This window comes from Microbacterium sp. SCN 69-37 (assembly GCF_001724435.1).
Classification (GTDB): Bacteria; Actinomycetota; Actinomycetes; order Actinomycetales; family Microbacteriaceae; genus Microbacterium; species Microbacterium laevaniformans.
Genome location: NZ_MEEL01000023.1, coordinates 1 through 56,813 on the forward strand (window position 1 = coordinate 1; position 56,813 = coordinate 56,813).

Below are 56,813 nucleotides of genomic sequence, written 5' to 3' on the forward strand. Positions count from 1 at the left end.
GTCGACGGCGACGTGACGGATCACGCCGAACCGCTCGAACGCGGCACCCGACTTGATGATCACGCCGAACTTGCTCGCCGAGCCGATCGCGGCCACCACGGTCAGCGGCACGGAGATCGCCAGTGCGCAGGGCGATGCCGCGACCAGCACGACCAGGGCGCGGGTGATCCACAGCTCCCGGTCGCCGAGCAGCGAGCCGATGATCGCGACCAGGGCGGCGAGGATCAGCACGCCCGGGACGAGAGGGCGGGCGATGCGGTCGGCGAGACGGGCGCGGTCGCCCTTCTCCGCCTGAGCCTTCTCCACCAGGTCGACGATCGTGGTCAGCGAGTTGTCGGTGCCGGTTGTCGGTGCCGGCCGCGGTCGTCTCGACCTCCAGCGCCCCAGCGGTGTTGATCGCACCGGCTGAGACCGTGTCGCCGGGCTCGACCTCGACCGGGATCGACTCCCCGGTGATCGCGGAGGTGTCCAGGCTGGAGCGCCCCGTGCGGACGATGCCGTCGGTCGCGATCCGCTCGCCCGGCCGCACCAGCATCAGCTGCCCCACTTGGAGATCCTTCGCCGGGACCTCAACCGAGGTACCGTCGCGGCGGACGGTCGCGGTCTCCGGGACGAGCTTGAGCAGCGCCCGGAGTCCGCCGCGGGCGCGGTCCATGGCTTTGTCTTCCAGTGCCTCGGCGATCGAGTACAGGAACGCCAGCGCTGCGGCCTCCTCGACATAGCCGAGGATCACCGCACCGACCGCGCTGATCGTCATCAGCAGCCCGATGCCGAGCTTACCCTTGAACAGCTTCCGAATCGCGCCCGGGGTGAACGTCGATGCACCCAGCAGCAGGCCGATCCAGAACAACACCAAGGCCGGGGTCTCCATCCCAGACCACTCCAGGACCAGGCCAGTGAGGAAGGCGATGCCGGAGAAGACCGGGACCATGATCCCGCGGTCCCGCCACCAGGGGTGTTCCGCCTCCTCAGCCTCTTCGCTGATGGTGGTCTCGAGCTCGTCGTGCTCGCAGCCGCACGCCGCGCTCACTCGCTCGCTCCCATCCCGCAGCAGCCCGGCACCGTGCACGCCGCGTCCATGCAGGGCGCGTGCTCGTCTACCGCGAGAGTCACGTCCACCAACGCGGTCAGCGCCGCCGCCAGGTGCGGGTCCGCGATCTCGTAGCGCGTCTGCCTCCCCTCGGGCTCAGCGACCACGATCCCGCAGTCGCGCAAGCAGGTCAGGTGGTTCGAGACGTTCGAGCGGGTCAGTTTCAGCTCGCGCGAGAGCACGGCGGGATAGCTCGGGCCGGCGAGCAGGGTCATCAGGATCCGGGAACGCGTCGGGTCCGCCATCGCCCGGCCGAGCCGGTTCATGACGTCAAGACGCGAAGCAATAGTCAGCACACACTGACTATACAGCCAGCACTGACATGAACCGAATGGGTAGTGAACCTACGAGGCCGAACCCACGCCGAGCTGGATGAGCTGCGGGGCCGGCGCGCAACACGATCCCGTGCTGGCAGACTCGTCCGGCGCGTCGAAGAGGCCGGAGCCTCCGCACACGCCGGTGTCCGGCAGAGCGAGCTCCACGCGCTCGGCGGCCTCGTGGTCCCCGGCGATCGCGGCGACGACGCTGCGCACCTGCTCGAACCCGGTCAGAGCGAGGAACGTCGGCGCACGCCCGTAGGACTTCGCACCGACGATGTAGAAGCCCGACTCGGGCTGGGCGAGATCAGCAGCGCCCGTGGCCCGCACGGAGCCGCACGAGTGCACGTTCGGATCAACCTCCGCAGCGATCTTCGACGGGGCCTGCAGGCGCATGTCGAGGTCGAGACGGATCTCCGAGAGGAAGGACAAGTCTGGGCGGAAGCCGGTCGCGACGAACACCCGAGCGGCAGGGTCGAGCCGGCGGCCGTCCTCCGCGATGAGCACCGCCTGACCGCCATCGATGACGACCTGCTCCGTGCGGAATCCAGTGACGAGATCGACGAGCCCGTCCTCGACGGCCTTCTTCGCCCGCTGTCCCAGCGCGCCGCGCTCGGGCAGCTCGTCGGCGCTGCCGCCGCCGAAGGTGTTGCCGACCGCGCCGCGCCGGAGCACCCAGGTGATCCGCGTCCCCGGCTCGCGCTTGGCCACGCGAGAGAGCGTACCGATCGTCGTCGCGGCGGAGTGGCCGTTGCCGACCACCACGATGTGCTGGCCAGCCAGCGCGGTCGCGTCCTCGATCGCGGGCATGCGATGCTCCAGGAGCTCCGCATCGACTGCAGCGCGTTCCCCGAGCGCGGGCAGCCCGTCAGCTCCGGCAGGGCTCGGAGTGCGCCAGGTGCCCGAAGCGTCGATCACCGCACGCGCTTCGATCCGCTCCTCGGTGCCGTCCGCGCGCTCGACGTGGACGACGAAGGGCTGCTCGGCGCGGCCGGCGTCGACGGAGAGGTCGCGGCCCTCCCGGCCGACGCCGACGACCCGCGTCCCGTAGCGCACGCGGTCGCCGAGCACATTGCTGAGGGGCGCGAGGTACCGCTCGATCCACTGCGCGCCGGTCGGGTAGCCCTGCGTCGGGGCCGACCATCCAGTCGGCTCCAGCAGACGTCGCGACGCGGGGTCGGTGAGCTCCGTCCACGGCGAGAACAAGCGCACGTGGCCCCATTCGGCCACAGCCGAAGCGGCGGCGTCGCCGGACTCCAGGACGAGCGGTCCGAGTCCCCGCTCGATCAGATGGGCTGCGGCGGCCAGTCCCTGCGGACCAGCACCGATGACGACGACAGGGTTCACTGCGACCTCCATGCATTGACGTTCTTCGATGTGAGACAAGACGATCCTGACGCTCATATCGACAGATGTCAATACGTCGGGCAGAATAGAGCCATGAACGCACTGCCCGTCACCATCGACACCAGCGCCGACTCCTGCTGCACCCCCGGCCAGGCGATGGACGACGGCACCGCCCACGACCTCGCGAAGGTCTTCAAGGCCCTCGGCGACCCGACGCGGGTGAAGCTGCTCTCGATGATCGTCGGGAGCAGCGCCGGCGAGATGTGCGTCTGCGACCTCACCGACCCCGTGGGCCTGTCGCAGCCGACGATCTCCCACCACATGAAGCTGCTCGTCGAGGCCGGCCTCGTCACGCGCGAGCAGCGCGGGAAATGGGCGTACTACCAGCCGACCACCGGCACGCTCGCCGACGCGGCGAAGGCGCTGCTGGGCTGAGCTTCGTTGTCAGTCGGACACCGAGCGGATCTTTGGGTAGTCGGACCAGTCCCCACTGGCGAGGCGCGACCACGCGGCGGCCGACGCCGGCGTTATGCCGAGCAAGTCGGACACGATCCGCGGGTGCATCTGCCGGGTGAGTTCGATGAGGGCGGTCGTCCGGGCGCTTCCGGAGCGGAGCCCTTCGGCGCGGAGGCGGCGACTGATCGGCCCCGGGGTGAGATGGAGCCCCGGGTTTCTGCCGGGGAATAGCCATCCTTCGGGATGGCGCATCGACGCGTCGACCAGGTCGATGATCGCGTCTCCGAGAATCTTGGGGAGCTCGATAGGTTCCGCCCCGATAGTGAGCTTCACGGGCTGGGAGGTCGCGTCGACCTGATCGCGGGTGAGGGTGATGATGCGGGTGAGCTGAATGCCGTAGAGGAGAACGAGCAGGCCCGCAGCACGGGTCTTCGAGTCCATGTCCGAATCGGTGAGGAATCGACGGGCCATCTGCCATCGATGGTCGGACTCGTAGTGCCGGCCCTCGAGGCGACTCGGCCGGAACTCGACGCGTAGGGTGCTCAACTGGTGGCGTCGCAACCAGCGGGTGAATGGTGCCAACGCGTCCCGCTGACTCGGGGAGTCCGTGAGGAACGCGTCGAGGCGGCGTTGGGGGAAGGTGGCGAGCGTCTCGCGCTGCGATCGGATTTCGTGCAGGAGCGCGGCACAGTACTTGAGCGCTGCGCGTTGCCGTTGGAAGCCAGCCGCAGGGCTCGACGGGCCGCGAGACACCGCCCGGAATGCGCGCGTCGAACGGAGCAACTCCCAGGTGCAGTACCGGCGCAGGACAAGCCGGTCTTCGGCGTGCCCAACCTCCGATAGCCAGTTCTCGAGCCAGTGGTCGAAGCGCGCGGCCTCGACGTCAAGCTCCGGCAGTACGCCGGAGCGAACCAGCAGCGAAAGGAGGAATGCCACGGACTGCCCCGACTGGGCTCTGGTCATGATCGCGTCGGCGGCGAGAGGCAGGGTTCCCTCGGCGAGTTCGCGGAGCACGGCGGCACATTTGCTCTTGTGCTGCCACCGCTCCAGAGAATTCGCCTTGCCATGGTGCGTGAGCAGGTAGTCAGCAAGAGGCTGAAGCTCCGGGCGGATATCACCGGCCTCATCGCAGAGGAGTCGCTGGATGGTGATCGGGCGGCGGCACTCGGCGCAGAGGCGATGCTTGCGCACTTCTTCGATTGAACCGCAGCCGGGACACGCCATCGTGATCGGCGTGCCGGCGCAATCCGCGCAGACCTTCTGGTCGTTCATGAACCCGGTGAGGAACACCTTGCGCCCGCATTCAGGGCAGGGTTGCGGCGTGCGCATCGCGTAGTAGCAGCGGGCGCAGACGCGTCGCCCGTCGAGATGGGATGCGACCCGGCCGGGCTCTCCGCAGAGCCCGCAGGTCTTGACTGGCGCGGTGTAACAGGCCAGGCAGACGAGCTCGGGGCGACGGACGACGATGGTCGCGTGCTGACCGCACCGGGAGCAATGGTCGAAGGAACGGGGATCAGCACGCCAGCATTCACGGCAGTACCGCTTCCCGTCGATGGTGCGCTGCACCGGCCTCACCTGGCCGCAGGTCGCGCATGCGACGGATCTGGCGTTCCGTTCGCAGCGGGAGCAGCGACGTCCGCCGCTCGGCGTCTTGTGCGGCATGCGGACAGCACGGCCGCACGACTCGCACGTCGGCAGGACAACCCGACTCGCGCCCTCGGCGACGAGCGCGTGCGCAAGGTCCTGAACCGTCACAGGCACATTCGCGTGACGTCCTTCGAGAACTCCGGGTTGCTTGAGGAGAGCGAGCTCGAGCAGGCGTTGCGTGAGCGGCACCGGAGCGACCGTGCTCACGATCTCAACGAGACGTTCCGTCGGGATCTCGATCGCGACCCACTGGATGAGCATCACGACCTCTGCGACACGCGGCTCCTGCGGCGGCTTGGCCACGACGGTCTACTTGGTGCGTGGACGGCGGATGGTGGCGCGAACGGGCCTGAGATCGCCGATCGACCCGCGAGTCGCTTCTTCGCCCACGGCGATCGGGGTCGCGGCCTCGCGGCGGGTGATCGTCACAAGATCGTCGAGGGAGCACTCCAGCGCGTCGCAGAGTGCGGCGAGGACGTCGAGACGCACCCGTTGCGGCGGTTGCGTCACCAGCCGATAGACCTGCTCTCGGGAGAGGCCGATGCCGCGCTCCTCAAGCAGAGGTCTCAGCTTGGAGGTCTGGAAGATGCCGCGTGACGCCATCACGCTGCGCAGGTTCCATCCGGTCTCAAGTTCAACGGTCATTCCGCTTCTCCTTCGATGAGGGCCTTCAATGCCTCTGCAAGCACCCGGTTCTTGTAGTCCGAACTGACGGAGGCGTAGATCGACGTCGTCGACGCGTGCATGTGCCCGACCTGCTCCTGCACGAATCGCTCGGCGTAGCCGAACTCGAGCAGGTGCGTGACGTAGGAATGCCGGAGGCTGTGCAGCGTCAGATCCTTCGACAGGCCGGCCTCGTCCCGCAGTTCCGCGAACCTCCGGTCGAGATAGCCGGCGGACAGGCGGGTGCGTCGCTCGGTCACCCAGAGCGCGTCGAGGTCGTCACCGGGCGCAAACCGTTCCCGGGCCTGTTCGAGCCACTGCTGCATGCCCGGCACCCACCAGTCGAACTCCGGCACCAGCAGCACTGTGCGACGACGAGGAGCGCCGCCGCCAGCCGCCTTCGCCCACCGCACGTGGATCGCACCGTAGCGTCCCCATTGGCGCATCTTGGCGTTGTGGTGCAGGTCGACGGTGTCGAGCATCACCACCTCGGTGCGGCGCAGCCCGAACGCGTAGACCGTCTTCAGCAGCTGCGCGTCCCGCAGCGCCCCGAGCGCGCCTTTTCGTCCCGAGCTCACGAGCAACTCAACCCGGGCGTCAGCGGTGTCGAACAGGCGCTCCACCTCGTCGTAGGTGAACGGCCGGCGCTTTCCGTCGCCCTCGAACTCAAACCGATGCGCGACCGTGTTCCATGGCAAGCACACCTGCGACGGGATCTCGCCGAACTCCCGTTCGCAGATCTCCATCCAGTCGTACAACGGATTCGTCAGGTAGTCGCAGAACCCGCGGATTGCGCCATGGTGGTGACGCAGAGTGGACAGCGCCAGCCTGCGATCGGTGGCTTCCCTTGTGAACTCGTCAACGTCAGCGACCGTCCACTTCCACGGCGGCTTGTCCGCGAACTCCCGGAAGCGGGCCACCGTCGCCACGCGGTTCTGGATGGTCTGCTCACGGAGCCCTCGCGACAGCTGCTGATTCCGCCAGCCGTCCATCATCGCGTCGAAGACCTGCTGCTCCGGGTTCGCCAAAGCGACGTTCGACGCCGAGGTGAGCAGTCGAAGTGCGGCTGGAGAGCTCCCAAAATCTTGCATTAGATGCAACAAAGTATGGGATAGTGCATCACCGAGTCAAGTCGGATCTTGGGAGGCGCGTGATCTCGCTGTTAGGGTCAGAGCGGACCAGCCCGACCGAGACCAATAGTCCTCGTTTGCAAGTGTCAACAGTTGCATTCGCTGCAACATGCGAGGGTTCGCCATTCGGGATATCTAGGCAGTGATATATCTCTAACTCTGAGAGATTTCTCACCTGAGAACCAGCCGCCGCCTCACGGGCGCGGTTAGCCTTGTTCGTAGCTCTCGTGGCGAGCCACCGTCGCCCCCAACGGCGGTCGTCGTGTCACCCCCAAGACCGGCATTCGGCAGATCGCCCGATGAGCCCAGGCCCTCTCGATTCTCCCAGCCCCCAATGTGGGGATCGAGAGGGCCCCCCTTTTCTGCGCGGGTCCGTCACGCCGGGTGCGGTCAGCGCGTCGACGCGGTGCGGGAGGCGCCTCGTATGCTGGAGGGATGGCCGGAAAGAAGCGCGCGAAGCCCCCGCTCGAGTTCCGCAACACGCAGCTTGCCGACGCCCTGCAGACACAGGACATGGCAGCCCTGGCCTTCGCCCTGCGTCACGGCCCGACGGTGGTACCGCTCATGCGCCCCGGTCAGCGCGACGACCCTCGTGACACCGGCGAGGTCTGGACGTACCGCGACCCGAACACCGGCGATGTCGCGCTGCTGCTGTTCAGCGATGCGGCGAACAAGCCCGCAGCTCTTCCCCCCGCGGTGGCGCTGCACTCGCCTGCGTGGCTACGCAGCTTCCTCACCGCTCACGAACCCGAGATCACCACCGTCTTCTTCGACATCGCCGGACCGCACGCGATGCAGGCCTCGCCGGCGGATCTGCTGGCCGCCCTCGCTCTCGAGGCCTGACGGGCGGCGTGCTCAGAAGTCGGGGCGGTCGCTCGGCTCGTTCGGATGGTGTCGTGCGAGGTCGCGCAGGGCGCCGCGCAGGTCGCGGGATGCCGTGTCGATGACGGATCGGTAGCCGACCCGGTTCGCCTCGTTGCGGCGCTGCTCATGGGAGGTGACCGCTCGCACTTCGCCGGCGAGGCTCAGCTCGCCGATGGCGACCAGACCCTTCGGGGTGGCGCGCCCCGTGATCGCGCTCGCGACGGCGAGGGCGATGGCGAGGTCGGCGGCCGGCTCGATCAGGCGCACGCCGCCGACGGTGGAGACGTAGACGTCCTGGTCGGACACCCGGATGCCGGCGCGCTTCTCCAGCACCGCGAGCACCATCGCCACGCGTGCGCCGTCGACGCCGCTGACGATGCGTCGTGGGTTCGGTCCCGAGCCGGGCAGCGTGAGCGCCTGCACTTCGACCGGCAGGGCGCGGCGCCCCTCCATGGCGATCGTCACACAGGTGCCGGGTTCGCGTGACCCGTGGCCCAGGAACAGGGCGCTCGGGTCGGGCACCTCGGCGATGCCGCTACTGGTCTGCTCGAAGCAGCCGACCTCGTCGGTCGGACCGAACCGGTTCTTCAGGGCGCGGACGAAACGCAGCGCGGTCTGCCGATCGCCCTCGAAGTGGCACACGACATCGACCAGGTGCTCCAACACGCGCGGCCCCGCGACCTGCCCGTCTTTCGTGACGTGGCCGACGATGATGACCGGAAGATCGCGTTCCTTCGCCACGCGGATGAGCGTCGACGCCACCTCGCGCACCTGGCTGGGATGCCCCGGGGCTCCGTCGACGAGGCTGGAGGCGACCGTCTGCACCGAGTCGACGATCAACAGCTCGGGACGTGTGTCGTCGACATGGCCCAGGATCGTGGCGAGGTCGGTTTCGCTCGCGAGGTAGAGCTCGTCGTGGAGGGCGCTGGTGCGCTCGGCGCGCAGGCGCACCTGTCCGAGCGACTCCTCGGCGCTCACGTACAGCACGCGCCGACCGGCGCGGGCGGTCTGTGCGGCGACCTCGAGCAGCAATGTCGACTTCCCGACGCCGGGCTCGCCGGACAGCAGGATGGCCGCACCGGGCACGAGGCCCCCGCCCAGCACGCGGTCGAACTCGCCGACGCCGGTGGTCCGCCGCGGCGTCTCACGCGTGTCGATCGAGGTGATGGGGCGCGCCGCACCCGTCGGTGCGAGCGGCGTCACCGCATGCACCGGTGTCGACGACACGGCCTCGACCACCGTTCCCCACTGCTGGCACTCCCCGCATCGCCCGACCCACTTCGCGCTCGTCCAGCCGCACTCGGTGCAGCGGTACGCGCTCGTGGTCGCGGTGCGCTTTGATGCCATGCGTTCAGGCTAGTCGCGGCATCCGACAGTAGCGCCGGCCACCGCGTGGACGGCGAGAGATCAGCGCAGCGAGTCGGCGACCTCGCGGAGGGCGTCGGCCGAGCGACGGAACAGACCGAGCTCGTGGTCGGAGAACGACGTCTCGCGGATCGGCACTGCGCCGGCCGCCGAGACGACCGCCGGGACGGACAGGGCGACACCGCTCACGCCGTGGAAGTCGTCGAGCACGGCCGAGACCGGCATGACGGCGTGTTCATCGTCGAGGATCGCCTCGACGATGCGGGCGCTGGACAGGCCGATCGCGTAGTTGGTCGCACCCTTGCCCTGGATGACCTTGTAGGCGGCGTCGCGCACGTCGACGGCGATCTGGTCGAGCTCCTCGACCGTGAACGGCGGCTGACCGTCGAGGGGCTGCCACTCCAGGATCGGGACGGTGCCGATGGTCGCGTGCGACCACAGCGGGAACTCGGTGTCGCCGTGCTCGCCCACGATGTAGGCGTGCACGCTGGAGATGGAGACGCCCGCACGCTGCGCGATCTTCCAGCGCAGTCGCGAGGTGTCGAGCACGGTGCCCGACGCGAAGATGCGCTCGTAGGGCAGACCGGTGGTCTCCTGCGCGAGCACCGTCAGCACATCGCACGGGTTCGTGACGATGACGAACGTAGCATCGGGGGCGACGTCGAGCAGCTGCGGCATCATCGACTTCAGGATGTTGGCGTTGACGCCGGCCAGCTCGATACGGGTCTGCCCCGGTCGCTGCTTGGCGCCCGCCGTGATCACCACGACGTGCGAGCCCTTCGCGACCGAGATGTCGGCACCGCCGATGATGTCGCTCGACCCGGTGAACTGGGCGCCGTGTGCCAGATCGAGAACCTCGGCCTCGGTCTTCTCCGCGGCGATGTCGTAAAGGGCGACGTGGCGGGCCGAGCCGCGGATGAGGGCCGCGTAGGCCACGGAGGATCCGACCGCTCCCGCGCCGACGACGGTCAGTTTCGAGTTCTCGATCACGCTCATGGCCCCAGTCTGACAGGCCGGGGGATGCCGCGGCCACCGCCGGCCGCAGCCGTGCGAAACGGCGGCGTGCAGGGGGGTCTTGCGGACGGCGTCCGAGGGGCGAAAGATGCCGGCATGACGGACGATGCCCCTGCCCTGCCTCCGGTGGTCGACCTCGACACCTGGCGGCGCGAGTTGGCCGCTCTGCGCGTGCGCGAGAAGGCGGCCACGCGCGAGCTCGACGCGATCGCGGCCCAGCGGCGGCGCCTGCCGATGGTCGAGCTGCCCGCCTACGTTCTCGAGGGTCCCGACGGTCCCGTGCGGCTCGTCGACCTCTTCGGCGACAGGCGGCAGTTGATCGTCTACAGCCACATGTGGACGGACGGGAAGCGGTGGCAGTGTCCGGGCTGTACGAGTTGGACGGCCCAGTTCACGCGGCTGGAGTTCCTCGACGACTACGACGCGCGGTTCGTCATCGTGACGCAGGGACCCATCGGTGAGGCGCTCGCCTACAAGGAGCGGGTCGGCAATCGCATGGACTGGTATTCGACGGCGCACAGTCCGTTCGGGGCCGACATGGGGGCGCCGCCGGACGCGGGGTTCGCGGTCAACGTGTTCCTGCGCGACGGCGAGAAGGTGTACCGCACGTGGCACACCGACGGGCGCGGCACCGAGCAACTCGGACACCTCCACGGCCTCGTCGATGTGCTGCCTTACGGGCGCCAGGAGGCGTGGGAGGATTCGCCGCCAGGGTGGCCGCAGCATCCGACGTACGAGGGCGGCATCGGGTCGCCCGGCATTGCAGCGCTCTACGGGCCGGGAGGATCCGCGGCCGGCTGAGTCCGCCCGGCGGAGGTCGGGTTGCGGATGCCGCCGAGCGCGACGAGGCCGCCGACGACGAGGAGCGCGGCCGTCGTGATCGCCGCGCGGTGGAAGCCGGCGAGATCGAGGGTTCCGCCCGTGATGACCGCCAGCGCGGCGATCGGGAGGAGCCCCGCGACGCGGGCGACGGCGTTGTTGACGGCCGAGGCGATGCCGGAGCGGTGCGGGTCGGTCGCGCCGAGGATCGTGGACGTCAGCGGCGACACCGTGAGCGCGAGTCCCAGACCGAACACGATCATCCCCGGCAGCACCTGCCACCAGTAGTCGAAGTCATCGGCGACGAGAAGCAGGAGCAGGGCGCCGCCGGCCATGATCAGCGGGCCTGCGGTCATGAACAGCCGGGGTCCCCACCGTCCGACCAGAGCGCCGATGCGTGCGCTCAGGGCGATCATGAGCAGTGTCGTCGGCAGGCTCGCGAGTCCGGCGAGGGTGGCGCTGAGGCCCGCGCCCTGTTGCAGATAGATCGCGAGCACGAAGCCGTTGAGCGACAGGGCGGCATAGATGAAGAGAGTCGAGAGGTTGCCGGCGGAGAAGTTGCGGCTGCGGAAGAGATCGAGCGGCAGGATCGGGTCGGCGACCTGGCGTTGTCGCCAGACGAATCCGGCGAGCAGCACGAGGCCGGCGAGCCCCGGCATCCAGATCGCCGGGGACCCCCAGCCGAGGTTCGGCTGCTCGATGAGGGCGAAGACGGCCGCGCCGAGGCCGAGGGTGCACATGATCGCCCCGAGCACATCGACGTGGGCGCCGGCGCGGCGCTCGTCGCGGTGGTTGAGTCGGGTGAGCAGCCACAGGGCGACGACGATGGGAAGGAGGTTGATCCCGAACGCCCATCGCCACGAGGAGTTGTCGACGATCAGTCCGCCCACCAGGGGGCCCACGATCATGGCCGCGGTGGTGGATGCCGTCCAGATGCCGATCGCGCGGGAGCGCAGCGGTTCGTGCATCGTGGCGGTGATGAGGGCGAGCGAGCTCGGGACGAGGAATGCCCCCGCCGCGCCCTGCACCGCGCGCGCCGCGACGAGCAGCTCGGGGGAGGGGGACAGGGCGACGGCGACCGAGGCGATGCCGAAGCCGATGAGGCCGATGCGCAGCACGAGGATGCGGCCGAAAGCATCGCTCACGGCGCCCGCGACGAGGATGAGCGCGCCGAGGGTGACCAGATACGCGTCGACCGTCCACTGCTGCGTGGACAGGCCGCCGCCCAGGTCGCGGGCGATGGCCGGCAGCGCGACGTTGACGATCGTGCCGTCGAGAAAAGCGACGAAGGATCCCAGGATGGCGATCACGAGGACGAGACGCTGCTTCGGCGTCATCTTCGGCGCCATCACCCGTGCTTTCCCATGCCCCTCACGCTAGGCGGCCCCGGCGACATCGTGAAGGGGGTGGGCAGGGCCGCCCTCGCTGCAGCCGGTTCGCGGCATCCCGCGGAGTGTCGTAAGCTAGTCGGCGGTGACGTGTCCGAGCGGCCGAAGGTGCAACTCTCGAAAAGTTGTGTAGGGTAACCCCCTACCGTGGGTTCAAATCCCACCGTCACCGCCATCACGAAGGCCCCGACTCCCGCGAAATCGCGCGGATGTCGGGGCCTTCGTCGTCGGTGCTTTCGCTGCCGGTCAGCCGCCATAGCGGACGTAGAAGGAGCCGGGGCCGCAGGTATAGGTCGCGGGCCCCACGGTGTGCACGCCTTCTCCGAGGCGAGCGCAGGTCTGCCCGGCATCCACCAGGGTGGCGCCGAGCATGAACACGATCACCAGCGTCACGGCGACGCCGACGCCTGCGATGACGACGCCCGCGAGCGCGAGTCCGTTGCGGTCGTGGCGAGGGGTCTGTCAGCGGGGATCGACATGAGGTGACCATATCGGCGCCGGTGCTCGTTGATCACGAGCACCGGGCAGGCCCGAATGTCACGGCACTTGACATCTGCATAGTAAGCGCGCATATTAAATTCATGATCGAACTCGCTGCCGCCGTCCGCACCTCCTCCGCCGCGCCCGCAGACTACTTCGCGCGATGGATCGACCACGCGTCATGGCCGGAGTGGTCGCCCGACACCGAGTGGGTGCGTGTGGAGGGCCCCGTGCGCGCCGGCACACGGGGCGTATTGAAGCCGGTGGGCGGCCCGAAGACCCGGTTCACGATCTCCGAGTGCGAGCAGGACCGCGTGTACACCGACGTCAGCAGCGTGCCGGGGGCACGCCTCACGTTCCGACACACGGTCGAGTCCGCGCCCAATGGGTCCACGCTCACCGTCCGCGTGTGGATGACCGGTCCCCTCGCGCGGGTGTGGGCGCGGACGGCCTTCAAGGGGTTCTCGGTCTCGGTCCCGGAGGATCTCGATCGTCTCATCGCACTCGTCGAGACCCCGTGACAGAGTGATTCTCGGTGCCGATCGAGGAGACGAAGAACGACGCATGACAGCGGGGTTGAACACGCGATTCGAGTCCGACGATGCCAGCCCGGGCTTCATGCTCTGGCGCGTGACCAATCGTTGGCAGGCGGTGATGCGCCGGACGCTCGCACCCTTCGACCTGACGCACGTGCAATTCGTGCTGCTCGCCGCCCTCACTTGGCGAGCCGACCCCGAGGGGATGACCCAGGTCGACCTCGCCCAGACCGTGCGCACCGACCCGATGATGGTCTCGCAGGTGCTCCGCGCGCTGGAAGCAAAGGGGCTCGTCGAACGGCGCGTCGACCCCGCTGACGCCAGGGCGCGGCGCGTGCTGGCCACCGCTGCAGGGGCCGACAAAGCACGCACAGCTAACGCCGCGGTCGAGGCGGCCGACGAGGAGTTCTTCGGCCCACGTTCGGCCGCGCCGATGTCGCTCCTCGAGCACCTCTCGCATCTGGATCGCTGATCAGTAACGACAACTCGATCAACGGCGCCGCTTGGCCGCCTCTGTCGCCTGGCGCTCGGCGATCACCGGGTAGGTGCCCGTGTAGCCCTCCCGTGCCGCAACGGCGGCCTGGATCTTGCCGCGGGCTCCGAACCAGCCGACGATGAGCGCCGGGATCAGCACGATGAGCGACGCCAGCACCCACCTGCCGGTCTCGGAGAAGCCCATCGTGACGAGCACGAAGACGAGGAACGCGAGCGTGAGATATGACGTGAACGGCGCCCCGAACAGGCGGAAGGACGGACGCTGGAGCCTGCCCTCTTTGGCCCACTTCACGAGCTTGAGCTGGCAGAGGATGATGGTCGCCCAGCCGCCGATGATGCCGAGCGCTGATACCTCGAGCACGATCTCGAACGCCTGCGAGGGCCACAGTGCGTTGATGCCGACGCCTGCGAGGGTGATGACGGCCGTCAGCAGGATGCCGCCGTAGGGCACCCCGTTCCTGCTCATCTTGGCAGTGAACGCGGGGGCCGAGCCGTTCACCGACATCGAGCGCAGGATGCGGCCGGTGGAGTACAGGCCCGCGTTCAGGCTCGACAGCGCGGCGGTGAGGACGACGAAGTTCATCACCGAACCCGCGATCGCACCGGTCTCGGGGGAGCCGATGTGCGAGAAGAACGTCACGAACGGCGACTGTCCGGCCTCGTAGGTGCTGAACGGCAGCAGGAGAGACAGCAACAGGATCGACCCGACGTAGAAGATCGCGATACGGAAGACGACCGTGTTGATCGCCTTCGGCATGACCTTCTCCGGGTGGGCGGTCTCACCGGCGGCGGTGCCGACGAGCTCGATCGCGGCGTAGGCGAACACGACGCCGGAGATCGCGAGGAGCGGCGCGACGAAGCCCATGGGGAAGAGGCCGCCGTTCTCGGCGATGACGCTGAAGCCCGTGGCTCCGACATCGGTCGCACCGTTGAAGATCAGGAAGCAGGTGCCGACGATCAAGAAGATCACGAGCGCGGCGACCTTGATGAGCGCGAACCAGAACTCCATCTCGCCGAACAGCTTGACGCTCACGAGGTTGAGTGAGAGTACGACCACCAGGGCGATCAAGGCGATCGTCCACTGCGGCACCTGCTGCAACGGCTGCCAGTACTGCGCCCAGAACTTCACGTACAGGGCCGCCGCGGTGACGTCCACGATGGAGGTCATGGCCCAGTTGAGGAAGTACATCCACCCCGCGCCGTACGCGAGCTTCTCGCCGTAGAACTCGCGGGCGTACGAGACGAAAGAGCCGGACGAGGGGCGGTGCAGCACGAGCTCGCCGAGCGCGCGCAGGATGAGGAAGGCGAAGAAGCCGCACACGGCGTAGACGAGGATCAGCGAGGGGCCGCTGGAGGCGAGGCGGCCGCCGGCGCCCATGAACAGACCCGTTCCGATGGCGCCGCCGATGGCGATCATCTGAATCTGTCGTGGGCGCAGCGTCTTGTGATAGCCGGCGTCCTCGCTGGAGAAGTCCTGCGCAGCCTGGGCGCGATCTCCCGTCAGCTCGCGAGCGTTCTCGCGGGCGTCCTCGGGATCCATGCGCGAGAGCGCCTCGTTGTCCGTCATCCCGCAATCATGGAGGCGGCGTGTTTCGCCCGTGTGGCACGTGCGCACGCGTGTCGTGAAAAATCAGCCGATGTTCGGGGGCGTTTCGACTCACGACTGTGCCGCCCGCTCAACGATCGGCTGGGGACGGCGGCTCCCGGTCGTTGAGCGAGCGCAGTGAGTCGAAACGCGGGCGTCAGACCTCCAGCCCCACCGCGGCGGTGCAGCGCGCCAGCTCGTCCGCGTCGAGCACGAGGTCGGCGGCGCGCGCGGAGTCGGTGATGGATGCCGCGCGTCGCGCCCCCGGAATCGGAACGATCAGCGGGCTCAGGGAGAGCTCCCACGCGAGCACGACCTGCTGCGCGCTCACGGAGTGGGCCTCGCCGATCTCCCGGAAGACGCCGAACCGATCGCCGACCGAGCGCCCGCCCCCACCGGTGCCGCCGAGCGGGCTCCACGGCAGGAAGGCGATGCCGTGCGCGTCGCAGTACTGCAGCTCGCCGAAACTGCCCGGATACCGCGGCGAGAACTGGTTCTGCACACTCACGAGGTTGCCCGCGCCGAGCACCTGCTCGGCGATCGCGATCTCTTCGACGCTCGCATTGGAGATGCCCAGTGCCCGCACGAGACCTTCGTCCTGCAAGGTCTTCAGGTTCTGCATGATCTCGCCGTACACAATCCACCGGTCGGGGCGGTGGTACTGGTAGAAGTCGATGACCTCGACACCGAGGTTCTCCATCGAGCGCTGCACCGCCGAGCGCAGGTAGCCGAGTGATCCGTCACGGCCGAAGTCCTTCTCGGCGGTGCGCGTGATGCCGCCCTTCGTTCCGACCAGGATGCCGCTCGTGTCGCCGTCCCACGAGGCGAGCGCGTCGCGCACGATGCGCTCGTTGTGACCCATCTGATCCCACGAGGGCGCGTAGATGTCGGCGGTGTCGATGAAGGTGACCCCGGCATCCAGCGCGGCGTGCACCGTCCCGATCGCATCGGCGCGATCGGGCAGCTCGTTGTCGTTGTTCATCGAGACCGGCATGGCGCCCAGCCCGATCGCGGACACGGTGAACGGTCCGATCGTGCGCTGCTGCATGGGGTTCCTTCCGGTCGGTCGTACGACGACGTACGCGCTCCACTCTGCCGCATGCCCGCGACGTCGAGGCCGCCTGGACGATGCGGCGTCGCCGGTCAGACGGCCGGCAGGCTCACCCGCAGGCGTGCGCCCCCGAGTACCGCGTCCTCGATGCCGATGCGCCCGCCGTGCGCCTGCACGATGCGCCGGGAGGTGGCAAGGCCCAGCCCGAGTCCGGGCACGTCGGCGGCGTCGCCGCGCTCCATGATGTCGAACACGCGGTCGCGCAGCTGCGCCGCCACACCCGGACCGTTGTCGTCGACGGTGATCGCCCACCCCGTCGGCCCGCGCTGCGCGTCCAGCTCGACGACGGGCGCGACGCCGGCGGCTGCCGCGAACTTGAGGGCGTTGGCGAGGAGGTTCTGCAGCAGCACCGCGATCAGCGCCGGGTCGCAGACGATGGCGTCGTCCGGATCGATGCGCACGGTGATGCGGGCATCGAACGCGGCGACGGCTCGTTCGAGGTCGGCGATCACGCCCTCCACGAGCGGTCCCAGCGCGACGCGTTCGCGGTGGGCCTCCGCGCCGCCCACCCGCGCATAGGCGAGCAGCTCGGTGATCATGACGTTCATCCGCGCCGCCGCGGCATCCGCCCGACGCAGCGCGTGGGTCGCGCGCGACCCGTCGCCGTCGTCCACGCCGTCCAGGGCGAGATCGATCTGGCCCATGAGAGCCGTGAGCGGGTTGCGCAGATCGTGGCTGATCTGACCGGCGAAGTGCGCGAGTTGATCGTTGGAGCGCTCCAGCTCGTGCGTCAGCCGGCGCAGCTCCAGCACCTCCACGGCCTGCCCGGCCAGCAGATCCAGGGCGGAGCTCTGCTCCGCGGTGAGAGTGCCGGCATGGTCGTCGAAGACGCAGAGCGTTCCGATCGCGACGCCCGCCGGCGTGATGAGCGGGCTGGACGCGTAGAAGCGGACACGGCCGCGCGCGCCGGTCACAAAGGGGTTCTCGGCGAAGCGCTCGTCGATGCTCGCGTCGGTGACGAACACGTGCCGGGCGTCAGGGAGCACGACGGCGCACATCGAGTCCTCGCGCGTGCAGGTGCCCGGCTCGATCCCGACGGTCGCGACCGCATACTGGTAGCGGTCGTCGATGATGTTCACCGCGGCGCCGCCGGCGTGGCACAGCGTCGTCGCGAGGCGGGCGAGGCCTTCGAGGTTCGGCTCCGCCGGTGCGCCGACGATGCGGTAGTCGGCGATCGCCTCGAGACGGGCAGCGGCGTCGGTGATCGGCATGCGCGTTCTTCTCCTGTCGGCTGCGACCAGGATAATGGCCGGGTCCGCCCCGGCGGGCGCCGTAGGCTGGAGCCATGGCGACCGGCGCAGTGATGCACACCTTCGACGTGCAGGTGGCCGACGTCGATCGTGGCGTCTACGAGAGTCTGTCGCTGCGGATGGCGCAGCATCCGTCCGAGACGAGCGCGTTCATGGTGACGCGCCTGCTCGCCTACTGCCTCGAGTACGCGGACGGCATCGCGTTCACCGAGGGTGTTTCGGCCACCGACGAACCCGCCGTGCTGGTGCGGGACGCGACCGGGGCGATCACGGCATGGATCGAAGTCGGGGCTCCCGACGCCGACCGATTGCACCGCGGCAGCAAGCTCGCCGAGCGCACCGTCGTCTACAGTCACCGCGACCCGGCCAAGCTGCTGCCCCTGTGGGCGGGCAAGAAGATCCACCGCGCCGACGACATCGTGCTGCGAACGTTCGATGCCGGATTCGTGGATGCCGCCGCCGACGCCGTCGCGCGGCGCAACGCCGTCACCCTCTCCGTGACGGAGGCCCAGCTCTACCTCGACGTCAACGGGACGAGCCTGTCGTCGGCGCTGCACGAGCACGCACTGGCCTGACGCGCCGCACCGCGCACCTCCGCAGGATCGTGCGTACTCCGCATCCATCGCCGCTGAGCGGTGCGGAGTTCGTCGCTTTCTGCGGAGTTCGTGACCGCGTGTCGGGGTTTCGACGCGCTGCGCCGGCTCCACGACCGGGCGGGGGGCGGGGTTCGCTTGGGCTTGCCTTGCTGGCGCGCCCGCGGCGGTCGGCATACGGTGATGGGGTGACCGAGATGGAATCCTCGCATCCTGATGAGCCGCACCGCGGCGGCGTGGCGCAGCGACTGAACTGGCTGCGCGCCGGCGTGCTCGGAGCGAACGACGGCATCGTCTCCACGGCGGCGGTCGTCGTCGGCGTGGCCGGCGCGACGGCCGAGGTCATGCCGGTTCTGCTCGCCGGGTCGGCCGCCCTCGTCGGCGGGGCGATCTCCATGGCGCTGGGGGAGTACGTGTCGGTCTCCAGCCAGCGCGACAGCGAGCACGCCCTCATCGAGAAGGAGCGCAGGGAGCTCGCCGACGATCCGGAGGGCGAGTTCGTCGAACTGGTCGGTCTCTACCGCGAGCAGGGACTCAGTGAGGAGACGGCCACGCGTGTCGCGACCGAGCTGACCGCGCGCGACGCGCTCGCCGCGCACCTGTCGGCCGAGCTGAACATCGACCAGGACGACGTGGTGAGTCCGTGGTACGCCGCGTTCGCCTCGGCCGTCTCCTTCTTCGTGGGCGCTCTGCTGCCGATGGCGACGATCCTCCTCCTGCCGCATCCGGCGCGCCTCGTCTGGACGTTCGTGTCCGTGCTGCTCGCCCTCGCCGTCACCGGCTACCTCGCCGCCTGGCTGGGCGGCGCCAACCGCGGCCGCGCCATCATGCGGACGGTCATCGGCGGCGCGCTCGCGCTGGGTGCCACCTTCCTCGTCGGCACCCTCTTCGGCACCGCCGTCGGCTGACCCACCGCGTCGGCGTGCGCCCGGCGTAGGGTGAGCCGCATGCGGACTCCGATGGCGTATCTGCGCGGGGCCCGGCATCCCGAGGCTTTCCACGGCCGCGGCGCCGGGCGGCCGTTCTTCGAGGGCTGGTACGTCAAGCTCGTCTCCGCCGACCGCGCGCACCGGTGGGCCGTGATCCCGGGGGTGTTCCGCGGCGATGGCCGCGGCGACATGCCGGCAGACGAGGCCTTCGTCCAGGTGCTCGACGGTGTCGCGGGAAGGTCGTGGTACCACCGCTTCGACCTCGAGGAGTTCGCGGCATCCGACCGGCGGTTCGAGGTGCGCGTGGGCGCAAACACCTTCGATTCCGAAGGAGTGACCCTCGATCTGCCGCAGCTGCGGGGGCGGATCTCGTACGCCACACCCCTCCAGTTGTGGCCGGTGACGCTTCGCGAGCCGGGAATCATGGGCTGGTACGGGCTCGTGCCGTTCATGGAGTGCTTCCACGGCGTCGTGTCGTTCGGGCACGACCTCAACGGCACGCTGCAGGTCGAGGGTGAGCAGGTCGCGTTCGGCGGCGGGCGCGGCTACATCGAGAAGGACTGGGGCCAGGCGTTTCCCGCGGGGTACGTCTGGCTCGCGTCGAACCACATCGACCCGGTCGGCGGCGGTGCGGCGGACGCTTCACTCGCGGCATCGGTCGCCATCATCCCGTGGCTGCGCGGCTCGTTCCGCGGTTCGATCGTGGGACTTCGCCACGGCGGTCGTCTGCACCGCTGGACCACCTACAACCGGTCCCGGGAGCGCAGCCTCACCATCGACGACGACCGCGTGGGGTGGAGCATGGAGGGTCCCGACGGGCGGCTCGAACTCGAGGCCGAGCGCGTGCGCGGGGGCCTGCTGCACGCGCCGCTGCGCACCGCGATGCGCCAGCGCGTGGAAGAGACGCTCGATGCCCGCGTGATCATCCGGCACACGGATGCCGCGGGGCGCGTGCTCCTGGAGGGCGTCGGCGCGTGCGCGGGGCTGGAGGTCTTCGGCGACACCGCGCGCCTGCTCGCCCTGCGCTGACCCGCCCCTCTGCGGCCTCACACGCGGATCGGGGTCGCATTCCGTCGTAACCAGCCTCAGCTGGCGACGCAACGCGACCCCGATTCTGCGGGTCTGCCCGGGTGAGCGGGCGATCAGATGCGCACGAGCATCTTTCCCGTGTTGGCGCCGCGCATCATGGACAGGAAGGCGTCGACGGTGTTCTCGATGCCGTCGACGATCGTCTCGTCGTAGACGATGCCGCCCTCAGCGAACCAGCCCGACATCTTCTGCTGGAACTCGGGGGCCAGGTGCAGGTACGCGGCGAGCGTGAAGCCCCGCATCGTGAGGGCGCGCGTGATCATGTTCGACATGTTGTCGGGACCGGGCCGGCGCTCGGTGCTGTTGTAGCCGGTGATGGCGCCACACAGAGCTGCTCGTCCGCCGTCGTTGAAGGCGTCGAGCGCCGCCTCGAGGTGGTCGCCGCCGACGTTGTCGAAGAACACGTCGATGCCGTCGGGCGCGGCCTCCGCGAGAAGTGTGCGCACATCTCCGGACTTGTAGTTGAAAGCGGCGTCATAGCCGTACTTCTCGGTCAGCAGGGCGACTTTCTCCGGCGTTCCGGCCGAGCCGATGACCCGCCCTGCGCCCAGGCGCTTGGCGATCTGGCCCACTGCGGTGCCGACGGCGCCGGCCGCGCCGGAGACGAAGACGGTGTCGCCGGGCGTGAGGTGCGCGATGGCGGTGAGTCCGACGTACGCGGTGAGCCCGGTCATACCGAGGATGTGCAGGTTCAGCGAGAGCGGCACCCCGGGAATCTCCGGGATGGCGCGGAAGGTCGCGGCATCGGCCTGGACGACGTCCGACCAGCCGTGCTGGTGCAGCACGACCGTGCCGACCGGCAGGTCGTCGGATGCCGAGGCCACCACGCGCCCGACCGCGCCGCCGGAGATGGTCTCGCCGAGCGCGTAGGGGGCGACATAGCTGCGGGTGTCGTTCATGCGACCGCGCATGTAGGGGTCGACGGAGACGAACTCGTTGCGTACGCGCACTTCGCCGGCCTGGGGGGCGCCGTAGGTGACCGTCGCGACGTGGAAGTCGTCGTGCGTGGGCCACCCGACGGGGCGGGCGGCGAGCTGGATCTGAGTGCTGGTGGCGTCTGTCATTCGTTCTCCTTGTGGGATGCGGATGGGGATGGGGTCGGGTGTGCGACGGGGGTGGGTCAGATGAGCAGGCCGATGGCGAGAGCCACCACCCCCAGGGTGGGGATGACGCCCTGCTTCAGGGCGGCGGAGGCCTTGTCGGGGCTGGACACCAGCAGCACCAGCGAGGCCGCGGTCATCGAGCCGGCGCCCGCGAAGACGAGAGCCGCACCCGCCGCGGTGGCACCGGTGGCGAAGAGGACGACGCCGATGGCGACCAGCACGGCGAGGAACAGGTTGTAGAAGCCCTGGTTGAAGGCCATCTCGCGCGTGGCCTGAGCTTCTTCGGCGCTGGTGCCGAACGTGGCACGGGCGCGCGGCGTGGTCCAGGCGATGGACTCGAGCCAGAAGATGAAGACGTGGATGAGCGCCGCGACGGAGGCGAGCACGAGACCGACGATGACCATGGGAATCCTCCTGTTTCTGAACTGACTGGTTCAATATATACTGAAACGGTCGTTTTAGAAAGTGAGGTGGATGCCATGGCCAGAACTCGGGAGTTCGATCGCCGCGCCGTCGTGCGCGCCGCCCGGCAGTTCTTCTGGGAGCACGGCTACGAGGACGCCTCGATCGCGGGGCTCGAGGCGGCGACCGGGCTCAACCGCTCCAGCATCTACAACGCATTCGACTCCAAGCGCGGCCTGTTCGACGCGGCGGTGCAGAGCTACCTCGACGAGGTCGTGCGTCCGCGACTCGCCCCGCTCGAGGCGGAGACCGTCGAGGCCGGGGCGCTCCGCGCGTACCTCAGCGGCCTCGCCGACGCCTTCGCCCGTGTCGGCTCGATGCCCGCCGCGCACGGCTGCCTGCTCATCAACGCCGCCGGAGCGCCCGTCGCGCGCGACTCCGACGTCGCGCACGTGATCGACGACTACCGTGCCGAGCTGCGGACCGCGATCGGCCGCGGCGTCGATGTCGCGGTGCCCGCGGCATCCGCCGCGCGCCGTGCGCGCCTCGCCGACGCCGTCACGGGGCTCGTCGTCGCGGCGTTCGCTCTCGTCCGCCCGTCGGCTCCCGAAGCGATCCGCAGTCTCGAGACCGCCGCCGCCCTAGTGGATGCCGAGGGCGCCGCCGACTGAGGGTGTCGGCGTTTCGACTCGCTGCGCTCGCTCAACGACCGGGGGCGGGGGTGCCGGCGGGCGGGGCGATGTACGCGGTGGCGGAGGGGGCGCCACAGATTCGCCCTCGCGTCGTGCGCGCGTGCGCATCGTGTCGTTCTAGTCTTCCCTCACCGCGTCACTGGGGACGACGGTGCACCCATGACGTTGCGAGGGCGGAGAAGAGCGATGAGCGACTTCGGCAGCACCACACCGATTCATCTGGAACGCGGCGACGGCAAGGGCCTCGCCGCCGGCACCCTGGGGCTGTGGGGGTCGACCGTCATCGGCCTGGCGTCGACGGCCCCCGTCTACTCCCTGGTCGCGACGCTCGGTTTCGTCGTGCTCGCCGTGGGGGCGCAGGCGCCGATCGCCTTCATCATCGCGTTCGTCCCGATGCTGTTCACGGCGTTCGCGTATCGCGAGCTGAACAACAAGATCCCCGACTGCGGCACGACCTTCACGTGGGGGACGAAGGCCTTCGGGCCGTGGGTGGGCTGGATGGGCGGCTGGGGCGTCGCGATCGCGGGCATGGTCGTGCTCGCCAACCTCGCGCAGATCGGCTCGATCTACTTCTGGGCGCTGTTCGGCATGGAACTCGAGAACAACGACTGGCGCATCATCCTCGTGGCCGTGCTGTTCATCGCATCGATGACGTGGGTGAGCTGGCGCGGTGTCGAGATCGGCGAGCGCATCCAGAACGTGCTGCTCGGCGTGCAGTACCTGGCCCTCGCGATCTTCGTCGTCGCGGCGCTCTGGGAGTTCTTCGCGGGCAACGCCCCCGCTCCCACCCCCTTCGACTGGAACTGGCTGAATCCGTTCGCGTTCACCGACTACCACGGTTTCACCGAGGCCGTGCTGCTCGCCCTGTTCATCTACTGGGGCTGGGACTCGTGCCTCGCGCTCAACGAGGAGACCAAGGACCCCAAGCGCATCCCGGGGCGCGCGGCGCTGCTGACCACCGTCATCCTGCTGTTCACCTACGTTTCGGTCACGATCGCCGCCATGATGTACGCGGGGCTCGGCGAGGACGGGCCGGGTCTGGCCAACCCCGACAACGCCGACGACTTCTTCCTCGCGATCAAGGACGGCCTGCTCGGCCCGTGGGGCTGGCTGCTCGTGGTCGCCGTGCTGATCTCGGCCGTGTCCTCGACGCAGACGACCATCCTGCCCACCGCGCGCGGCACGCTCGCGATGGGCGTCTACCGCGCACTGCCCGCGCGGTTCAAGGACGTGCACCCGGTGTACAAGACGCCGTCGTTCTCGACGATCGTCGGTGGCACCGTGGCCATCTGCTACTACCTCGGCATGACGCTGATCAGCGACAACATCCTGCAGGACTCGATCTCCTCGCTCGGCCTCGCGATCGCGTTCTACTACGCCATCACCGGCTACGCCTGCGTCTGGTACTTCCGCCGCGACCTTCGCAACTCCGCGCGTGAGCTGTGGGTCAAGGGCATCTTCCCGCTGCTGGGCGCCCTCATGCTGACCTTCGCCTTCGTGCAGTCCGCCATCGACATGTTCGACGTGAACTACGGCAACACGGTGCTGCTCGGCATCGGCGGCACCTTCGTCGTGGGCATCGGAGCGCTGCTCGTCGGCGTCGTGCTGATGTTCGTCTGGTACCTCTTCCCGCGCTCGAAGCCGTTCTTCCAGGGGCGCTCTCTGAACCGCGAGACCCCGGTGCTCGTTCCCGAGGAGCCCGGCGACATCATCCGCTCCATCGACGGCGGCATCTGACGACCGCGCCTGTCGGCATCCCCTTCCTCTCAACGACAAGGAATCTCATGCGTATCCTCATCGTCGGCGCCGGAGGCGTCGGCTCGGCCGCCGTCCGCATCGCCGTCCGCCGCGACTTCTTCGAGAAGCTCGTCGTCGCCGACTACGACCCGGCGCGCCCGCAGGCGCTCGTCGACGAGGTCGCCGACCCGCGCGTCGAGGCGGCCCAGGTCGACGCTTCGCGTGCCGATGCGGTGGCGGGGCTCATCGAGGCGCACGGCATCACCCACGTGCTCAACGCCGTCGACCCGCGCTTCGTCATGCCGATCTTCGACGGCGCACTCGCCGCCGGCGCCACCTACCTCGACATGGCGATGAGCCTGTCGACGCCGCATCCCGAGCAGCCGCACGCACTGCCGGGCGTCAAGCTCGGCGACGAGCAGTTCGCCAAGGACGGCCAGTGGAAGGATGCCGGTCGGCTCGCCCTCGTCGGCATCGGGGTCGAGCCGGGGCTGTCGGACGTCTTCGCCCGCTATGCCGAAGACCATCTGTTCAGCGAGATCGACGAGCTCGGCGTGCGCGACGGAGCGAACCTCGTGGTGGCCGGCTACGACTTCGCACCGTCGTTCTCGATCTGGACGACGATCGAGGAGTGCCTCAATCCGCCGGTCATCTACGAGAAGGACCGCGGCTGGTACACGACGGAGCCGTTCAGCGAGCCCGAGGTGTTCGACTTTCCGGGCGGGATCGGTCCGGTGGAATGCGTCAACGTCGAGCACGAGGAGGTGCTGCTGATGCCGCGCTGGACGAAGGCGAAGCGCGTCACCTTCAAGTACGGCCTGGGCGACGAGTTCATCGGCGTGCTGAAGACCCTCCACAAGCTCGGCCTGGACAGCACCGCGAAGGTCAACGTCAAGGGCGTGGAGGTTTCGCCGCGCGACGTGGTCGCCGCGTGCCTTCCCGACCCGGCGACCATCGGCGACAAGATGAGCGGCAAGACCTGTGCCGGCGTGTGGGTCACGGGAACCGGCGTCGACGGCCGCCCGCGCTCGACGTACCTGTACCACGTGGCCGACAACGAGGAGACGATGCGCGAGTACGGTTCGCAGGCGGTCGTCTGGCAGACCGCCATCAACCCGGTCATCGCGCTCGAGCTGCTCGCCACGGGGGTGTGGACCGGTACCGGCGTGCTCGGCCCCGAGGCGTTCGACGCGAAGCCGTTCCTCGACCTGCTCGCCGCGCCCGCGCCGACCGGTTACGGCTCGCCGTGGGGCATGGAGGACAGGGCGGTCTGAACCACCGCGGTGCGAGGATGGTCAGATGACCACCCACGTGATCACCGGAGCGGGCTCCGGCATCGGAAACCTCGTCGCCGAGCGGCTCGCGGCGCGCGGCGACCGCCTCGTGCTCATCGTCCGCGATGCCGCCCGGGCCGACGATCTGTCGCGCGCGTTCCCGGGCAGCGTCACCATCGTCGCCGACCTTGCGCACCCGGCTGCGATCGCCGACGCGATGCACCACGCTGATGCCGTCCCGGAGCGGATCGACAGCGTCATCCACGCCGCGGGCATCGTCGAACTCGGCCGCGTGGGCGATCTGCCGGTATCGGCGTGGGAGAGCCAGCTGGCCGTGAACCTGACCGCGCCCGCCGAGCTGACCCGGCTGCTGCTGCCGCGGGTGCGCGCTGCCCGTGGCCAGGTGGTGTTCGTCAACTCGGGCGCGGGTCTCACCGCGCATCCGCAGTGGGCGGCGTACGCGGCATCCAAGCACGGGCTCAAGGCCCTCGCCGACGCCCTCCGCGGCGAGGAGGCCGAGCACGGCGTGCGCGTGACGAGCGTGTATCCCGGGCGCACCGCCACCCCCATGCAGGCGGAGGTCCACGCGCAGGAGGGGGCGGACTACGACCCCGACCGGTGGATCGACCCGGCGTCGGTCGTCACGGCCGTGCTCACGGCGCTCGATCTTCCGCGTGACGCGGTCATCAGCGATCTGACCGTCCGACCCGGCCCGCGATGACCGACGAGGTCGCCGCCGGCGCCGACCAGCTCGACACCGTGCTCTCCGACGCCCGCCGTCGTCTGGCGGGATCGCCGCGCGAACGTCTGGGTGACTGGGCCCACAGCCGGCGGCTGCTGGGCTTCGGCCGCGCTCCGCGGATCGTGCCGGTCGACGAGGCGTGGCACGTCGGTGTGCTTCTCATCGCGGATGCCGAGGTCTATGCCACCGGCGAGATCCTCCGCGCCCGCGCCGAGGCGGTCCGCGGCTACACGGCGGAGGCGCAGCGCGCCCGTTCGGAGCGTGCGGCCGCGGCGGCGCGCGGCGGGTTCGTCGACGGCGAGGTGCTGCACCTGGGTGCGACGCAGATCGACCTCGACGCCGTGCGCCGGGGTGAGCGCTCCGGGCCGTTGGTGCTCGTCGACGGCATCCCGCTGGTGACGTGGACGGCGGCCGGCGTGCGTCGGCCGCTGGCCGACTACCTCGACGACCAGCTCTCGCTGCGCTGACGCGGCTGCGCTGCCGCACGGTGCGCCGCTGGTTCTCGCCCGTCGCGGCGCGCTCGGTGCCGCGGGTCCATATTTGTTGTCATGTGAAACATATTGGTGCGAGGATGGGAGGGCGGCGGAGCAGCCGCAGAACGGGAGCCGTCATGACCATCGCTCGCGCCGCCGTCGACCTCGACGTCACGGGTCCGCAGATCAGCCGCCACCTCTACGGGCACTTCGCCGAGCACCTCGGCCGGTGCATCTATGGCGGCTTCTGGGTGGGGGAGGACTCGCCGATCCCGAACGAGCGCGGCATCCGCCTCGACGTCGTCGAGGCCCTCCGCCGCCTCCACGTCCCGAACCTGCGCTGGCCCGGCGGGTGCTTCGCCGACGAGTACCACTGGCGCGACGGAATCGGGCCCCGCGATGAGCGCCCGACGATGGTCAACACCAACTGGGGAGACGTCGTCGAGAACAACGCCTTCGGCACCCACGAGTTCATGGATCTGTGCCACATGCTCGGCGCCGAGCCGTACGTCAACGGCAACGTCGGCAGCGGCACCGTGCAGGAGATGAGCGAGTGGGTCGAGTACCTCACCCGTTCGGGCGACAGTCCGATGGCACGCCTGCGCCGGGCGAACGGTCGCGACGAGCCGTGGCGGGTGCCGTTCTGGGGGCTCGGGAACGAGGCGTGGGGGTGCGGCGGCAACATGACGCCCGAGTACTACACCTCCCTCGCCCGGCGCTACGCGACCTTCTGCAGGGAGCACGACGGCAACACCCTCACCCGTATCGCGGCCGGCGCCGCCGACGACGACGTGCGCTGGACGCACGCACTCATGGCGTCGGCGATGTCGACGAACGCCCCCGACCCGCAGCGCTCGCCGTTCCAGGCGATCTCGTTCCACTACTACACGCACGCCGGCACCGGCATCCAGAAGGAGTCGGCGACGGCGTTCTCGCGCGACGAATACGTACGCACGATCGGCAAGGCCTACGAGATCGAGCGCGTGATCCGCGCGCACGAAGCCGTCATGGACGCCTACGACCCCGAGCGCACCATCGACCTCGTCTGCGATGAATGGGGCACCTGGTGGAGCGTGGAGCCGGGGACCAACCCCGGCTTCCTCTTCCAGCAGAACACGGTGCGCGATGCGCTGGTCGCCGGCATCCACTTCGACGTGTTCCACCGCCACGCTGCGCGGCTGCGCATGGCGAACATCGCGCAGACGCTCAACGTGCTGCAGGCGATGATCCTCACCGACGACGACGGCGGACTCGTGCTGACCCCGACCTATCACGTGTACGAGATGAACGTCGGCCACCATGATGCGCTGTCGGTGCCCGCACACGTCGTGTCGGCACCGCGGGTGGGAGTCGACGGGGCCGACCTGCCGGCGCTGTCGCTGTCGGCATCCATGAAGGACGGCGCCGTGCTCGTCTCGCTCACGCACGTCGGCGTCGACGACGCGCTGCCCGTCGAGATCGACCTCCGCGGTCGCAACGCCAGGGTCGTGCGCGCCCGCGTGCTGACCGGACCGGATGCCGCGGCGCACAACACCCCGCAGGCGCCCGACACGGTGCGCCCGGTGCCGTTGGAGGCCACGGTGGAGGCGGGTGTCCTGCGCGTCGATCTGCCGCCGCACGCCTTCGCGACCGTCGAGCTCGCCCTCGACTGATCGCGCGGAAGAACGGCCCGCCCCGGGAAGGGGCGGGCCGTCTGGTCGAGTGGCGGAAGAGGCGAAAGACCGCTACTCGACGTGTGTGCCCACGATGCGGGCATCGGCGGCCGTGACCGGGTGCACGTCTCCGGTGAGGGTGACGGTTGCGACGCTCTCGCGGTCGGCCACCGACTCCCCGGCCCAGAGATCGACGCGGCCGGGCTCGACGATGCGGATGCCGCGCCGGTCGGTGAACGCCAGGCGTGCGGTCGGAACCTCGAAGTGCACGCGCGCGCTCGCTCCCGCCGCGAGCGTGACCCGGGCGTATCCGAGCAGCTGGGCGACCGGTCGGACGACGCTGGCGTGCACGTCGTGCGCGTACAGCTGCACGATCTCGGTGCCGGGGCGGGAGCCGGTGTTGGTCACCGTGACACTCACCGGCAGAACGCCGCCGGCATCGACCTCGGCCGGCGCTGACAGGTCGGTACGGGTGAACGTCGTGTAGCCGAGTCCGAACCCGAACGGACGCACCGGCGCGCTGTCGGCGCTGGTCACATCGCTGTTGCCGCCCAGGATCGGATGCAGGTACGAGAACGGCTGCGCGCCGGCCGAACGCGGCAGCGAGACGGGCAGTCGGCCCGAGGGTGAGACCGCACCGGACAGCACACGCGCGATCGCGACACCGCCCTCCTCGCCCGGGAAGAACGCCTGCACGACCGCGCGCGGCCGCGCATCGGCGTCTGCGTCCAGGGCCCACGCGAGCGCATAGGGTCGGCCGGTCACGACCACGAGCACGACCGGGGTGCCCGTGGCGACGACGGCGTCGACGAGCTCGCGCTGCACGCCCGGCAGCTCCAGGCTCTCCGCGTCGTTGCCCTCGCCCACGGTGCCGCGTCCGAACAGGCCGGCGCGGTCGCCGACCACGACGATCGCGACATCGGCGGATGCCGCGGCATCCACCGCGGCGCCGAAGCCCGACCGGTCCTCGCCCTCGACCTCGCAGCCCGCGACAGAGACGATCGCGGCGTCGGGCAGCTCTGCGCGCAGCGCCTCGACGACCGTCGGGATCGCGAAGCCGTATGGCGTTCCCGGGTGATGGGCCAGCACGTGGTTGGCGAACGAGTAGCAGCCCATCAACGCCGAGGCGTCGTGGCCGTTCGGGCCGATCACCGCGATGCGTGCCGGACCGGCCGTGCCGGTGGACAGCGGCAGCGTGCCGTCGTTCGACAGCAGCACGAGCGAGCGCTCCGCGAGCTCGCGCGCGACCTCACGGTGCGCCGGCGAGTCGAGGTCGATCGCGGTCGGAGGTTCGCTCTCGTCGGGATCGAGCAGCCCTAGCCCCTCCTTCTGCGCGAGCACGCGGGCAAGCGCCCGATCGACGAGCGCCTCGTCGATGCGGCCGTCGCGTAGCCCGGCGAGCAAGGGAGCGGCGTAGGCGTCGCCGCTGGGCAGCTCGACGTCGATGCCGGCGGTCAGCGCCAGGCGTGCCGCCTCGGTACGGTCGGCGGCGACGGCGTGCATCGTCTCGAGGAAGGCGATCGCGAAGTAGTCCGAGACGACCACGCCGTCGAAGCCCCACGTTCCGCGCAGCAGGTCGGTCAGCAGCCGCGGGTCCGAGGCCACCGGAACGCCGTCGATATCGGTGTAGGAGTTCATCACCGAGCGTGCGCCGCCGTCGCGCACCGCCATCTCGAACGGCGGCAGGAACACGTCGGCGAGCTCACGCGGACCGGCGTGGACGGGCGCGTGGTTGCGGCCCGCCTGCGAGGACGAGTAGCCGACGAAGTGCTTCAGGGTCGCGTGCACCCCGGCATCCTGGATGCCGCGCACGTAGGCCGTGGCGATCGTCGCCACCGCGTAGGGATCCTCCGAGATGCACTCGTCGACACGCCCCCAGCGGGGATCGCGGATGACATCGAGCACGGGGGCGAGGGTCTGGTGCGCGCCGAGTTCTCGCATCGATTCGCCGATGAGGCGTCCCATCCTCTCGACGAGCTCGGGGTCGAACGCCGCGCCCCACGCCAGGGGCGTCGGGAACGTCGCCGCTCTCCAGGCCGCGAGCCCCGTCAGCGACTCCTCGTGAACGATCGCGCGAATGCCGTGACCGGATGCCGCGGCGAGACGGCGCTGCTCGTTCCACAGCCAGGCCGCGCGTTGCGCGGCATCCACGGGCCTCGTGCCGTAGACGCGCGTGAGGTGGCCGAGGCCGTGTGCCGACGCCCGCTCGTAGCGGTCGGAGGGCGTCGCTTCGCCGGCCAGCATCTCGCCGGCCATCGGCGCGACCACCTCGTCGCCCTGGTCGACCCAGAAACCGGTCAGCTGCGCCACCTTCTGCTCGACGGTCATCGCGGCCATGAGCGCGGCCACCCGGGGGGAGACCGGCTCGGCGAGCGGCTGGTGGAGGGGGGAATCGGAGATCGTCATACGGATCAGCCCTTCACGGCGCCCGTGAGGCCGCCGACGATGCGACGCTCGAACAGGCTGAAGAACAGCAGTGCCGGGAGCATCGACAGTGAGGTGAAAGCCAGCACCTTGGCGGTGTCGACCGAGTACTGGGAGGAGAAGGCCTGCACGCCCAGAGGCAGCGTGAAGCTCGCCTCGTTGTTCAGGATGAACAGGGGGAGCAGGTAGCTGTTCCAGCTGCCGATGAACGCGAGGATGCCGACCGTGATGACGCCGGGCACCGACAAGGGCAGCACCATCCGCCAGAAGAAGCCCAATCGGCTGCAGCCGTCGATGAACGCGGCTTCCTGGATCTCGTCCGGGATCGCCCGCAGGAACGGCACGAGGATGATGATCGTCGTCGGCAGCGCGAACGCGATCTGCGGAAGGATGATGCCGGCGAGCGAGTTCATCAGGCCGAGGTCACGGATGACGATGTACAACGGCGTGATGGCGACCGTGATCGGGAACATGAGACCCGCAGCGAACAGCGCATAGAGCGCGCCGCGCCCGCGGAACGGATACCGCGCGATGACGTAGCTGGCCATGAGCCCGAGTGCGACCACTCCGGCGGTGGTCGCACCGGCGGCGATGATCGAGTTGAGCACCTGACGCCAGAACTGCGGCCCGGTGAGGACGTTCAGGTAGTTCTGGACGTTCCACGGATCGGGCCAGCCGGCGGGGTCGACCGTGATCTGCGAGTTGCTGCGGAACCCGCCGATGATGATGTACAGCACCGGCGCCAGCATGAGGGCGATCACGACGAGAGCGATGAAGTACACGAGCGGACTGCCCCAGGGCAGCCGCTCCTTCGTGCGGCGCGGACCCCGTCCGCGGTGTCCTGCGGTGGCCACCGTGGCGGTGGAGACGGGGGTGTCGACGGTGAGCGCGCTCATCGGGTCTTCTTCCCTTCGGTGATGGCGCCGGCCGTGTCGCGACGCAGCACGAAGCGCTGGTAGATGAGGGCGACGACGAGCGAGATGACGAAGATGACGACGGCGACGGCGTTGCCGAAGCCGAAGTTGCCGGCGTTGCGGCCGTTGACCACCATGTAGGTGGCCATCGTGGAGGTGCCAGCCGTCGAGGCGACGTACTGGCCCCAGATGATGTAGACGAGGTCGAACAGCTGCAGGGCCCCGATGATCGAGAGGAACGCCCAGATGCGCAGCGTGGGGGCCAGCAGCGGCAGCGTGATGCGCCAGTGGGTCTGCCAGTAGCCGGCGCCGTCGAGCGCCGCCGCCTCGTAGAGCTCCTCGGGGATGCCCTGCAGTCCCGCGAGGAAGAGGATGACGGCGAAGCCGACGTACTTCCACGTGAGGATGGCCATCAGCGTCCAGATGGCGATCGCCGGGTCCGAGATCCAATCGTGGGCGAGGGCGCCCAGCCCCCAGTTCTCCAACAGGCCGTTCACGGCGCCCTGCGTCTGCAGCATGAGGCCGAAGCCGGTGCCAACGACGACCTCGGCGATGACGTAGGGCACGAAGATCAGCACGCGGATGAGGGACTGCCCCCGCATCCGACGGTTGAGCAGCAGAGCCAGCAGCACCGCCACCGGACCCTGCAGCACGATCGAGGCGATCACGATGAAGCCGTTGTGCCCGAGGGCCTCGAGGAAGGTCGGGTCGGTGAGGATCGTGACGTAGTTCTGCAGGCCGACGAAGTCGGTGGGCGTGCCGTAGCCCTGCCAGCGGAAGAAGCCGTAGTAGGCCGCCATCGCCACCGGGAAGATGACGAAGCCGAGGAACATGATCAGCGCCGGCCCGACGAGCAGCGCGATCTCGAATCTCCCGGCCCAGCCCAGTCCACGGGGACGGCGGCGCGGCGTGGGCGGGGGCGGCGTCACGCCGCCCCCGCCGTGCTGCGCGAGATCCGTCTCCGGGTCGGTGACGGCCACGGAGGTCTCGCGAAGGGACACGATCCGATCAGCCCTTCTTGGCCGCGTCGGTGACCGACTGGATCATCTGCTGCGGGTTGCTCTTGCCCGCGAGCAGATCGACCACGGCGACGTTCAGCGCGTTGCCGACGTTCTGGCCGAGGACGGTGTCGAGCCACTGCGACACGAAGGGGGCCTTGTTGTAGGCGGCGAGGACCTCCTGCAGGTAGGGCTCCTTGACCGCCGCCTGCGCCGTCTTGTTGACGGGCGGGGCGCTGAAGGCCGCGTAGTAGGCCTTCTGCTGGTCGGCCGAGGCGATGAAGTTGAGGAAGTCGGCGCACTCCTTCGGAGCCTTGACCGAGCACGAGTACCCGTCGACGCCGCCCATCATCGAGCCCGGTTCGCCCTGGCCGCCGGACAGCTCGGGGAACGGGAACCATGCCAGGTCGGGCAGCGGCTTCTCGTCGGGGGTGAGGGAGGCGATCACGCCCGGGTCCCACGCGCCCATGAGCTCCATCGCGGCCTGGTGGTTGGCGACGAGACCGGCAGAGCTGCCGGCGCCCTGCTGGGCGCTCGTGGTCAGGAAGCCGTCGTTGAACGGCTGGGTCGCGGCGAAGTCGTTCAGGTCTTCCGCAGCCTTCAGCCAGCAGCCGTCGCTGAAGTCCTTGGTGTCGCCGGTCTTCTCGATGGTCTGGGCGCTGCACTCGCGGAGGGCGAAGTTGTAGTACCAGTGGGCGGCCGGCCAGGCGTCCTTCGCGCCGAGCGCGATGGGTGCGACGCCCGCAGACTTCAGCTTGCCGACGGCCGACTCCAGGTCGGTGATGGTGGTCGGCGGCGTCGTGATGCCCGCCTTGGTGAACAGGTCGGAGCTGTACCAGAAGCCGCTCGGCAGCACCGCCAGCGGCATGGCCCACACCTTGTCCTGGTAGGTCTCGGCCTTGAAGGAGCCCTCGGAGATCTCCGACTTGGCGGTGTCGCCGATCTTGTCGGTGAGGTCCATCAGCTGACCCGCCTGCACCATCGCCGCGAGCTTGCCGCCGCCGCGCTGCAGGAAGATGTCGGGAGCGTCGCCCGCGTTCAGCGCGGTCTGCAGCTTGCCGTCCATGTCTTCGTTCTGCACGGACTGCATCGTGATGGTGACGTTCGGGTTCTCCTTCTCGAAGGCCGCGATCGCGTCCTTCCAGAACTGCTGTCCGGGACCGGTGGTCGAGTTCTGCCAGAGCGTCATCTCGACCTTGCCGTCGGCGTTGGTCCCGCCGGATCCGCCGCTGCAGGCGCTCAGACCGAGCGTGCCCGCGACCAGGAGCACCGCTCCGGTCAGGATCTTGTTCGCCTTCATGTGATTCCTGTCCTCCTCATTGAGCCTCACCCCGGTCATTCGGGGCACGGAGCATTCCGGTGAACGGGTTCAGGCCGGAATGTGCACCAGTGTGTCCATTTGTTGTCAACAACGTCAAACGTTTTCAAAAACCTTTTCAATAACGTTTCCGTCCCCATAGGATCGCCCCGTGAGTCGCAGAGCCACCATCCATGACGTCGCCGCCGCCGCCGGAGTGTCGGTCGCCACGGTGTCCAAAGCGGTCAACGGGCGGTATGGCGTCGCCAGTGCGACGGTGTCGCGCGTGCTGGATGCCGTGGCCGAGCTCGGCTACGAGTCGAGCCTCGTCGCCAGCAGTATGCGCTCCCGCCGGACGGGGGTCGTGGGCGTGCTCGTCTCGGACTTCGAGCCGTTCAGCGCGGAGGTGCTCAAAGGCGTCGGTGCGGCACTGAGCAGTCATCGCTATGACCTGCTGGCGTACGCGGGAGCACGCGACAGCGACCCGCAGGGGTGGGAGCGGCGCTCGCTCAGCCGCCTCAGCGGAACGCTGATCGACGCGGCGATCATGGTGACCCCGACCGTGGTGGGTGTGAACGCCGACGTCCCGATCGTCGCGGTCGACCCGCACGCCGGCCGCGTCGACATCCCGTCGGTCGAATCCGACAGCCTCGCCGGCGGACTCGAGGCGACGACACACCTGCTCGAGCTCGGGCATCGGCGCATCGGGTTTCTCGCGGGGCGGCCCGAACTGCGCTCGTCGGAGATGCGCGAGGCGGGTTACCGCCGCGCGCTGCGTCAGGCCGGCATCCGCTTCGACCCGGCCCTCGTGGCCGTGGGCATGTACGACCCCGACACGGTCCGTGTCGTCGGGCGTGCGCTGCTGCAGCAGTCCGACCGGCCCACGGCGGTGTTCGCCGCCAATGACCGCACCGCGCTCGGGCTCATCGAGGTGGCGGGGGAGCTGGGACTGGATGTGCCGGGCGACCTGTCGGTGATCGGATTCGATGACATCCCCGAAGCCTTCCTCACGGCGCGTCCGCTCAGCACGGTGCGCCAGCCCATTCAGCGCCTCGGCGCCGAGGCCGCACGGATGCTGGTGACGATGCTCGCCGGGGGAACCCCCGAGGCCACGCACCTCGTGCTTCCCACGCGGCTCATTCCGCGCGCGACGACCGCACCGCTGCGCTGAGCGCGGGGATGCCGGGGGTCAGCCCGCGTCAGGCAGCGCGCCAGGCAGTGCATCGAGGGGGTCGGTGAGCAGCGCGTCGAAGGCGATCTCAGCCGCGCCCACGAGCAGGCGGTCGGGGCCCAGGTCGGCCGCACGCAGGTGCAGGTCTTCGACGTTCATGGCCATCGCCTGCTCGCGGACGGCGCTCTGGAGGGCCTCGGCATCCTGGTCGAGGATCGTCGCCAGGAAGCCGCCGAGGATGACGGTCGACGGGTTGAGCACGTTCACGGCGTTCGCCAACGCCGTCGCGAGAATGCGGCGCTGTCGTTCGACCTCCGCGGCGACCTCCACGCTCCCCGAGGTGCGGATCGCCTCCTCGAGCGTGGGTTCGTCCGCGCTGTGCAGCCCCACGACGGCGAGCAGGCGCGAGCGACTCACCTCGTCTTCCAGAGTGCCCTGCGCGCCCGAGCGACGATCCGCCGGCTGTGCGATGCCCGGCCTGTTCTGGCCGAGCTCGCCGGCGTAGCCGCCCGCGCCGCGCACGAGGTGTCCGCCGATCACCAGGCCGCCGCCGATGCCGCTTGCGCCGCCGTTGACGTAGATCAGATCGGCGACGCCGCGACCGGCTCCGTAGCGGCTCTCGGCGAGGGCGCCGAGCGTCGCGTCGTTGTCGATCGCCGTCGGCAGGCCCGTGGCCTGCGCGAGCTCGTCGCGCAGCGGGGCGTCGGTCCAGTCGAGGTGCGGGGCGCGGCGCACGAGGCCATCGGCGGAGCGCACCAGCCCGGGCACCGCGATGCCGATGCCGACGATGCGGTGCGAGGCGAGCACCCCCGTGCGCCAGCGTTCGACCACCTCGGCGGTGAGCGCGGTGGCCTCTTGGGGGGTGAGCAGTCCGGCGAGCTCGATGCGCTCGCGGCACACGATCGTGCGATCGAGTCCGATGGCGGCCACGGTGAGGGCGTCGACCTCGGGATTGACCGCGATGGCGACCACGTCCGCGGCGGCCGCGACCGACGGTGAGGGCCGTCCCACGCGCCGGTGCATCTCGGGGGCGCCCTCGGTGGCGAGGCCCGCGCTGACGAGGTCGGCGACCAGCGCGCCGACCGTGGACCGGTTCAGACCGGTCGTTTCGGTGAGTGCCGCGCGCGAGAGGGGGCCGTCTTCGTGAACGAGCCGCAGCACGCGGGAGAGGTTGGCGCGCCGAACGCCTTCGACGGTTCCTTCTGCGCGTGCCACGCGTCCACCCTAGAGGCGCGGATGCCGGGCGTCGCGGTAGACGACGGGTGCGTCGTGGTATAGGTTGCTGTCAACAACAAACCTCCCACCCGGGAGACCGCGAAGGAGCGTCATGACCACCCCGACCCCCGCCGACAAGTTCACCTTCGGTCTCTGGACCATCGGCTACAACGGCACCGACCCGTTCGGCGGCCCGACCCGTCCGCCGCTCGACGTCGTGCACGCGGTCGAGAAGCTCGCCGAGCTGGGGGCGTATGGGCTGACCTTCCACGACGACGATCTCTTCCCCTTCGGCTCCAGCGACGCCGACCGTCAGCACCAGATCGACCGTCTCAAGGGGGCGCTGGACGCGACGGGACTGAAGGTGCCGATGGTCACGACCAACCTCTTCAGCGCCCCCGTCTTCAAGGACGGCGGCTTCACTTCGAACGACCGCGACGTACGCCGCTTCGCCATCCGCAAGGTGCTGCGCCAGATCGACCTCGGAGCCGAGCTCGGCGCGCAGACGTTCGTCATGTGGGGCGGTCGCGAAGGCGCCGAGTACGACTCCGCGAAGGACATCCGCCAGGCGCTGGAGCGCTACCGCGAAGCCGTCAACTTCCTCGGCGACTACGTCGACAGCAAGGGCTACGACATCCGCTTCGCGATCGAGCCCAAGCCGAACGAGCCGCGCGGCGACATCCTCCTGCCGACGGTCGGGCACGCCCTCGCCTTCATCGACTCGCTCGAGCGTCCCGAGCTCGTGGGCCTGAACCCCGAGGTGGGCCACGAGCAGATGGCCGGCCTGAACTTCGCCGCGGGCATCGCCCAGGCGCTCTACCATGGCAAGCTCTTCCACATCGACCTCAACGGTCAGCGCGGCATCAAGTACGACCAGGACCTCGTGTTCGGCCACGGCGACCTGCACAACGCGTTCGCGCTGGTCGACCTGCTCGAAAACGGCGGCCCGAACGGCGGCCCGGCCTACGAGGGACCGCGCCACTTCGACTACAAGCCTTCGCGCACCGAGGACGAGACCGGCGTCTGGGACTCGGCAGCCGCCAACATGCGCACGTACCTGCTGCTGAAGGAGCGCGCGGCCGCTTTCCGCGCCGATCCGGAGGTGCAGGAGGCACTTGCCGCTGCGCGCGTGGCCGAGCTCGCTCAGCCGACGTTCGCCGAGGGCGAGAGCTACGACGACTTCGTGGCCGACCGCTCCGCCTACGAGGACTTCGACACCGACGCCTACCTCGGCGGCAAGGGCTTCGGTTTCGTCCGCCTGCAGCAGCTGGCCACCGAGCACCTGCTCGGCGCCCGCTGACCCCGGCATCCGCCCGACCGCCCCGCCCGCGAGACACCACGTCCGCACCGAGACACCCGCCGCACGCCGGTGTCTCGGTGCGGATCCGGTGTCTCGGCGGGTGGTGGCGGTCCACCGAGAGAGGATGCCGACATGGCACTCGTCATGGGCGTCGACTCGTCGACGCAGTCCTGCAAGGTCGTCATCGTCGATGCGGAGACGGGAGCCGTGGTCCGTTCGGGGCGCGCGGCGCACCCCGACGGCACGAGCGTCGATCCCGAGGCGTGGTGGGTCGCGCTGCAGGAGGCGATCGCGGATGCCGGGGGCATCGCCGACGTCGCCGCCTGGGCGATCGGCGGGCAGCAGCACGGCATGGTCGCGCTCGATGCGCGCGGCGCGGTCGTGCGCGACGCGCTGCTGTGGAACGACACCCGCTCGGCGGGGGCGGCGGCGGATCTGATCACGCAGTTCGGCGCCGACGAGCTGGCGCGACGCACCGGACTCGTGCCCGTGGCCTCCTTCACCGTCACCAAGCTCCGGTGGCTGCGCGACTCCGAACCCGACCACGCCGCGGCCGTGGCCGCCGTCGCCTTGCCGCACGACTGGCTGACCTGGCGCCTGCGCGGGTTCGGGCCGGTGGCTGAGGGCACCGCGGCGTTCGACGAGCTGATCACCGACCGTTCCGACGCCTCCGGCACGGGCTACTGGAACCCCGCGACAGGCGCCTACGATCGCGATCTGCTCGTCGCCGCGCTCGGCCACGACGCCGCGCTGCCGCGGGTGCTCGGCCCTCTCGAGTCGGTCACGGATGCCGACGGCCGCCGCGTCGGCGCGGGCGCGGGCGACAACGCGGCGGCGGCGTTCGGGGTGGGCGCGACGGTCGGCGACGTCGTCGTCTCGATCGGGACCAGCGGCACCGTGTTCGCGGTCAGTGCGGAGCGCACGATCGACCCCACCGGCACCGTCGCGGGCTTCGCGGATGCCGACGGCCACTTCCTCCCGCTGGTGGCGACGCTCAACGCCGCACGCGTGCTGGACGTGACCGCCCGGCTGCTCGCCGTCGACCACGGGGAGCTCAGCCGGCTCGCGCTGGCCGCGGCATCCGGCGCCGGGGGGCTGCGCCTGCTGCCCTACTTCGAGGGGGAGCGCACTCCCAACCTGCCCGATGCGACCGCGGAGCTGACGGGGATGACGCTCGCCTCCACCACCCGCGAGAACCTCGCCCGCGCCGCCGTCGAGGGCATGCTGCGAGGACTCGCGGCCGGCCTGAATGCCATCCGCGGGCTCGGTGTGCCGATCGAACGGGCGCTGCTGGTCGGCGGCGGCGCGCAGTCCGAGGCGGTGCGGCGCATCGCCCCCGACGTCCTCGGCGTGCCGGTGGACGTGCCCGCGGCGGGCGAGTACGTCGCGCTCGGGGCCGCTCGCCAGGCGGCCCGCAACCTCGCCGCCTGACGGCATCCCGCACCGCCGGCGTCCTGCAGCCAGCGAGAAACCATCCCGGCCGCGAGACATCACGTCTGCACGTGTTTCTCGCTCCGAGGCTGGTTTCTCGCGGGGTGCCGCGGCGTATAGCAACTCCGCGCGCCCGCGTCCAGACCCACCGTCCCACACCCCGACGAGTGGGTCCGAGGCCTAGGCTGAACTCGTCACGGGATGGTCTCGTCACGGTTCGAGCGTGTGGCAACGGTGTCACCGAACGATGTCATCGCACAGGGAGTCGCACATGCAGGCATGGCCAGGATCCGCGTACCCGCTCGGGGCGACGTTCGACGGCAGTGGAACGAACTTCGCGCTGTTCAGCGAGGGTGCCGAGCGCGTCGAGCTGTGTCTGTTCGGCGACCGCGGCAAGGAGACGCGCATCGAGATGCGCGACGTCGATGCGTTCGTGTGGCACGTGTATCTGCCCACGGTGCAGCCGGGCCAGCGATACGGCTATCGCGTGCACGGGCCGAATGATCCCGCCAACGGGCATCGGTTCAACCCCAACAAGCTGCTGCTCGACCCCTACGCGAAGGCGGTCGAAGGGCAGGTCCACTGGGGGCAGTCGGTGTTCGGCTACGACTTCGGCGACCCCGACTCCCGCAACGACGAGGACTCGGCCGCGGCCATGATGAAGGGCGTCGTCGTCAACCCCTTCTTCGACTGGGCGGGCGACCGGCTGCCGAAGACCCCGTATGCCGAGACCGTCATCTACGAGGCCCACGTCAAGGGGCTGACGCAGCTGCATCCCGAGATCCCCGAGGAGATCCGCGGCACCTACAGCGCGATCGCGCATCCCGCCGTCATCGAGCACCTCAAGCACATCGGCGTGACCGCGATCGAGCTCATGCCGGTGCACCAGTTCGTCAACGACTCCACCCTGCAGGAGAAGGGTCTCAGCAACTACTGGGGCTACAACACGATCGCCTTCCTCGCGCCGCAGAACACCTACTCCTCGAGCGGTCAGCGCGGTCAGCAGGTGCAGGAGTTCAAGAGCATGGTGAAAGCCCTGCACGCCGCGGGCATCGAGGTCATCCTCGACGTGGTCTACAACCACACCGCGGAGGGCAACCACATGGGACCGACGTTGTCGATGCGCGGCATCGACAACGAGGCCTACTACCGGCTCGAAGCCGACGACAAGCGGTACTACACCGACTACACCGGCACCGGCAACAGCATGAACGTCGGCAACCCGCACACCCTCCAGCTGATCATGGACTCCCTGCGCTACTGGGTGCTGGAGATGCACGTCGACGGCTTCCGGTTCGATCTGGCGGCGACCCTCGCCCGCGAGTTCTACGAGGTCGATCGACTCGCGGCCTTCTTCGAGATCGTGCAGCAGGATCCGGTGATCTCGCAGGTCAAGCTCATCGCCGAACCCTGGGACATCGGCCCCGGTGGCTACCAAGTGGGCAACTTCCCGCCGCAGTGGACGGAGTGGAACGGCAAGTACCGCGACACCGTCCGCGACCTGTGGCGCGGCGAGCCGGCGACGCTGGGCGAGTTCGCGTCGCGGCTGACGGGCTCGGCAGACCTGTACGAGAACTCGGGGCGTCGACCGGTCGCCTCCATCAACTTCGTCACCGCGCACGACGGCTTCACGCTCCGCGACCTCGTCTCGTACAACGAGAAGCACAACGAGGCCAACGGTGAGGACAACAACGACGGCGAATCGCACAACCGCTCGTGGAACTGCGGTGTGGAAGGCCCCACTGACGACCAGGGCGTCCTGATGCTGCGCGCGCGCCAGCAGCGCAACTTCCTTGCCACGCTGCTGCTCAGCCAGGGCGTGCCGATGATCTCGCACGGCGATGAGCTGGGCCGCACGCAGCGCGGCAACAACAACGGGTACGCGCAGGACAACGACATCACCTGGATCGACTGGAACCACGTCGACCAGCCGCTCGTGGAGTTCACGGCCGCCCTCGCCCGGTTGCGCCGCGAGCATCCGACGTTCCGGCGCAGCCGCTTCTTCGACGGCCGGCCCGTCCGCCGCGAGGAGGGTGCGCCGCTGCCCGACATCGCGTGGCTGCGCCCCGACGGCACCGAGATGCAGCCCGAGGACTGGGAGTCCGGCTTCGGCCGCGCCGTCGGGGTGTTCCTCAACGGCGACGGCATCCGGGAGCGCGACCGCCGCGGCGAGCAGATCGTCGATCGCCACTTCTTCATCCTGTTCAACGCGGGTGATGAAGGGCTCTCGTTCACGATCCCCCGCGCGGAGTTCAGCCCGCAGTGGGAGATCGTCGTCGACACCACGGGCCAGCTCACCGACACCGAGTCGCGCCGCGGAGGCGAAGCCGTCGAGCTGGCGGGTCGCTCGCTCATCGTCCTGCGCGACTATCAGGAGCAGAAGCCCGACGTCGACCACTCCGTCGCCGCGTCGCTGGCGGCGCTGACGGTGCCGATCGACATCGTGCGCTCGCCGGCCCCGCAGCCCGAGCTGCCGCACTGACCGTGGCCGACGACCCGCGCAGCGCGCCCGCCTCGACCTACCGCCTGCAGGTGCGCGCGTCGTTCGACCTGGATGCCGCCGCCGCCGTCACCGGCTACCTGCACGATCTCGGCGTCGATTGGGCCTACCTGTCGCCGATCCTGCAGGCGGCCTCCGGCTCCGACCACGGCTACGACGTGGTGGACCCCACGCGGGTGGACGCCGACCGGGGCGGCCCGGGCGGGCTGTCGCGGTTCGTCGCCGCGGCACGGGACGCGGGTCTCGGCATCCTCGTGGACATCGTGCCGAACCATCAGGGCGTCGCCGATCCGACCGAGAACCCGTGGTGGTGGGACGTCCTGACCCACGGACGGGCGTCACGACACGCGCACGCGTTCGATATCGATTGGGAGCACGGCGCCGAGCGCGTCGTGCTGCCCGTGCTGGGTGGCACCCTCGACGAGGTGCTCGGTCGCGGCGAGATCGAGGTCGCACCCCCGGAGGGCGACGACGACGGTTTCGGCACGGTGCGCTACTACGACCTCGTGCTGCCGCTGGCGCCGGGCACCGCGCCGCTGCGCGCGACGACCGACCGCCTCGCGGTGCGCGACGTGCTGGAGCGCCAGCACTGGCGGGTGACGTCGTGGCGGCGGGATGCCGAGGAGCTGAACTACCGTCGCTTCTTCACGGTGACCTCGCTCGCGGGGGTGCGGGTCGAGCTGCCCGACGTGTTCGCGGCATCGCACGGGGAGATCCTCCGCTGGGTGCGCGAGGGGCTCGTCGACGGTCTGCGCATCGACCATCCCGACGGCCTCGCCGACCCGGGCGGCTACCTCGACGCGCTCGCTGCGGCGGTCGCGGAGGCCCGCGGCGCCGCGTCGACCCCCGCCTTTCCCGTCTACGTCGAGAAGATCCTCGAGCCGGGCGAACAGCTGCCCGGCTGGTGGGCCACCGACGGCACCACGGGCTACGACGCCCTCGGCGAGATCGACCGGGTGCTCGTCGACCCGGCCGGCGCGCCGGCGCTGACCGCGCTCGACGAGCGCCTGCGCGGCGGGCCCGTGGACTGGCACGACATGATCGCCGGCACCAAGCGCGAGATCGCCGACACCTCGCAGGCCGCCGAGGTCGGTCGTCTCATCCGCTGCCTGCCCGACGCCGTGCGCGCCCACCTCGGCGACGACCGTGCCCGTGACGCGTTCGCCGAGCTGCTCGCCGCCTTCCCCGTCTACCGCGCGTACCTTCCGGCCGGCCGCGAGCTGCTGGCGGATGCCGTGGCCACGGCATCCGCGCGCCGGCCCGACCTCGCCGACGCCCTCGTCGTGCTGGCGGAGCTCGTCGCCGATGCGGACGCCGAGCTGTCGCGGCGCTTCATGCAGACCACCGGCCCGGTGACCGCCAAGGGCGTCGAGGATCGTGCGTTCTACCGGTATACGCGGCTGAGCTCGCTCACCGAGGTGGGCGGCGACCCGTCGTGGTTCGCGCTCGACGTCCCCGGGTTCCACGCGGCGTTCACGCGTCGCCAGGGGTCGTGGCCGCACGCCCTCACGGCGCTGACGACGCACGACACCAAGCGCTCCGAGGACGTGCGGGCGCGCCTGTCGGTGCTCGCGGAGATCCCCGACCGCTGGGCGGCGGCGCTGGACGCGCTGCGTGCGACGGCATCCACCGGGGACGGCCCCCTCGATGCGCTCCTGTGGCAGGCGGTGATCGGTGCATGGTCGGACGATCCGGCCCTCCCCGAGCGGCTGCACGCGTACGCCGAGAAGGCCGCGCGTGAGGGCGACGTCGGCACGAGCTGGACCGATCCCGATGAGGCGTTCGAAGCGCGCGTCCACGGACTCGTCGACGCCGCGTTCGATGCCGCGCGGCCGACGGTCGAGGCGCTCGTCGCCGACGTCGTGGATGCCGGCCGCTCGAACTCCCTGTCGGCGAAGCTGCTGCAGTTGGCCGGACCCGGCGTGCCGGACGTCTACCAGGGCACGGAGCTGTGGGACCTCTCGCTCGTCGACCCCGACAACCGGCGCCCCGTCGATGTCGCCGGGCGCCGCGCGCTGCTCGCACGGCTCGACGACGGATGGATGCCGTCGGTCGATGACACCGGCGCCGCCAAGCTCCTCGTCGTGTCGCGGACCCTGCGGCTGCGCCGTGCCCGGCCCGACCTGTTCACGCGGTACACGCCGCTGCCCGTCGTCGGCGCGGCATCCGCGCACGCCGTCGCGTTCGACCGGGGCGGTGCGATCGCGGTGGCGACGCGTCTGCCCGTCGGGCTCGCCGCGCGCGGCGGCTGGGGCGACACCGCGGTGCTGCTGCCCACGGGACGCTGGCGCGATGCGTTCACCGGACGCGAGCTCGCCGGCGGGGCCGCGCCCCTGGCCGTCGTTCTCGCCGACCTGCCGGTCGCGCTGCTGGTCGCGGCCGACTGACCGCTCGGCGCGGACGGGGTCGGGGCCTTTCGACTCGCGGCTGCGCCGCTCGCTCAACGACCGGGAGGCGCCGCCCTCCCCCCGGTCGTTGAGCGAGCGCAGCGAGTCGAAAAGGGGTGCGTATGACGTTTCGTGACGATCGCTTACGTCACGTGACCGCCGGTTGGTCCCGCCGGATGCAGCCGTGGTGGGGTGGATCATCCCGCTCACCGCAGCGCCGCCCGGCGCACACCAGGAGACCACCATGTCCCGACTGACCCGCACGACCCTCGTCGTGGCATCCACCCTCGCCGCGGTCGCCCTCCTCGCCGGTTGCGCTTCCGGCAGTGCCGCCCCCGCCGCCTCCGCTGGAGGCGAGCCGAAGACCGGCGGCACGCTCACCTACCTGGAGCCGCAGACGTGGACGACGCTGTACCCGCCGTCCGCGGGCTTCTACCCCAACGGCGGCATCGTCAACAACGTGACCGACCGGCTGCTCTACCAGAACCCCGAGACGCTCGAGCTCGAGCCGTGGATCGCCACCGACTACAAGGTCAACGACGACGCCACCGAGTACACGTTCGACCTGCGCACCGACGTCACCTACTCCGACGGCACCCCGCTGACCGCCGCCAACGTCGTGAAGAACATCGACCTCTACGGCAAGGGTGACAAGGCTCGGGCGCTTCCGGTGTCGGAGGCGATCAACAACTACGACCACGGCGAGGTGACCGGCGACCACACGGTGGTGTTCCACTTCACCGCGCCGTCGCCCGGCTTCGCGCAGGCCGTCTCGACCATCAACTCGGGCCTGCTGTCGGATGCGACCCTCGACCGCACGAGCGAGCAGTTCGGACCGGGCAACGCCACCAAGATCATCGGCAGCGGCCCGTTCGTCATCTCCGACGAGCAGATCGGCACGCAGACCAGCGTCACCGCGCGCAAGGACTACAACTGGGCGCCGCCGTCGCTGAAGCATCAGGGCGCCGCCTACCTCGCGGGCGTCAACTACGTCGTCGCGGCCGAGAACAGCGTGCGCGTCGGCACCGTCGTCGCAGGCCAAGCCGACATCGCGCGCAACATCCCCGCCCCCGACGAGGCGCAGTTCGCCGCTGGAGCCCTCTCGCTGCACGCCGCCGCCACCAACGGCGTCAACAACGGCCTGAGCTTCCGCTTCCGTGAGCCGCGTCTGGCCGACGTGCGTGTGCGTCAGGCGATCATCGCCGGCATCGACCGGCAGAAGATCGTCGACACCCTGTTCACGAAGAACTACCCGCTGGCCACCGGCGCGCTCGCCAAGACCGCCCTCGGCTACGTCGACACCTCCTCGTACTACACGTACGACCCGGCCAAGGCCGCGTCGCTGCTGGATGCCGCGGGGTGGACCCTCGGATCCGACGGCATCCGTGCCAAGGACGGCGAGAAGCTCACGCTGAGCTTCAACGAGGCGCTGCCGCAGCCGCGCTCGAAGGAGGTCGTCACCCTCATCCAGGAGCAGCTGGGCAAGCTCGGCATCCAGGTGTCGTTGTTCGCCGGCGACATGGCCGCGCAGACCAAGGCGTCCACCGACCAGAGCGTCATCCAGGTGTACCACTCCATGGTCGGCCGCGCGGACTTCGATGTGCTGAAGTCGCAGTACTTCTCGAAGAACCGCAACACGCTGCTCAACCTGAACCCCACGGACGGCAGCATCGGCGACCCGCAGCTCGACACGCTCCTGCAGGCGATCGCGTCCGAGCCCACGACGGCCCAGCGTCAGGCGGCATCCGCGGCGGCGCAGACCTACCTCGCCGAGAACGCCTACATCCTGCCGATCTTCGAGGAACCGCAGGTCTTCGGCCTGACGGCCAAGGTCCAGGGCTTCGAGACCGAGTCGGTCGGACGCCCGACCTTCTCCTCGACCTGGCTCGCGGGCTGAGTCGGGAGATCCGGGAATCCATGACGTACGTCCTTCGTCGTGTGGGCCAGGCGGTGCTCGTGCTCGCTCTGGCCTACACGGCGGCCTACCTGCTGCTGGCCGCGCTCCCCGGTGACGCCGTCATCGCCCGGTACGGGAGCCCCGAGCTGGGGCTCACCCCCGAGCAGATCGAGGCGATCCGCCAGTCGCTGGGTGCCGATCAGCCGCTCGTCGTCCAGTACGTCCGCTCGATCGCGGGCTTCCTCACGGGCGACTTCGGCTATTCGGTGGCCAGCGGCGCGGCCGTCTCCGACCTCATCGCGACGGCGTTGCCGCCCACCCTGACCCTGGCGGTGCTCGGTCTCGCATTGGCGGTGTTCCTCGCGGTCACGATCGCCTTCACCGCGACGTACGGTGCGGGTCGCGGGCTGCGTCGGGTGTTCCGCGGCATCCCGCCCCTGTTCGTCTCCCTGCCGGTGTTCTGGATCGGCATCATCCTGATCCAGGTGTTCTCGTTCCGGCTCGGGCTCGTGCCCGTCATCGGGGCCAACCCCGTGCAGGCGCTCATCCTGCCGGTGATCACCCTGGCGACCCCGATCGCGGCGCCCCTCTCACAGGTGCTGATGCGTTCGATCGACGAGGTGCGCGAGCAGCCGTTCGTCGCCGTCGTGCGTGCGCGCGGGGCGAGCACGCCGTGGCTGCTGTGGCGAAACGTCGCCCGCAACGCGCTGCTGCCGACCCTGACGATGGCGGGACTGCTCTTCGGCGAGCTCGTGGGCGGTGCGGTCGTGACCGAGACGGTCTTCGCCCGTGCCGGCATCGGTCAGCTGACGGCGCAGGCGGTCGCCAACCGCGACACCCCGGTGCTGCTCGCCGTCGTCGTGATCTCCACCGTCGCCTTCGTCGTCATCAATCTTATCGTCGACCTGCTGTACCCCGTGCTCGACGCGAGGCTGCGCACCTCCGGGCCCACCCGCGGGTCGGTCGCGGCACCGCGCGAAGAGGCCGCCGACCGCGCCGTCGACGAGCTCGTGGATGCCGAGGTCGGTGCCACCGTGGCGGCCGCCGCCTCCCGAGGAGGGAACCGATGACCGCCCTGGCCACCACCGCTGGACTCGCCGGCGACACCGCACCCGGCGACCCGGGCCCCGGCGCCCCCGCTCCCGACCGGCGCCTGCGCTGGCGGAGCCTCGTCTCGCGCGTCGGGTTCGTCCTGCCGGCGCTCGTGATCCTCGTCGCCCTGCTGTGGGCGCTGTTCCCGGGCCTGTTCACGGCCCAGAACCCCACCGAGACGGTCGCGCCCGCGCTGCAGGCGCCCAGCGCCGAGCACTGGTTCGGCACCGACGCCACCGGCCGCGATCTCTACGCCCGTGTCGTCTACAGCGCCTCGCAGTCGATCATCGGCGCGCTCGTCGCCGTGCTCGTCGGCCTCGTCGTGGGCACCGCCATCGGCCTCGCGGCCGGAGCGCTCGGCGGCGTCATCGACGAGGTGCTCATGCGTGTCGTCGACGTGCTGCTCGCGATCCCCGCACTGCTGCTGTCGCTGAGCGTCGTGATCCTGTTGGGCTTCGGCACCACGAGCGCCGCCGTCGCGGTCGGGGTCACCTCGATCGCGGTGTTCGCGCGCCTGGCGCGCTCGCGCGTCGTGAGCGTTCGGGTCACCGACTTCGTCGAGGCGGCCTACGGCTCGGGCGGCACGTTCTTCGGCGTGCTGTGGCGCCACATCCTGCCCAACTCGCTCACTCCGGTGATCGCGCTGGCGGCGCTGCAGTTCGGCTCGGCGATCCTGCAGATCTCGACCCTCGGCTTCCTCGGCTACGGCGCGCCGCCGCCCACGCCCGAGTGGGGCCTGCTGATCGCCGAGGGACGCAACTACGTCGCCACCGCCTGGTGGCTCACGGTGCTGCCCGGCCTGATCGTCGTGTTCGTCGTGCTGGCGACCAACCGCCTCAGCCAGGCCCTTCGAGGAGGGGATGCCGCATGAGCGCGCAGCCGCTGCTGTCCATCCGCGACCTCGCCGTGCAGTACCGCACGCGTCGCGGTGCCGTCGAGGCCGTCCGCGGGGTCTCGTTCGACGTCGAGGCGGGGTCGGTCACGGCTCTGGTGGGCGAGTCCGGTTCGGGCAAGACGACCGTCGCCCAGTCGGTCATCGGCCTGCTCGCCGCCAACGGCCGCGTCTCCGGCGGCAGCATCCGACTGTCCGAGCGCACCGACGGGCCGACCGAGCTCGTCGGTCTCGGCGAGCGCCGCTGGCGGCATCTGCGCGGACGCTGCATCGCGCTCATCCCGCAGGACCCGGGCAACTCGCTCAACCCGGTGGCCACCATCGGCTGGAGCGTCGGCGAAGCCCTCCGCATCCACGGGTGGAAGGACCGCGCCAAGATCCAGGCGCGCGTCATCGACCTGCTCGAACGCGTCGGCATCGACGACCCCGAGGCTCGCGCACGTCAGTATCCGCACGAGCTGTCCGGGGGTATGCGCCAGCGGGTGCTGATCGCGGCGGCGCTCGCGCTGCAGCCCGAGCTGATCATCGCCGACGAGCCCACGAGCGCGCTCGACGTGACGGTGCAGCGGACCGTCCTGGACCTTCTCGACGAGCTGCGCGCCGAGACGGGCACCGGCATCCTCTTCATCACGCACGACCTCGCTGTCGCCGCAGACCGCTCCGACGCGCTGGTCGTGATGCAGGGCGGCCGCGTGCAGGAAGCGGGGCCCACGGCTGGGGTTCTGGCGGCGCCGACGTCGGACTACACCCGTACGCTCCTCGCCGACGCCCCCTCGCTCGCCCGCGTCGTCGAGCGCACGGCGCCGGATGCCGCCGCCCTCGCCGACACCCTGGTCGAGGTCTCCGGGCTCACGCAGGAGTTCCGCCGCGCGGGACGCTCGCCCCTGGTCGCCGTCGACGACGTGTCGTTCACCGTCGCCCCCGGCACGACGCACGCCCTCGTCGGGGAGTCGGGCTCGGGCAAGACGACGACAGGGCGCTCGATCGCGGGCTTCAACAGCCCGACGCGCGGCACGATCCGTGTCGGCGGAACCGAGGTCACCGCGCTCGCCGGCGGACGGGCACGCCGCGCGTTCCACCGCACCACCCAGCTCGTCTACCAGAACCCGTACGCGTCGCTCGATCCGCGCCAGAGCATCGCCGACATCCTCGCCGAGCCCCTTCGCAACTTCGGCATCGGCACCCGCGGCGAGCGGGCCGACCGGGTGGCGCATCACCTCGAGCTCGTCGCCCTCGCGCCCGAGATCGCGTCGCGGCATCCGCGGGAGCTCTCCGGCGGGCAGCGCCAGCGCGTGGCCATCGCGCGTGCGCTGATCGTGGAGCCCGAGCTGGTCGTGCTCGACGAGGCCGTCTCGGCCCTCGACGTCACGGTCCAGGCGCAGATCCTGCGGCTGCTCGCGCGGCTGCAGAGCGAGCTCGGACTGACCTACGTGTTCATCTCGCACGATCTCGCCGTCGTCCGCCAGATCGCCGACACCGTTTCGGTGCTCCGCCGCGGCCGTCAGGTGGAGCACGGCGCGGCCGCCGCGGTCTTCGCCGATCCGCAGCACGCCTACACGCGCGAGCTCCTCGCGGCGATCCCCGGCGCGTCGCTGCGCACAGACTCCGCGTCGAGGGCTGCGGCCTTCACCTCCGCCGGCCCCGTCGTCCCCCGCAAGGAAGAGGTATCCGCATGAGCGGTCCCCGTCTCGGCTTCTTCAGCCGTGTGCTCGAAGAGGCCTCCGCCGCCGATCGCTACCGGTTCGCGATCGAGCAGATCGCTCACGCGGAGCGCCACGGTTTCGCTTCGGCGTGGCTCGCGCAGCACCACTTCGGCGAGCACGAGGGAGGACTGCCGTCGCCGTTCGTGCTGCTGGCCGCCGCGGCGGAACGCACGAGCCGCATCGCGCTGGCCACCGGCGTCGTCACGCTTCCGCTCGATGACCCCCTGCGCGTCGCCGAGGACGCCACCGTGCTCGATCAGCTCAGCGGCGGACGTGTGCAGCTGGGCCTCGCCACCGGCGGCACGCCCTCCTCGTTCGCGGCGTTCGGACGCGAGTCCGACCGTCGCCGCGAGATCTTCGCCGATCACCTGGACGTGCTCCTCGCCGCGCTCGAGGGGCGCGGCATCCGAGGGACCGACTCGCGCATCTATCCCGCCGCGGGCGACCTGTCGGCGCGTATCTGGCAGGCGACGTTCTCGGTCGACGGGGGCCGCCGCGCCGGCGAGCGCGGCGACGGTCTGCTGCTCTCGCGCACCCAGCCCCGTACGCCGGAAGCTCCCGGTGCCCCCCTGCACGAGCTGCAGCTGCCGATCATCGAGGCCTACCGCGCCGCCCTGCCCGAGGGGGCGCCGGTCCGCGTGCTCGCGTCGCGAACCGCGCTCGTCGTCGACCCCGAGGATCGCACGCGCGCTCTCGAACTGGCCGGTGACGGCCTCCGCCACCTCGCCCGTACGATGTTCGGCATCGACACCGACGGGGTCGCGCTCGACGAGCTCGTCCGGATCACCGACACCCACGTGGGCACGGTCGACGAGGTCGTCGCATCGCTGTCGGCCGACCGGACGCTGCCGGCCGCCAGCGACGTCTCGTTCCAGGTGCACTCGATCGCAGCCACCCATGAGCTGACCCTCCGCTCCCTCGAGCTGCTGGCCGGCGAGGTCGCCCCCCGCCTCGGCTTCGCCGTCGGAGCGGATGCCGCCGCCGCGCTCCACCACGCCCACCGCCCGCTCGCCCTCGCCGCCCCCTCGGAAGGACTCGCATGAGCACCCCCACCGCCGACATCATCGACCTGCTCGCCGGCATCGCCGCGAACGGCCCGCTCGCCGCCGTGCGCGACCAGCGTGCCCAGGCCCGCGAGAACGCGCAGCGCAGCTTCGAGGCGCTGCTCGAGCCGGCCGCGCCCGGCACGTTCGCGCTGGCGGAGCGTTACGCCGTCGCCTCGTTCGTCTCGCAGCTGCACGGCTTCGCCGAGGCGACGGCGTTCTACGGCGACCTTCTCGGCGACGAGGCGCCCGCGCTGATCGCCGTCGTCGCGGATGCCGCGACCGACGCCGCCGCGACCGGTCCGTTCGGCGCGTACCGCGAGCCGAATCTGCAGGACGAGTCGACCGACGGCGTGCGTTGGGCTGCGGATGCCGGGACAGCCGCAGCGCTGGGCCCGCGGCTGTCCGCCGCGTTGGCGCACACGCACCTGCTCGTCTTCCGTCCGCGCGAGGCGCGCGCCGAGGCGCTGCAGGCGCTCGTGGATGCCGGGTGGAGCCCCGACGACATCGTGTCGCTGTCGCAGCTCGTCGCCTTCCTGAGCTTCCAACTGCGGGTCGCCTGGGGGCTGCGCGTGCTGGCTGCGGCATCCGCGCCGCTCGCGACCTCCGCCGCGTCCGCCACCGTCTCCGAAGGAGCCTGACATGACCGACGTCGTCACCACCTACGCCGGGCTGGCTCGACCCGACGCGTACACGCAGGAAGGCCTCGGCTGGGTGCCGTGGCTTCTTCCCGTGGCCGAGGATGAGCTCACCGACGCCCAGCGCGACGCGCTCATCGAGCCGGCCCGCGCGAAGATGCCGTACTTCCGGCTGCTCGCCCGCGACCCCGAGGCGCTGCGCGCCCGCACCCTCACCGACCTCGACATCTTCTACAACGTGTCGGGCGGCATCGGCCGCGCCGAACGCGAGCTCGCCGCCGCGGCGACCTCCCGCCACAACGGCTGCGTCTTCTGCGCGTCGGTGCATGCGGCCTCCGCCACGCGCGAGTCGGGCCGGCAGGCCGACGTGCAGCGCCTTCTCGACGAGGGTGTGGAGGCCGACCTCGGCGACGAGACGTGGAACGCGGTGGTCGCGGCATCCGTCGCCCTCGCCGACACCCCGCTCGCGTTCGGCGACGCCGACATCGCACGGCTGCGTGCGGCCGGTCTCGACGACGCCGAGATCGTCGACGTCATCGGCGGCGCGGCTTTCTTCAACTGGGCGAACCGGCTCATGCTGTCGCTCGGCGAGCCCGAGGTTCCCGCCCGCCGCGCATCCACCCGCTAACCCCATACCGAGGACATCATGAGCATCCCCACCCTTCTGGACCACGTCGTCATCGCCGGCCCCGACCTGGCCGCCTTGGTCGACTGGTTCGCCGAGCGCACCGGCGTCGTCGCCGCACCCGGCGGCGCCCACCCTACCGGCACCGCCAACGCGCTCGTCGCCCTCACCGTCGACGGCCGCCGCGGCCCGCAGTACATCGAGCTGATCGGCCCCAACCCCGACCGCCCCGAGCCGGAACTGCCGGAGACCTTCGGCATCGCCACCCTCGACGCGCCCCGCGTGCAGGCCTACGCCGTGCACCCGGCCGACATCGAGGCCACCGTCGCCACGGCGCGCGCGGGCGGCTACGACCCGGGTGACGTCAGCGACCTCTCGCGGCGCACGCCGGACGGAACCCTCCTGGAATGGCGCCTCACCCGTGGCGAGAACCGTCGCCTCGACGTTCCGTTCCTCATCGACTGGGGCACCACGGCGCAGCCGGGGCTCAGCGACATCCCCACGATCGAGCTCGTCTCGCTCGTGCGCACCGAGCCCGACCCGGCGGCGCTGCAGCAGATCCTCGCGGCCTACGGTCTCGGCGACGGCGTCGCGGAGGTCGTGGCGGGCGAGGCGTCGGGGTTCCGTCTGACGCTCCGCCGCGCCGACGGCGAGCTCGTCGAGCTGTGAGCGCCGAGGCGGCGTCGTCGCCGGCCGCGGTTGACGCGGAGATCGCGGCCGCCGTCGAGCGCCTGCGTCCCGAGCTCGCGCGGCTCGCGCGCGAGCTGTACGACCAGCCCGAGATCGGGTTCGAGGAGCGTGCGTCCGTCGCGCGCATCGCGGCGCTGCTCGCCGCGCACGGTGTGGATGCCGAGGTGGGCGCGTTCGGCCTCGACACCGCCCTGCGGGCGAGCACGGCCGCGGATGCCGCGGCATCCGGCCCGCACTTCGCGATCATCGCGGAGTACGACGCCCTGCCGGGCATCGGTCACGCCTGCGGGCACAACGTCATCGCGGCGGTCGCGGTGGGGGCGTTCCTCGCGGCCGCGCCGCTGGTCGCCGGCCTCGGTGGACGGCTGTCGCTGATCGGCACCCCCGCGGAGGAGAACGGGGGCGGCAAGGAGCTCATCATCCGCGCCGGCGGTTTCGACGATGTGGATGCCGCCGGCATGGTGCACCCCTCGAGCGGATCGGGCACGAGCTCCGTGCTCGGACAGCGCACGACGGGTGTGCGCCGCGTCGCGGTGACGTTCCACGGGCGTGCGGCGCACGCGGCGGGAGCGCCGTGGCTCGGACGCAACGCGCTCGACGCGGTCGTCACCGCCTACCAGAGCGTGGCCCAGCTGCGTCAGCACATCCTGCCGAGCGACCGCCTGCACGGCATCATCACCGACGGAGGCGCCGCGCCGAACATCGTCCCCGAGCGGGCGTCGGCTCTTTTCTACGTGCGATCCGCCGAGGTCGGGCAGCTGCGTGAGCTCACCGATCGCGTCGTCGCCGTTCTCGAGGGAGCCGCGCTCGCCACGGGGACCGGCGCCGAGATCGACGTCGACCCGGTTCCGCCGTACCTGCCGCTGCAGACGAACAAGGCGCTGACCGCGCGGTGGACCGAGGCCTTCGCCGCCCGCGGACACGAGATCCCCGCACCGGCCGCCCCGCCGCAGGGCGGGCCGTCGACCGACATGGGAAACGTCAGCCGGCTCGTCCCGTCGATCCACCCGTCGCTCGGACTCGGCGGACCCGACGACGTGTTACCGCACAACGCGGCCTTCGCCGAGCTCACCGTGCTCCCCGCGGCCGTCGACGCCCTGGTGGATGCCGCGGCGGCCCTCGCCGCCACGGCGGTCACCTACACGACCGACCCACAGTTGCGCGCCGCGGCGGCCGCGGAGTTCGCGGCATCCGGCGGTCCCTCGCGCTGGGAGGACTGACGCGCGTCACCGCCCGCGGCGACCGCCACCACGAACTCCGCAGATCCTGACGAACTCCGCACGCAGACGCGGCATCCGGTGCGGAGTACGTCACATTATGCGGAGTTCGCGGCAGGATGCGAGCGCGTCGCACAACTGGGCGGTCGCGCTGCCGTTCGGCGTGCTCGCCGTCGTCTTCTTCTTCCTCGGACGCCGCCCGACACCCGACGAACACGACGAGGGCAACTCCGACGGCACGTCGTAGGCCGTCCGCGTCAAGGGGTGCGGGGCACCCGTCCGTGACGGGCAGGATGGTCGCATGACGATTGAGGTGTGGGCGCCGCGTGCGGCGCGGGTGCGACTGCGTCTGGCCGGTCTCCCGGACGGCGCTGCGGACATCGAGATGACGCCGCGGGATGCCGGCTGGTGGACGACTCTCGCGACGCCCAACCCGGGCGAAGAGTACGGATTCGTGCTCGACGACTCCGACGTGCGCCCCGACCCGCGCTCGCGCCGCCAGCCGCGGGGGGTGCACGATCTGTCGGCGTGGGACGACGCGGCATCCTTCGTATGGAGCGATGCCGCCTGGACCGGACGGCAACTCGCCGGGGGGTTGATCTACGAGCTGCACGTCGGCACGTTCACCCGCGAGGGCACATTGGATGCCGCGATCGGCCGCCTGCCCCACCTGGTCGAGCTGGGTGTCACACACGTCGAGCTGCTGCCGGTCAACGGCTTCAACGGCACCCACAACTGGGGCTACGACGGCGTGCTCTGGTACACCGTGCAGGAGGACTACGGCGGCCCGGAGGCCTACCGACGCTTCGTCGACGCGGCTCACGGAGCGGGACTGGCGGTCGTGCAGGACGTCGTCTACAACCACCTCGGCCCCTCCGGAAACTACCTGCCCGAGTTCGGGCCGTACCTGCGCGACGGGCAGAGCACCACGTGGGGATCGAGCATCGACCTCGACCAGCGGGCGGTGCGCGACTACATCATCGACAATGCGCTGATGTGGCTCGGTGAGATGCACGTCGACGGCCTGCGGCTCGACGCCGTGCACGCGCTGCACGAGTCCGCATCGAGCCCGGTGCACATCCTGCAGGAGATCGCCGAGCGGGTCGACGCGCTGTCGGCGCACGTCGGCCGTCCGCTGAGCCTCATCGCGGAGAGCGATCTGAACGATCCGATCATGATCCTGCCGCGCGAGGCCGGCGGGTACGGGCTGACCGCGCAGTGGGTGGACGACTGGCACCACGCCGTGCACGTCGCCCTCACCGGGGAGACCGAGGGGTACTACGCCGACTTCGCCGATCCGCAGGCACTGCCCAAGACCTGGACGGGCGGCTTCTACCACGACGGCACGTTCTCGTCCTTCCGGGGTCGCGACTGGGGCGCGCCCCTTCCTGCGGCGGTACCCTCGTGGCGCCTCGTCACGTTCGCGCAGGACCACGACCAGATCGGCAACCGCGCGGCCGGTGACCGGCTCAGCCAGTCGCTGACGCCGGCACGCCTGGAGGTCGCGGCGGTGCTCACGATGACGGCGCCCGGCACCCCCATGCTGTTCATGGGGGAGGAGTGGGGGGCGTCCACGCCGTGGCAGTTCTTCACCTCGCACCCCGAACCCGAGCTCGCCGCCGCGACCCGCGAGGGACGCAAAGCCGAGTTCGCGCGAATGGGGTGGGACGAGTCGCTCGTGCCCGACCCGAACGATCCGGCGACGTTCGAGCGGTCGAAGCTGGACTGGTCCGAACTCGACGAACCCGCCCACGCGCGCCTGCGGTCGCTGTACCGGGCACTCGCGCGACTGCGGCGGGATCATGCCGAGCTGACCGACCCCGACCAGCGAGGGCACGCGGCCGAGAGCGTCGGCGACGGACGATGGATCCTTCACCGCGACACCGCGTCGGTGTACGTGAACCTCTCGCCCGAGCCGTGGACCGTCGATCTCACGGATCGTGAGGTGTGGCTCGCGACGACGACGGCGCACGAGCATCTCGTGGATGCCGGGCCCCTCGTGCTCTCGGCCGACTCCGCCGCTGTCGTCGGTGCGCGTGGCGGCGACGGCCTGGTACCGACCCGCGGTCACGCCGTGTACACGCCCGCGGACTGAGCGCCCGCTCGGGTGCGTGGGCGGCGCGCCGGCGAGCTGAATCGGTGTCGCGTTCTGCGGCATCCGTGGGGGCGAGGCCGCTGGTCGCGCCACCTGTTTTCGGCGGGTGCGGAAAGTGTGGCGCGTTCCGCGGTGTTCGCGGGGTGAGGCCGCGGTGTGCGCCACCGATTCGGTGGGCGCCAGAACACCCGCGGGGCCCGAGCGCCGGGGCGCGCGCCGGTGGGGCGCGTGTCAAGGGTCTGGTGCGCGGCGGCATCCGTTCATACCGTGGGTCGCATGGACGACTCCCGTCCGACCGGTACCGATCTCGTCCGCCAGATCGTGGTCATCTCCACGGTGGTCTTCATGATCATCGCGGCGATGGTGGGGACGGGCCTGTTCGGCGGCGCCAATGTGCGCGAGCTGCAGGGCGGGGCGCTGGATGCCGATGCCACCGTGCTCGCGCCGGCGACACCGGCCTTCTCGATCTGGTCGCTCGTCTACGTGCTGATGATCGCGTACACGATCTGGCAGGCGCTGCCGCGCCAGCGCGCGCGGGAGCGTCAGCGCCGCGCCGGCTGGTGGATCGCCGTCACCGCCGTGCTGAACGGCGCCTGGCTCTTGACGGCGCAGTTCCTCACGCTGGCGCTGACGGTCCTTGCGATCGTCGTGCTTCTGGCGGCGCTCGGCGCCACCTTGCGTGTGCTCGTCCAGACGCCGGCCGAGACGTGGAGCGATCGACTGTTCATGGACGCGACCGTCGGCATCCACCTCGGATGGGTGAGCCTGGCCACCGTCGCGAACATCACGGCGTGGCTGTCCGCCGAGGTCGTCTCGCCGATGGATGCCGACAGTCAGCAGCTCTGGGGGGTCACCGTGCTCGTGGTGGTCGCACTCGTGGGCATCGCGATCGCGTTCGGCACCGGCGGGCGTATCGCTCCCGCTCTCGCGATGTCGTGGGGACTCGTGTGGATCGGTGTCGCGCGCACCAGCGGTGAACCGCACGCGCCCGCCGTCGCCACGGCCGCCTTCGTCGTCGCGGCGGTCATCCTGATCCCCGCC

General features: G+C 70.3%; 49 protein-coding genes, 1 tRNA gene and 2 pseudogenes (1 of these 52 running past the window's edge). 32 read left to right on the top strand and 20 right to left on the bottom strand.

Annotated features, from left to right (window positions below):
* The 3 genes and pseudogenes from ABS64_RS05490 to ABS64_RS05500 all read right to left on the bottom strand — a co-directional run.
* Positions 1-1,030 (bottom strand): annotated as a pseudogene (locus tag ABS64_RS05490) (HAD-IC family P-type ATPase); the annotation flags it as partial.
* On the bottom strand, positions 1,027-1,386 hold the full coding sequence (locus ABS64_RS05495; RefSeq protein ID WP_144882518.1) for a metalloregulator ArsR/SmtB family transcription factor: 360 nt from the start codon (positions 1,384-1,386) through the stop codon (positions 1,027-1,029). The pseudogene ABS64_RS05490 and the gene ABS64_RS05495, both read right to left, overlap by 4 nt.
* 48 nt (positions 1,387-1,434) lie before the next feature.
* A complete protein-coding gene (locus tag ABS64_RS05500; RefSeq protein ID WP_288121667.1) occupies positions 1,435-2,766 on the bottom strand; it encodes an NAD(P)-binding domain-containing protein in 1,332 nt (443 codons plus the stop codon).
* A gap of 144 nt (positions 2,767-2,910) precedes the next feature.
* Here ABS64_RS05500 and ABS64_RS05505 point away from each other — a divergent pair, with 144 nt between their 5' ends.
* A complete protein-coding gene (locus ABS64_RS05505) occupies positions 2,911-3,189 on the top strand; it encodes a metalloregulator ArsR/SmtB family transcription factor (RefSeq protein WP_306802374.1) in 279 nt (92 codons plus the stop codon).
* 9 nt (positions 3,190-3,198) lie between these two features.
* Here ABS64_RS05505 and ABS64_RS05510 read toward each other — a convergent pair whose 3' ends face one another.
* The 3 genes from ABS64_RS05510 to ABS64_RS05520 are packed head-to-tail and all read right to left on the bottom strand — an operon-like array spanning position 3,199 to position 6,548.
* Positions 3,199-5,160: a hypothetical protein gene (locus tag ABS64_RS05510; protein WP_288121668.1), complete on the bottom strand. Its 1,962-nt coding sequence runs from the start codon at positions 5,158-5,160 to the stop codon at positions 3,199-3,201.
* 6 nt (positions 5,161-5,166) lie between these two features.
* A complete protein-coding gene (locus tag ABS64_RS05515; protein ID WP_288121669.1) occupies positions 5,167-5,502 on the bottom strand; it encodes a helix-turn-helix transcriptional regulator in 336 nt (111 codons plus the stop codon).
* Positions 5,499-6,548, bottom strand: coding sequence for a tyrosine-type recombinase/integrase (locus tag ABS64_RS05520; protein ID WP_098409375.1), 1,050 nt, complete (start codon positions 6,546-6,548; stop codon positions 5,499-5,501). The genes ABS64_RS05515 and ABS64_RS05520 overlap by 4 nt, the downstream gene beginning before the upstream one ends.
* 537 nt (positions 6,549-7,085) lie before the next feature.
* Between ABS64_RS05520 and ABS64_RS05525 the strand changes: the two genes are divergently transcribed.
* Positions 7,086-7,493 carry a dehydrogenase gene (locus ABS64_RS05525; RefSeq protein ID WP_288121670.1) on the top strand — a complete coding sequence of 136 codons (408 nt, stop codon included), beginning with the start codon at positions 7,086-7,088 and terminating at the stop codon, positions 7,491-7,493.
* 12 nt (positions 7,494-7,505) lie between these two features.
* Here ABS64_RS05525 and radA read toward each other — a convergent pair whose 3' ends face one another.
* Complete coding sequence (gene radA, locus ABS64_RS05530) at positions 7,506-8,861, bottom strand: DNA repair protein RadA (RefSeq protein WP_292681682.1); 1,356 nt, start codon at positions 8,859-8,861, stop codon at positions 7,506-7,508.
* A 60-nt stretch (positions 8,862-8,921) separates the two neighbouring features.
* A complete protein-coding gene (locus tag ABS64_RS05535; RefSeq protein ID WP_016463670.1) occupies positions 8,922-9,875 on the bottom strand; it encodes an L-lactate dehydrogenase in 954 nt (317 codons plus the stop codon).
* 114 nt (positions 9,876-9,989) lie between these two features.
* Between ABS64_RS05535 and ABS64_RS05540 the strand changes: the two genes are divergently transcribed.
* A complete protein-coding gene (locus ABS64_RS05540; protein WP_036286031.1) occupies positions 9,990-10,694 on the top strand; it encodes a DUF899 family protein in 705 nt (234 codons plus the stop codon).
* Here the strand turns inward: ABS64_RS05540 and ABS64_RS05545 are convergent.
* A complete protein-coding gene (locus ABS64_RS05545) occupies positions 10,664-12,061 on the bottom strand; it encodes an MFS transporter (protein ID WP_036286033.1) in 1,398 nt (465 codons plus the stop codon). The two genes, ABS64_RS05540 and ABS64_RS05545, sit on opposite strands and share 31 nt — an antisense overlap.
* Positions 12,062-12,184: 123 nt before the next feature.
* On the opposite strand from ABS64_RS05545, the gene ABS64_RS05550 reads away from it, so the two are divergent.
* Positions 12,185-12,275 (top strand) — tRNA-Ser (locus ABS64_RS05550).
* A 71-nt stretch (positions 12,276-12,346) separates the two neighbouring features.
* Here ABS64_RS05550 and ABS64_RS05555 read toward each other — a convergent pair.
* On the bottom strand, positions 12,347-12,493 hold the full coding sequence (locus ABS64_RS05555; RefSeq protein ID WP_155947531.1) for a hypothetical protein: 147 nt from the start codon (positions 12,491-12,493) through the stop codon (positions 12,347-12,349).
* 188 nt (positions 12,494-12,681) lie between these two features.
* Between ABS64_RS05555 and ABS64_RS05560 the strand changes: the two genes are divergently transcribed.
* Positions 12,682-13,101, top strand: coding sequence for an SRPBCC family protein (locus ABS64_RS05560; RefSeq protein WP_036287065.1), 420 nt, complete (start codon positions 12,682-12,684; stop codon positions 13,099-13,101).
* A gap of 43 nt (positions 13,102-13,144) precedes the next feature.
* Positions 13,145-13,588 (top strand): MarR family winged helix-turn-helix transcriptional regulator, encoded by a 444-nt coding sequence (locus ABS64_RS05565; protein ID WP_036287062.1) that lies wholly within the window; start codon positions 13,145-13,147, stop codon positions 13,586-13,588.
* An 18-nt stretch (positions 13,589-13,606) separates the two neighbouring features.
* On the opposite strand, the gene ABS64_RS05570 is transcribed toward ABS64_RS05565, so the two are convergent.
* From ABS64_RS05570 to ABS64_RS05580, 3 genes are all read right to left on the bottom strand, one after another.
* Positions 13,607-15,178: an amino acid permease gene (locus tag ABS64_RS05570; protein ID WP_292681692.1), complete on the bottom strand. Its 1,572-nt coding sequence runs from the start codon at positions 15,176-15,178 to the stop codon at positions 13,607-13,609.
* 175 nt (positions 15,179-15,353) lie between these two features.
* Positions 15,354-16,244: an aldo/keto reductase gene (locus ABS64_RS05575; protein WP_292681694.1), complete on the bottom strand. Its 891-nt coding sequence runs from the start codon at positions 16,242-16,244 to the stop codon at positions 15,354-15,356.
* A gap of 95 nt (positions 16,245-16,339) precedes the next feature.
* Entirely contained in the window at positions 16,340-17,518 is a 1,179-nt protein-coding gene (locus tag ABS64_RS05580; protein ID WP_292681697.1) for a GAF domain-containing sensor histidine kinase, read from the bottom strand.
* A gap of 74 nt (positions 17,519-17,592) precedes the next feature.
* On the opposite strand from ABS64_RS05580, the gene ABS64_RS05585 reads away from it, so the two are divergent.
* The 3 genes from ABS64_RS05585 (at position 17,593) to ABS64_RS05595 (ending at position 20,108) form a co-directional block, all read left to right on the top strand.
* Positions 17,593-18,132 (top strand): YaeQ family protein, encoded by a 540-nt coding sequence (locus ABS64_RS05585; protein ID WP_292681699.1) that lies wholly within the window; start codon positions 17,593-17,595, stop codon positions 18,130-18,132.
* A 215-nt stretch (positions 18,133-18,347) separates the two neighbouring features.
* Complete coding sequence (locus tag ABS64_RS05590) at positions 18,348-19,058, top strand: VIT family protein (RefSeq protein WP_292681800.1); 711 nt, start codon at positions 18,348-18,350, stop codon at positions 19,056-19,058.
* Positions 19,059-19,097: 39 nt separating this feature from the next.
* The gene (locus ABS64_RS05595; RefSeq protein ID WP_292681701.1) at positions 19,098-20,108 is read left to right on the top strand and encodes a tocopherol cyclase family protein; all 1,011 of its coding nucleotides are present in this window, start codon (positions 19,098-19,100) and stop codon (positions 20,106-20,108) included.
* Between the two features lie 113 nt (positions 20,109-20,221).
* On the opposite strand, the gene ABS64_RS05600 is transcribed toward ABS64_RS05595, so the two are convergent.
* Positions 20,222-21,232, bottom strand: a complete 1,011-nt coding sequence (locus tag ABS64_RS05600) for an NADP-dependent oxidoreductase (RefSeq protein ID WP_036287033.1) — start codon at positions 21,230-21,232, stop codon at positions 20,222-20,224.
* Between the two features lie 56 nt (positions 21,233-21,288).
* Positions 21,289-21,675, bottom strand: a complete 387-nt coding sequence (locus ABS64_RS05605) for a DUF1304 domain-containing protein (protein ID WP_036287030.1) — start codon at positions 21,673-21,675, stop codon at positions 21,289-21,291.
* A gap of 75 nt (positions 21,676-21,750) precedes the next feature.
* Here ABS64_RS05605 and ABS64_RS05610 point away from each other — a divergent pair, with 75 nt between their 5' ends.
* The 6 genes from ABS64_RS05610 (at position 21,751) to ABS64_RS05635 (ending at position 28,243) form a co-directional block, all read left to right on the top strand.
* Positions 21,751-22,344 carry a TetR/AcrR family transcriptional regulator gene (locus ABS64_RS05610; protein WP_036287068.1) on the top strand — a complete coding sequence of 198 codons (594 nt, stop codon included), beginning with the start codon at positions 21,751-21,753 and terminating at the stop codon, positions 22,342-22,344.
* Between the two features lie 207 nt (positions 22,345-22,551).
* Positions 22,552-24,102, top strand: a complete 1,551-nt coding sequence (locus tag ABS64_RS05615; protein ID WP_036287027.1) for an APC family permease — start codon at positions 22,552-22,554, stop codon at positions 24,100-24,102.
* A gap of 47 nt (positions 24,103-24,149) precedes the next feature.
* Positions 24,150-25,376: a saccharopine dehydrogenase C-terminal domain-containing protein gene (locus ABS64_RS05620; protein WP_036287025.1), complete on the top strand. Its 1,227-nt coding sequence runs from the start codon at positions 24,150-24,152 to the stop codon at positions 25,374-25,376.
* Positions 25,377-25,401: 25 nt separating this feature from the next.
* Complete coding sequence (locus tag ABS64_RS05625) at positions 25,402-26,097, top strand: SDR family oxidoreductase (protein WP_036287021.1); 696 nt, start codon at positions 25,402-25,404, stop codon at positions 26,095-26,097.
* A complete protein-coding gene (locus tag ABS64_RS05630; protein ID WP_036287018.1) occupies positions 26,094-26,585 on the top strand; it encodes a hypothetical protein in 492 nt (163 codons plus the stop codon). Before ABS64_RS05625 ends, ABS64_RS05630 begins: the two co-directional genes overlap by 4 nt.
* 143 nt (positions 26,586-26,728) lie before the next feature.
* Positions 26,729-28,243 carry an alpha-L-arabinofuranosidase C-terminal domain-containing protein gene (locus tag ABS64_RS05635; RefSeq protein WP_036287016.1) on the top strand — a complete coding sequence of 505 codons (1,515 nt, stop codon included), beginning with the start codon at positions 26,729-26,731 and terminating at the stop codon, positions 28,241-28,243.
* 72 nt (positions 28,244-28,315) lie between these two features.
* Here ABS64_RS05635 and ABS64_RS05640 read toward each other — a convergent pair whose 3' ends face one another.
* Genes ABS64_RS05640 through ABS64_RS05655 form a run of 4 tightly spaced genes read right to left on the bottom strand, consistent with a single transcriptional unit; the run spans position 28,316 to position 33,879 of the window.
* Positions 28,316-30,649: a glycoside hydrolase family 3 N-terminal domain-containing protein gene (locus tag ABS64_RS05640; protein ID WP_288121674.1), complete on the bottom strand. Its 2,334-nt coding sequence runs from the start codon at positions 30,647-30,649 to the stop codon at positions 28,316-28,318.
* Positions 30,650-30,654: 5 nt separating this feature from the next.
* Complete coding sequence (locus ABS64_RS05645; RefSeq protein WP_036286998.1) at positions 30,655-31,563, bottom strand: carbohydrate ABC transporter permease; 909 nt, start codon at positions 31,561-31,563, stop codon at positions 30,655-30,657.
* Positions 31,560-32,561 carry a sugar ABC transporter permease gene (locus ABS64_RS05650; RefSeq protein ID WP_036318437.1) on the bottom strand — a complete coding sequence of 334 codons (1,002 nt, stop codon included), beginning with the start codon at positions 32,559-32,561 and terminating at the stop codon, positions 31,560-31,562. The genes ABS64_RS05645 and ABS64_RS05650 overlap by 4 nt, the downstream gene beginning before the upstream one ends.
* A 28-nt stretch (positions 32,562-32,589) precedes the next feature.
* On the bottom strand, positions 32,590-33,879 hold the full coding sequence (locus ABS64_RS05655; protein ID WP_292681709.1) for an extracellular solute-binding protein: 1,290 nt from the start codon (positions 33,877-33,879) through the stop codon (positions 32,590-32,592).
* A 169-nt stretch (positions 33,880-34,048) separates the two neighbouring features.
* Here ABS64_RS05655 and ABS64_RS05660 point away from each other — a divergent pair, with 169 nt between their 5' ends.
* The gene (locus ABS64_RS05660; RefSeq protein WP_288121675.1) at positions 34,049-35,047 is read left to right on the top strand and encodes a LacI family DNA-binding transcriptional regulator; all 999 of its coding nucleotides are present in this window, start codon (positions 34,049-34,051) and stop codon (positions 35,045-35,047) included.
* An 18-nt stretch (positions 35,048-35,065) separates the two neighbouring features.
* On the opposite strand, the gene ABS64_RS05665 is transcribed toward ABS64_RS05660, so the two are convergent.
* The gene (locus ABS64_RS05665; protein WP_036289708.1) at positions 35,066-36,262 is read right to left on the bottom strand and encodes an ROK family transcriptional regulator; all 1,197 of its coding nucleotides are present in this window, start codon (positions 36,260-36,262) and stop codon (positions 35,066-35,068) included.
* Between the two features lie 112 nt (positions 36,263-36,374).
* On the opposite strand from ABS64_RS05665, the gene xylA reads away from it, so the two are divergent.
* From xylA to ABS64_RS05745, 16 genes and pseudogenes are all read left to right on the top strand, one after another.
* On the top strand, positions 36,375-37,562 hold the full coding sequence (gene xylA / locus ABS64_RS05670; protein WP_036289709.1) for a xylose isomerase: 1,188 nt from the start codon (positions 36,375-36,377) through the stop codon (positions 37,560-37,562).
* 132 nt (positions 37,563-37,694) lie between these two features.
* Positions 37,695-38,993 (top strand): FGGY family carbohydrate kinase, encoded by a 1,299-nt coding sequence (locus ABS64_RS05675; RefSeq protein WP_292681715.1) that lies wholly within the window; start codon positions 37,695-37,697, stop codon positions 38,991-38,993.
* A gap of 271 nt (positions 38,994-39,264) precedes the next feature.
* Entirely contained in the window at positions 39,265-41,475 is a 2,211-nt protein-coding gene (gene glgX, locus ABS64_RS05680; RefSeq protein ID WP_288121734.1) for a glycogen debranching protein GlgX, read from the top strand.
* Positions 41,476-41,477: 2 nt separating this feature from the next.
* Positions 41,478-43,880, top strand: a complete 2,403-nt coding sequence (gene treY, locus ABS64_RS05685) for a malto-oligosyltrehalose synthase (protein WP_292681720.1) — start codon at positions 41,478-41,480, stop codon at positions 43,878-43,880.
* A gap of 244 nt (positions 43,881-44,124) precedes the next feature.
* Positions 44,125-45,777, top strand: a complete 1,653-nt coding sequence (locus ABS64_RS05690) for a TIGR04028 family ABC transporter substrate-binding protein (protein ID WP_292681723.1) — start codon at positions 44,125-44,127, stop codon at positions 45,775-45,777.
* A 20-nt stretch (positions 45,778-45,797) separates the two neighbouring features.
* On the top strand, positions 45,798-46,847 hold the full coding sequence (locus ABS64_RS05695; RefSeq protein ID WP_292681725.1) for an ABC transporter permease: 1,050 nt from the start codon (positions 45,798-45,800) through the stop codon (positions 46,845-46,847).
* Positions 46,844-47,740, top strand: coding sequence for an ABC transporter permease (locus ABS64_RS05700; protein WP_292681728.1), 897 nt, complete (start codon positions 46,844-46,846; stop codon positions 47,738-47,740). The genes ABS64_RS05695 and ABS64_RS05700 overlap by 4 nt, the downstream gene beginning before the upstream one ends.
* Positions 47,737-49,437, top strand: a complete 1,701-nt coding sequence (locus tag ABS64_RS05705; RefSeq protein ID WP_292681731.1) for an ABC transporter ATP-binding protein — start codon at positions 47,737-47,739, stop codon at positions 49,435-49,437. Before ABS64_RS05700 ends, ABS64_RS05705 begins: the two co-directional genes overlap by 4 nt.
* Complete coding sequence (locus ABS64_RS05710) at positions 49,434-50,507, top strand: putative FMN-dependent luciferase-like monooxygenase (protein WP_016463611.1); 1,074 nt, start codon at positions 49,434-49,436, stop codon at positions 50,505-50,507. The genes ABS64_RS05705 and ABS64_RS05710 overlap by 4 nt, the downstream gene beginning before the upstream one ends.
* The gene (locus ABS64_RS05715) at positions 50,504-51,148 is read left to right on the top strand and encodes a CMD domain protein (RefSeq protein WP_292681736.1); all 645 of its coding nucleotides are present in this window, start codon (positions 50,504-50,506) and stop codon (positions 51,146-51,148) included. The genes ABS64_RS05710 and ABS64_RS05715 overlap by 4 nt, the downstream gene beginning before the upstream one ends.
* 1 nt (position 51,149) lies before the next feature.
* Entirely contained in the window at positions 51,150-51,773 is a 624-nt protein-coding gene (locus ABS64_RS05720; RefSeq protein WP_292681739.1) for an alkylhydroperoxidase domain protein, read from the top strand.
* 18 nt (positions 51,774-51,791) lie between these two features.
* A complete protein-coding gene (locus tag ABS64_RS05725; RefSeq protein WP_292681741.1) occupies positions 51,792-52,439 on the top strand; it encodes a VOC family protein in 648 nt (215 codons plus the stop codon).
* A complete protein-coding gene (locus ABS64_RS05730; RefSeq protein ID WP_292681744.1) occupies positions 52,436-53,680 on the top strand; it encodes an amidohydrolase in 1,245 nt (414 codons plus the stop codon). Before ABS64_RS05725 ends, ABS64_RS05730 begins: the two co-directional genes overlap by 4 nt.
* A gap of 97 nt (positions 53,681-53,777) precedes the next feature.
* Complete coding sequence (locus ABS64_RS05735) at positions 53,778-53,924, top strand: hypothetical protein (RefSeq protein ID WP_157557036.1); 147 nt, start codon at positions 53,778-53,780, stop codon at positions 53,922-53,924.
* A gap of 42 nt (positions 53,925-53,966) precedes the next feature.
* Positions 53,967-55,772: pseudogene (gene treZ, locus ABS64_RS05740) on the top strand (malto-oligosyltrehalose trehalohydrolase); the annotation flags it as partial.
* 276 nt (positions 55,773-56,048) lie between these two features.
* Positions 56,049-56,813: the 5' portion of a tryptophan-rich sensory protein gene (locus tag ABS64_RS05745; RefSeq protein ID WP_292681751.1), read on the top strand. Its footprint extends 51 nt past the window's final position; the window shows 765 of its 816 coding nt (coding positions 1-765); its start codon is at positions 56,049-56,051; its stop codon lies beyond the right edge, outside the window.

Excerpts from the sequence above, each read along its gene's own strand:
- ABS64_RS05635 (WP_036287016.1), top strand. The coding sequence starts at position 26,729 with ATGACCATCGCTCGCGCCGCCGTCGACCTCGACGTCACGGGTCCGCAG.
- ABS64_RS05595 (WP_292681701.1), top strand. The coding sequence starts at position 19,098 with ATGCGGACTCCGATGGCGTATCTGCGCGGGGCCCGGCATCCCGAGGCT.
- glgX (WP_288121734.1), top strand. The coding sequence starts at position 39,265 with ATGCAGGCATGGCCAGGATCCGCGTACCCGCTCGGGGCGACGTTCGAC.
- ABS64_RS05655 (WP_292681709.1), bottom strand. The coding sequence starts at position 33,879 with ATGAAGGCGAACAAGATCCTGACCGGAGCGGTGCTCCTGGTCGCGGGC.
- ABS64_RS05575 (WP_292681694.1), bottom strand. The coding sequence starts at position 16,244 with ATGCAGCAGCGCACGATCGGACCGTTCACCGTGTCCGCGATCGGGCTG.
- ABS64_RS05705 (WP_292681731.1), top strand. The coding sequence starts at position 47,737 with ATGAGCGCGCAGCCGCTGCTGTCCATCCGCGACCTCGCCGTGCAGTAC.
- ABS64_RS05560 (WP_036287065.1), top strand. The coding sequence starts at position 12,682 with ATGATCGAACTCGCTGCCGCCGTCCGCACCTCCTCCGCCGCGCCCGCA.
- ABS64_RS05540 (WP_036286031.1), top strand. The coding sequence starts at position 9,990 with ATGACGGACGATGCCCCTGCCCTGCCTCCGGTGGTCGACCTCGACACC.
- radA (WP_292681682.1), bottom strand. The coding sequence starts at position 8,861 with ATGGCATCAAAGCGCACCGCGACCACGAGCGCGTACCGCTGCACCGAG.
- ABS64_RS05610 (WP_036287068.1), top strand. The coding sequence starts at position 21,751 with ATGGCCAGAACTCGGGAGTTCGATCGCCGCGCCGTCGTGCGCGCCGCC.
- ABS64_RS05505 (WP_306802374.1), top strand. The coding sequence starts at position 2,911 with ATGGACGACGGCACCGCCCACGACCTCGCGAAGGTCTTCAAGGCCCTC.
- ABS64_RS05695 (WP_292681725.1), top strand. The coding sequence starts at position 45,798 with ATGACGTACGTCCTTCGTCGTGTGGGCCAGGCGGTGCTCGTGCTCGCT.
- ABS64_RS05545 (WP_036286033.1), bottom strand. The coding sequence starts at position 12,061 with ATGGCGCCGAAGATGACGCCGAAGCAGCGTCTCGTCCTCGTGATCGCC.
- ABS64_RS05500 (WP_288121667.1), bottom strand. The coding sequence starts at position 2,766 with ATGGAGGTCGCAGTGAACCCTGTCGTCGTCATCGGTGCTGGTCCGCAG.
- ABS64_RS05630 (WP_036287018.1), top strand. The coding sequence starts at position 26,094 with ATGACCGACGAGGTCGCCGCCGGCGCCGACCAGCTCGACACCGTGCTC.
- ABS64_RS05565 (WP_036287062.1), top strand. The coding sequence starts at position 13,145 with ATGACAGCGGGGTTGAACACGCGATTCGAGTCCGACGATGCCAGCCCG.
- ABS64_RS05645 (WP_036286998.1), bottom strand. The coding sequence starts at position 31,563 with ATGAGCGCGCTCACCGTCGACACCCCCGTCTCCACCGCCACGGTGGCC.
- ABS64_RS05590 (WP_292681800.1), top strand. The coding sequence starts at position 18,348 with ATGGAATCCTCGCATCCTGATGAGCCGCACCGCGGCGGCGTGGCGCAG.
- ABS64_RS05625 (WP_036287021.1), top strand. The coding sequence starts at position 25,402 with ATGACCACCCACGTGATCACCGGAGCGGGCTCCGGCATCGGAAACCTC.
- ABS64_RS05640 (WP_288121674.1), bottom strand. The coding sequence starts at position 30,649 with ATGACGATCTCCGATTCCCCCCTCCACCAGCCGCTCGCCGAGCCGGTC.
- ABS64_RS05690 (WP_292681723.1), top strand. The coding sequence starts at position 44,125 with ATGTCCCGACTGACCCGCACGACCCTCGTCGTGGCATCCACCCTCGCC.
- ABS64_RS05725 (WP_292681741.1), top strand. The coding sequence starts at position 51,792 with ATGAGCATCCCCACCCTTCTGGACCACGTCGTCATCGCCGGCCCCGAC.
- ABS64_RS05525 (WP_288121670.1), top strand. The coding sequence starts at position 7,086 with ATGGCCGGAAAGAAGCGCGCGAAGCCCCCGCTCGAGTTCCGCAACACG.
- ABS64_RS05515 (WP_288121669.1), bottom strand. The coding sequence starts at position 5,502 with ATGACCGTTGAACTTGAGACCGGATGGAACCTGCGCAGCGTGATGGCG.
- ABS64_RS05535 (WP_016463670.1), bottom strand. The coding sequence starts at position 9,875 with ATGAGCGTGATCGAGAACTCGAAACTGACCGTCGTCGGCGCGGGAGCG.
- ABS64_RS05720 (WP_292681739.1), top strand. The coding sequence starts at position 51,150 with ATGACCGACGTCGTCACCACCTACGCCGGGCTGGCTCGACCCGACGCG.
- ABS64_RS05620 (WP_036287025.1), top strand. The coding sequence starts at position 24,150 with ATGCGTATCCTCATCGTCGGCGCCGGAGGCGTCGGCTCGGCCGCCGTC.
- ABS64_RS05615 (WP_036287027.1), top strand. The coding sequence starts at position 22,552 with ATGAGCGACTTCGGCAGCACCACACCGATTCATCTGGAACGCGGCGAC.
- ABS64_RS05570 (WP_292681692.1), bottom strand. The coding sequence starts at position 15,178 with ATGACGGACAACGAGGCGCTCTCGCGCATGGATCCCGAGGACGCCCGC.
- ABS64_RS05605 (WP_036287030.1), bottom strand. The coding sequence starts at position 21,675 with ATGGTCATCGTCGGTCTCGTGCTCGCCTCCGTCGCGGCGCTCATCCAC.
- ABS64_RS05600 (WP_036287033.1), bottom strand. The coding sequence starts at position 21,232 with ATGACAGACGCCACCAGCACTCAGATCCAGCTCGCCGCCCGCCCCGTC.
- ABS64_RS05675 (WP_292681715.1), top strand. The coding sequence starts at position 37,695 with ATGGCACTCGTCATGGGCGTCGACTCGTCGACGCAGTCCTGCAAGGTC.
- ABS64_RS05715 (WP_292681736.1), top strand. The coding sequence starts at position 50,504 with ATGAGCACCCCCACCGCCGACATCATCGACCTGCTCGCCGGCATCGCC.
- ABS64_RS05585 (WP_292681699.1), top strand. The coding sequence starts at position 17,593 with ATGGCGACCGGCGCAGTGATGCACACCTTCGACGTGCAGGTGGCCGAC.
- ABS64_RS05700 (WP_292681728.1), top strand. The coding sequence starts at position 46,844 with ATGACCGCCCTGGCCACCACCGCTGGACTCGCCGGCGACACCGCACCC.
- ABS64_RS05735 (WP_157557036.1), top strand. The coding sequence starts at position 53,778 with ATGCGGAGTTCGCGGCAGGATGCGAGCGCGTCGCACAACTGGGCGGTC.
- xylA (WP_036289709.1), top strand. The coding sequence starts at position 36,375 with ATGACCACCCCGACCCCCGCCGACAAGTTCACCTTCGGTCTCTGGACC.
- ABS64_RS05710 (WP_016463611.1), top strand. The coding sequence starts at position 49,434 with ATGAGCGGTCCCCGTCTCGGCTTCTTCAGCCGTGTGCTCGAAGAGGCC.
- ABS64_RS05580 (WP_292681697.1), bottom strand. The coding sequence starts at position 17,518 with ATGCCGATCACCGACGCCGCTGCCCGTCTCGAGGCGATCGCCGACTAC.